At 71.5% G+C, this 55,132-nt stretch carries 56 protein-coding genes and 2 pseudogenes (1 of these 58 only partly in view); 26 read left to right on the top strand and 32 right to left on the bottom strand.

Features of this window, described 5'->3' with window-relative positions; genetic code table 11:
- Window positions 1–1,108 carry the 3' portion of an adenosine deaminase gene (locus tag OHU34_RS16125; RefSeq protein WP_142265887.1) on the top strand. 56 nt of this gene lie to the left of the window's left edge, so the window shows 1,108 of its 1,164 coding nt (coding positions 57–1,164); the start codon falls outside the window, past its left edge; the stop codon is at window positions 1,106–1,108.
- Between the two features lie 138 nt (window positions 1,109–1,246).
- Window positions 1,247–1,600, top strand: a complete 354-nt coding sequence (locus OHU34_RS16120; protein WP_142265888.1) for an ATP-binding protein — start codon at window positions 1,247–1,249, stop codon at window positions 1,598–1,600.
- 85 nt (window positions 1,601–1,685) lie between these two features.
- Here OHU34_RS16120 and OHU34_RS16115 read toward each other — a convergent pair whose 3' ends face one another.
- From OHU34_RS16115 to afsQ1, 5 genes are all read right to left on the bottom strand, one after another.
- Window positions 1,686–1,889: a PspC domain-containing protein gene (locus tag OHU34_RS16115; RefSeq protein WP_142265889.1), complete on the bottom strand. Its 204-nt coding sequence runs from the start codon at window positions 1,887–1,889 to the stop codon at window positions 1,686–1,688.
- Between the two features lie 128 nt (window positions 1,890–2,017).
- Window positions 2,018–2,569 (bottom strand): VanZ family protein, encoded by a 552-nt coding sequence (locus tag OHU34_RS16110; RefSeq protein ID WP_142265890.1) that lies wholly within the window; start codon window positions 2,567–2,569, stop codon window positions 2,018–2,020.
- A gap of 175 nt (window positions 2,570–2,744) precedes the next feature.
- Window positions 2,745–3,362: a hypothetical protein gene (locus OHU34_RS16105; protein WP_142268031.1), complete on the bottom strand. Its 618-nt coding sequence runs from the start codon at window positions 3,360–3,362 to the stop codon at window positions 2,745–2,747.
- A gap of 5 nt (window positions 3,363–3,367) precedes the next feature.
- On the bottom strand, window positions 3,368–5,002 hold the full coding sequence (locus tag OHU34_RS16100) for a HAMP domain-containing sensor histidine kinase (RefSeq protein ID WP_142265891.1): 1,635 nt from the start codon (window positions 5,000–5,002) through the stop codon (window positions 3,368–3,370).
- The gene (gene afsQ1, locus OHU34_RS16095; RefSeq protein ID WP_028807033.1) at window positions 4,999–5,676 is read right to left on the bottom strand and encodes a two-component system response regulator AfsQ1; all 678 of its coding nucleotides are present in this window, start codon (window positions 5,674–5,676) and stop codon (window positions 4,999–5,001) included. Before afsQ1 ends, OHU34_RS16100 begins: the two co-directional genes overlap by 4 nt.
- A gap of 124 nt (window positions 5,677–5,800) precedes the next feature.
- Here afsQ1 and OHU34_RS16090 point away from each other — a divergent pair, with 124 nt between their 5' ends.
- The 4 genes from OHU34_RS16090 to OHU34_RS16075 all read left to right on the top strand — a co-directional run bounded on the left by OHU34_RS16090 (window position 5,801) and on the right by OHU34_RS16075 (window position 9,573).
- A complete protein-coding gene (locus OHU34_RS16090; protein WP_405766903.1) occupies window positions 5,801–6,199 on the top strand; it encodes a hypothetical protein in 399 nt (132 codons plus the stop codon).
- 31 nt (window positions 6,200–6,230) lie between these two features.
- The gene (locus OHU34_RS16085; protein WP_405766901.1) at window positions 6,231–6,689 is read left to right on the top strand and encodes a MarR family winged helix-turn-helix transcriptional regulator; all 459 of its coding nucleotides are present in this window, start codon (window positions 6,231–6,233) and stop codon (window positions 6,687–6,689) included.
- A gap of 26 nt (window positions 6,690–6,715) precedes the next feature.
- Window positions 6,716–8,422: an MFS transporter gene (locus tag OHU34_RS16080; protein ID WP_405766898.1), complete on the top strand. Its 1,707-nt coding sequence runs from the start codon at window positions 6,716–6,718 to the stop codon at window positions 8,420–8,422.
- A 407-nt stretch (window positions 8,423–8,829) separates the two neighbouring features.
- A complete protein-coding gene (locus OHU34_RS16075; RefSeq protein ID WP_142265893.1) occupies window positions 8,830–9,573 on the top strand; it encodes a SigE family RNA polymerase sigma factor in 744 nt (247 codons plus the stop codon).
- A 232-nt stretch (window positions 9,574–9,805) separates the two neighbouring features.
- Here OHU34_RS16075 and OHU34_RS16070 read toward each other — a convergent pair whose 3' ends face one another.
- Complete coding sequence (locus tag OHU34_RS16070) at window positions 9,806–10,444, bottom strand: uridine kinase (RefSeq protein WP_405766894.1); 639 nt, start codon at window positions 10,442–10,444, stop codon at window positions 9,806–9,808.
- A gap of 125 nt (window positions 10,445–10,569) precedes the next feature.
- On the opposite strand from OHU34_RS16070, the gene OHU34_RS16065 reads away from it, so the two are divergent.
- A complete protein-coding gene (locus OHU34_RS16065) occupies window positions 10,570–10,998 on the top strand; it encodes a hypothetical protein (RefSeq protein WP_160159999.1) in 429 nt (142 codons plus the stop codon).
- Window positions 10,999–11,082: 84 nt separating this feature from the next.
- Here OHU34_RS16065 and OHU34_RS16060 read toward each other — a convergent pair whose 3' ends face one another.
- The 3 genes from OHU34_RS16060 to deoC are packed head-to-tail and all read right to left on the bottom strand — an operon-like array spanning window position 11,083 to window position 14,406.
- Window positions 11,083–11,997: an aldehyde dehydrogenase family protein gene (locus OHU34_RS16060; protein WP_142265897.1), complete on the bottom strand. Its 915-nt coding sequence runs from the start codon at window positions 11,995–11,997 to the stop codon at window positions 11,083–11,085.
- Entirely contained in the window at window positions 11,987–13,438 is a 1,452-nt protein-coding gene (locus tag OHU34_RS16055; protein ID WP_142265898.1) for an aldehyde dehydrogenase family protein, read from the bottom strand. The genes OHU34_RS16060 and OHU34_RS16055 overlap by 11 nt, the downstream gene beginning before the upstream one ends.
- A 5-nt stretch (window positions 13,439–13,443) precedes the next feature.
- The gene (deoC, locus tag OHU34_RS16050; RefSeq protein ID WP_142265899.1) at window positions 13,444–14,406 is read right to left on the bottom strand and encodes a deoxyribose-phosphate aldolase; all 963 of its coding nucleotides are present in this window, start codon (window positions 14,404–14,406) and stop codon (window positions 13,444–13,446) included.
- Between the two features lie 123 nt (window positions 14,407–14,529).
- Between deoC and OHU34_RS16045 the strand changes: the two genes are divergently transcribed.
- The 3 genes from OHU34_RS16045 (at window position 14,530) to OHU34_RS16035 (ending at window position 17,528) form a co-directional block, all read left to right on the top strand.
- Window positions 14,530–15,240: a PH domain-containing protein gene (locus tag OHU34_RS16045; protein WP_142265900.1), complete on the top strand. Its 711-nt coding sequence runs from the start codon at window positions 14,530–14,532 to the stop codon at window positions 15,238–15,240.
- Window positions 15,241–15,450: 210 nt separating this feature from the next.
- The gene (locus OHU34_RS16040; protein ID WP_405772562.1) at window positions 15,451–15,630 is read left to right on the top strand and encodes a hypothetical protein; all 180 of its coding nucleotides are present in this window, start codon (window positions 15,451–15,453) and stop codon (window positions 15,628–15,630) included.
- A 194-nt stretch (window positions 15,631–15,824) separates the two neighbouring features.
- Window positions 15,825–17,528: a hypothetical protein gene (locus OHU34_RS16035; protein ID WP_405766890.1), complete on the top strand. Its 1,704-nt coding sequence runs from the start codon at window positions 15,825–15,827 to the stop codon at window positions 17,526–17,528.
- Between the two features lie 494 nt (window positions 17,529–18,022).
- Here the strand turns inward: OHU34_RS16035 and OHU34_RS16030 are convergent, their stop codons facing one another.
- From OHU34_RS16030 to OHU34_RS16015, 4 genes are all read right to left on the bottom strand, one after another.
- On the bottom strand, window positions 18,023–19,651 hold the full coding sequence (locus OHU34_RS16030; RefSeq protein ID WP_405766889.1) for a phospho-sugar mutase: 1,629 nt from the start codon (window positions 19,649–19,651) through the stop codon (window positions 18,023–18,025).
- Window positions 19,652–19,788: 137 nt separating this feature from the next.
- Window positions 19,789–20,613 (bottom strand): purine-nucleoside phosphorylase, encoded by an 825-nt coding sequence (locus tag OHU34_RS16025; RefSeq protein WP_020128138.1) that lies wholly within the window; start codon window positions 20,611–20,613, stop codon window positions 19,789–19,791.
- A 104-nt stretch (window positions 20,614–20,717) separates the two neighbouring features.
- On the bottom strand, window positions 20,718–20,999 hold the full coding sequence (locus OHU34_RS16020; protein WP_142265904.1) for a type II toxin-antitoxin system RelE/ParE family toxin: 282 nt from the start codon (window positions 20,997–20,999) through the stop codon (window positions 20,718–20,720).
- A 50-nt stretch (window positions 21,000–21,049) separates the two neighbouring features.
- On the bottom strand, window positions 21,050–21,496 hold the full coding sequence (locus OHU34_RS16015; RefSeq protein ID WP_020128136.1) for a gamma-glutamylcyclotransferase: 447 nt from the start codon (window positions 21,494–21,496) through the stop codon (window positions 21,050–21,052).
- A gap of 96 nt (window positions 21,497–21,592) precedes the next feature.
- Between OHU34_RS16015 and OHU34_RS16010 the strand changes: the two genes are divergently transcribed.
- Entirely contained in the window at window positions 21,593–23,041 is a 1,449-nt protein-coding gene (locus OHU34_RS16010; RefSeq protein WP_142265905.1) for an NAD(P)H-quinone dehydrogenase, read from the top strand.
- Between the two features lie 188 nt (window positions 23,042–23,229).
- On the top strand, window positions 23,230–24,195 hold the full coding sequence (locus tag OHU34_RS16005; protein WP_142265906.1) for a DeoR/GlpR family DNA-binding transcription regulator: 966 nt from the start codon (window positions 23,230–23,232) through the stop codon (window positions 24,193–24,195).
- 239 nt (window positions 24,196–24,434) lie between these two features.
- Here OHU34_RS16005 and OHU34_RS16000 read toward each other — a convergent pair whose 3' ends face one another.
- Window positions 24,435–26,207: a biotin carboxylase N-terminal domain-containing protein gene (locus tag OHU34_RS16000; RefSeq protein ID WP_142265907.1), complete on the bottom strand. Its 1,773-nt coding sequence runs from the start codon at window positions 26,205–26,207 to the stop codon at window positions 24,435–24,437.
- Between the two features lie 373 nt (window positions 26,208–26,580).
- Here OHU34_RS16000 and OHU34_RS15995 point away from each other — a divergent pair, with 373 nt between their 5' ends.
- The gene (locus OHU34_RS15995) at window positions 26,581–27,075 is read left to right on the top strand and encodes a hypothetical protein (protein ID WP_142265908.1); all 495 of its coding nucleotides are present in this window, start codon (window positions 26,581–26,583) and stop codon (window positions 27,073–27,075) included.
- On the opposite strand, the gene OHU34_RS15990 is transcribed toward OHU34_RS15995, so the two are convergent.
- The 4 genes from OHU34_RS15990 to OHU34_RS15975 all read right to left on the bottom strand — a co-directional run bounded on the left by OHU34_RS15990 (window position 27,044) and on the right by OHU34_RS15975 (window position 29,832).
- Window positions 27,044–27,649, bottom strand: coding sequence for a nucleoside triphosphate pyrophosphatase (locus OHU34_RS15990; RefSeq protein WP_054242526.1), 606 nt, complete (start codon window positions 27,647–27,649; stop codon window positions 27,044–27,046). The two genes, OHU34_RS15995 and OHU34_RS15990, sit on opposite strands and share 32 nt — an antisense overlap.
- Before the next feature lie 27 nt (window positions 27,650–27,676).
- Window positions 27,677–27,805, bottom strand: a complete 129-nt coding sequence (gene mmpB, locus OHU34_RS15985) for a morphogenic membrane protein MmpB (RefSeq protein WP_020128130.1) — start codon at window positions 27,803–27,805, stop codon at window positions 27,677–27,679.
- A 194-nt stretch (window positions 27,806–27,999) separates the two neighbouring features.
- Window positions 28,000–28,209 carry an acyl-CoA carboxylase epsilon subunit gene (locus OHU34_RS15980; RefSeq protein WP_020128129.1) on the bottom strand — a complete coding sequence of 70 codons (210 nt, stop codon included), beginning with the start codon at window positions 28,207–28,209 and terminating at the stop codon, window positions 28,000–28,002.
- Window positions 28,210–28,218: 9 nt separating this feature from the next.
- Window positions 28,219–29,832 (bottom strand): acyl-CoA carboxylase subunit beta, encoded by a 1,614-nt coding sequence (locus tag OHU34_RS15975; protein WP_020128128.1) that lies wholly within the window; start codon window positions 29,830–29,832, stop codon window positions 28,219–28,221.
- A gap of 110 nt (window positions 29,833–29,942) precedes the next feature.
- On the opposite strand from OHU34_RS15975, the gene OHU34_RS15970 reads away from it, so the two are divergent.
- Both OHU34_RS15970 and OHU34_RS15965 read left to right on the top strand, forming a co-directional pair.
- Window positions 29,943–30,809: a biotin--[acetyl-CoA-carboxylase] ligase gene (locus OHU34_RS15970; protein ID WP_054242529.1), complete on the top strand. Its 867-nt coding sequence runs from the start codon at window positions 29,943–29,945 to the stop codon at window positions 30,807–30,809.
- Between the two features lie 114 nt (window positions 30,810–30,923).
- Window positions 30,924–32,072: an adenylate/guanylate cyclase domain-containing protein gene (locus OHU34_RS15965; protein ID WP_054242530.1), complete on the top strand. Its 1,149-nt coding sequence runs from the start codon at window positions 30,924–30,926 to the stop codon at window positions 32,070–32,072.
- On the opposite strand, the gene OHU34_RS15960 is transcribed toward OHU34_RS15965, so the two are convergent.
- Window positions 32,069–32,755: a hypothetical protein gene (locus OHU34_RS15960; protein ID WP_405766884.1), complete on the bottom strand. Its 687-nt coding sequence runs from the start codon at window positions 32,753–32,755 to the stop codon at window positions 32,069–32,071. The genes OHU34_RS15965 and OHU34_RS15960 overlap by 4 nt on opposite strands.
- 245 nt (window positions 32,756–33,000) lie before the next feature.
- On the opposite strand from OHU34_RS15960, the gene OHU34_RS15955 reads away from it, so the two are divergent.
- From OHU34_RS15955 to hutH, 3 genes are all read left to right on the top strand, one after another.
- Window positions 33,001–33,804, top strand: a complete 804-nt coding sequence (locus OHU34_RS15955) for an enoyl-CoA hydratase/isomerase family protein (protein ID WP_142268034.1) — start codon at window positions 33,001–33,003, stop codon at window positions 33,802–33,804.
- Between the two features lie 102 nt (window positions 33,805–33,906).
- Entirely contained in the window at window positions 33,907–35,049 is a 1,143-nt protein-coding gene (locus OHU34_RS15950) for a GGDEF domain-containing protein (protein WP_142265909.1), read from the top strand.
- An 84-nt stretch (window positions 35,050–35,133) separates the two neighbouring features.
- Entirely contained in the window at window positions 35,134–36,702 is a 1,569-nt protein-coding gene (gene hutH / locus OHU34_RS15945) for a histidine ammonia-lyase (RefSeq protein WP_405772267.1), read from the top strand.
- Between the two features lie 73 nt (window positions 36,703–36,775).
- On the opposite strand, the gene OHU34_RS15940 is transcribed toward hutH, so the two are convergent.
- Both OHU34_RS15940 and OHU34_RS15935 read right to left on the bottom strand, forming a co-directional pair.
- Window positions 36,776–37,564 carry a hypothetical protein gene (locus OHU34_RS15940; protein WP_230194801.1) on the bottom strand — a complete coding sequence of 263 codons (789 nt, stop codon included), beginning with the start codon at window positions 37,562–37,564 and terminating at the stop codon, window positions 36,776–36,778.
- Window positions 37,565–37,606: 42 nt separating this feature from the next.
- Complete coding sequence (locus OHU34_RS15935; RefSeq protein WP_405766882.1) at window positions 37,607–37,999, bottom strand: LPXTG cell wall anchor domain-containing protein; 393 nt, start codon at window positions 37,997–37,999, stop codon at window positions 37,607–37,609.
- A gap of 109 nt (window positions 38,000–38,108) precedes the next feature.
- Between OHU34_RS15935 and OHU34_RS15930 the strand changes: the two genes are divergently transcribed.
- The 5 genes from OHU34_RS15930 to OHU34_RS15910 all read left to right on the top strand — a co-directional run bounded on the left by OHU34_RS15930 (window position 38,109) and on the right by OHU34_RS15910 (window position 43,187).
- Window positions 38,109–38,465 (top strand): hypothetical protein, encoded by a 357-nt coding sequence (locus OHU34_RS15930; protein WP_142265911.1) that lies wholly within the window; start codon window positions 38,109–38,111, stop codon window positions 38,463–38,465.
- Between the two features lie 215 nt (window positions 38,466–38,680).
- Complete coding sequence (locus OHU34_RS15925) at window positions 38,681–39,928, top strand: Ig-like domain-containing protein (RefSeq protein WP_230194799.1); 1,248 nt, start codon at window positions 38,681–38,683, stop codon at window positions 39,926–39,928.
- Between the two features lie 155 nt (window positions 39,929–40,083).
- On the top strand, window positions 40,084–41,571 hold the full coding sequence (locus OHU34_RS15920) for an ABC transporter permease (protein ID WP_405766879.1): 1,488 nt from the start codon (window positions 40,084–40,086) through the stop codon (window positions 41,569–41,571).
- A gap of 47 nt (window positions 41,572–41,618) precedes the next feature.
- The gene (locus OHU34_RS15915) at window positions 41,619–42,305 is read left to right on the top strand and encodes an ABC transporter ATP-binding protein (RefSeq protein ID WP_142265914.1); all 687 of its coding nucleotides are present in this window, start codon (window positions 41,619–41,621) and stop codon (window positions 42,303–42,305) included.
- A 90-nt stretch (window positions 42,306–42,395) separates the two neighbouring features.
- Window positions 42,396–43,187: a group II truncated hemoglobin gene (locus tag OHU34_RS15910; RefSeq protein ID WP_405766877.1), complete on the top strand. Its 792-nt coding sequence runs from the start codon at window positions 42,396–42,398 to the stop codon at window positions 43,185–43,187.
- Window positions 43,188–43,230: 43 nt separating this feature from the next.
- Here OHU34_RS15910 and OHU34_RS15905 read toward each other — a convergent pair whose 3' ends face one another.
- On the bottom strand, window positions 43,231–44,136 hold the full coding sequence (locus tag OHU34_RS15905) for a helix-turn-helix domain-containing protein (protein ID WP_142265916.1): 906 nt from the start codon (window positions 44,134–44,136) through the stop codon (window positions 43,231–43,233).
- 172 nt (window positions 44,137–44,308) lie between these two features.
- Here OHU34_RS15905 and OHU34_RS15900 point away from each other — a divergent pair, with 172 nt between their 5' ends.
- Window positions 44,309–45,349: an NAD(P)-dependent alcohol dehydrogenase gene (locus tag OHU34_RS15900; protein ID WP_142265917.1), complete on the top strand. Its 1,041-nt coding sequence runs from the start codon at window positions 44,309–44,311 to the stop codon at window positions 45,347–45,349.
- 390 nt (window positions 45,350–45,739) lie between these two features.
- Here OHU34_RS15900 and OHU34_RS15895 read toward each other — a convergent pair whose 3' ends face one another.
- From OHU34_RS15895 to OHU34_RS15885, 3 genes are all read right to left on the bottom strand, one after another.
- Window positions 45,740–46,549 carry a hypothetical protein gene (locus tag OHU34_RS15895; RefSeq protein ID WP_235034554.1) on the bottom strand — a complete coding sequence of 270 codons (810 nt, stop codon included), beginning with the start codon at window positions 46,547–46,549 and terminating at the stop codon, window positions 45,740–45,742.
- An 84-nt stretch (window positions 46,550–46,633) separates the two neighbouring features.
- Window positions 46,634–47,755, bottom strand: coding sequence for an EstA family serine hydrolase (locus tag OHU34_RS15890; protein WP_020128111.1), 1,122 nt, complete (start codon window positions 47,753–47,755; stop codon window positions 46,634–46,636).
- Window positions 47,756–47,815: 60 nt separating this feature from the next.
- Window positions 47,816–48,511: a DUF4389 domain-containing protein gene (locus OHU34_RS15885; protein WP_405766873.1), complete on the bottom strand. Its 696-nt coding sequence runs from the start codon at window positions 48,509–48,511 to the stop codon at window positions 47,816–47,818.
- Window positions 48,512–48,842: 331 nt separating this feature from the next.
- On the opposite strand from OHU34_RS15885, the gene OHU34_RS15880 reads away from it, so the two are divergent.
- A complete protein-coding gene (locus OHU34_RS15880) occupies window positions 48,843–49,298 on the top strand; it encodes a DUF5707 domain-containing protein (protein WP_142265919.1) in 456 nt (151 codons plus the stop codon).
- Between the two features lie 30 nt (window positions 49,299–49,328).
- Here OHU34_RS15880 and OHU34_RS15875 read toward each other — a convergent pair.
- Window positions 49,329–49,658 (bottom strand): annotated as a pseudogene (locus tag OHU34_RS15875) (DUF4291 family protein); the annotation flags it as partial.
- Complete coding sequence (locus OHU34_RS15870; protein ID WP_142265920.1) at window positions 49,658–50,329, bottom strand: hypothetical protein; 672 nt, start codon at window positions 50,327–50,329, stop codon at window positions 49,658–49,660. The gene OHU34_RS15870 and the pseudogene OHU34_RS15875, both read right to left, overlap by 1 nt.
- Window positions 50,330–50,391: 62 nt before the next feature.
- Between OHU34_RS15870 and OHU34_RS15865 the strand changes: the two genes are divergently transcribed.
- Window positions 50,392–51,018, top strand: a complete 627-nt coding sequence (locus OHU34_RS15865; RefSeq protein ID WP_405766869.1) for a hypothetical protein — start codon at window positions 50,392–50,394, stop codon at window positions 51,016–51,018.
- A 77-nt stretch (window positions 51,019–51,095) separates the two neighbouring features.
- On the opposite strand, the pseudogene OHU34_RS15860 reads toward OHU34_RS15865, so the two are convergent.
- The 5 genes and pseudogenes from OHU34_RS15860 to OHU34_RS15840 form a co-directional block, all read right to left on the bottom strand.
- Window positions 51,096–51,236: pseudogene (locus OHU34_RS15860) on the bottom strand (DUF4291 family protein); the annotation flags it as partial.
- Between the two features lie 110 nt (window positions 51,237–51,346).
- The gene (locus tag OHU34_RS15855) at window positions 51,347–52,465 is read right to left on the bottom strand and encodes an AI-2E family transporter (protein WP_405766866.1); all 1,119 of its coding nucleotides are present in this window, start codon (window positions 52,463–52,465) and stop codon (window positions 51,347–51,349) included.
- Between the two features lie 187 nt (window positions 52,466–52,652).
- Complete coding sequence (locus OHU34_RS15850) at window positions 52,653–53,012, bottom strand: hypothetical protein (protein ID WP_142265926.1); 360 nt, start codon at window positions 53,010–53,012, stop codon at window positions 52,653–52,655.
- The gene (gene msrA / locus OHU34_RS15845; protein ID WP_142265927.1) at window positions 53,009–53,677 is read right to left on the bottom strand and encodes a peptide-methionine (S)-S-oxide reductase MsrA; all 669 of its coding nucleotides are present in this window, start codon (window positions 53,675–53,677) and stop codon (window positions 53,009–53,011) included. Before msrA ends, OHU34_RS15850 begins: the two co-directional genes overlap by 4 nt.
- Window positions 53,678–53,870: 193 nt before the next feature.
- Window positions 53,871–54,989, bottom strand: coding sequence for a hypothetical protein (locus tag OHU34_RS15840; protein WP_142265928.1), 1,119 nt, complete (start codon window positions 54,987–54,989; stop codon window positions 53,871–53,873).
- Window positions 54,990–55,132: the final 143 nt, after the last annotated feature.

Below are 55,132 nucleotides of genomic sequence, written 5' to 3'. Positions count from 1 at the left end.
GGCACCCAAGGTTCTGCTGCACGACCATCTCGACGGCGGGCTGCGTCCCGGCACGATCGTCGACCTCGCCCGGGACGCCGGGTACGCCCAACTTCCCGAAACCGACCCCGACAAGCTCGGCACCTGGTTCAGGGAGGCCGCCGACTCCGGTTCGCTGGAACGGTACCTGGAGACCTTCTCGCACACCGTCGGCGTGATGCAGACCCGCGACGCGCTCGTCCGGGTCGCCCGCGAGTGCGCCGAGGACCTCGCCGAGGACGGTGTCGTCTACGCCGAGGTGCGCTACGCGCCGGAACAGCACCTCGACGGCGGACTGAGCCTCGAAGAGGTCGTCGAGGCCGTCAACGAGGGCTTCCGGGAGGGTGAGCGCACGGCCCGGCGCAACGGCCACCGCATCCGCGTCGGTGCCCTGCTCACCGCCATGCGGCACGCGGCCCGCGCCCTGGAGATCGCCGAACTCGCCAACCGCTACCGGGACCTGGGGGTCGTGGGCTTCGACATCGCGGGCGCGGAGGCGGGCTTCCCGCCCACCCGACACCTCGACGCCTTCGAGTACCTGAAGCGCGAGAACAACCACTTCACCATCCACGCCGGCGAGGCCTTCGGGCTGCCGTCGATCTGGCAGGCCCTCCAGTGGTGCGGCGCCGACCGGCTCGGCCACGGGGTGCGCATCATCGACGACATCGAGATCGCCGCCGACGGCAGTGTGAAGCTCGGCCGGCTCGCCTCCTACGTCCGCGACAAGCGCATCCCGCTGGAACTGTGCCCCAGCTCCAACCTGCAGACCGGAGCGGCCGCCTCCTACTCCGAGCACCCCATCGGCCTGCTGCGCCGGCTGCACTTCCGGGCCACCGTCAACACCGACAACCGTCTGATGTCCGGCACCAGCATGAGCCGCGAATTCGAGCACCTTGTCGACGCGTTCGGCTATACGCTCGACGACCTCCAGTGGTTCTCCGTCAATGCTATGAAGTCAGCATTCATTCCTTTCGATGAACGACTTGCCATGATCAGTGACGTGATCAAGCCCGGATATTCCGAGCTGAAGTCCGAATGGCTGTTCCAGCAGACCGCCTCCACCAGCGGTTCTGCGGGTACCGAAGGCTGAGTAGCGGTTTTCCGGGGCACGGAATGCGGGCGGGTGTTCACCATCCGTCCGCATTTCGATGTTTGCCGCCGACCCCTCTCCGTGTTTACGGTCGAGAACCGCTCAGTTCCCCGTATCCCATTCGAGGACGCATTCATCATGAAGCAGTCTGCTGCCAAGACCCTCGGTGTCGCCGCTCTCGGTGCCGCCTTCGCCGCAGTCGGTGCGGGCGCCGCGAACGCCGCCCCGGCCGTCCCGGACGCCACGCAGGCCCTGGACGGTGTCACCAGGACGCTGCCGGCGGAGAAGCTGACCTCGGCGCTGCCCGCGGCCGGTGAGGTGCTGACGCAGGCCCAGCCGGCGCTCGGTGCGGGTCTGACCGCCGTGCAGCCGGTCGCCGAGAAGGTGCTCGCCGAGGGGCCGACCGCGCCCGTCTCCGGTCTGCTCGGTGGCCTGCCGCTCAAGGGCCTGCCGACGCACGGCCTGCCGGTGAACGGCATCCCGCTGGGCTGAACGGCACCGCCCGTCACGCACGACACGCCGTCGGGGCGCACCCGGAAACACCGGGCGCGCCCCGACGGCGTTGCTGTGGACGGCCTCACCAGGCCGTGCGCGCCGCCTTCTCCTCCGACGGCAGCAGGACCCACAGCGCTATGTAGAGCAGGAACTGCGGGCCGGGCAGCAGGCAGGAGAGCACGAAGATCACGCGCATCGTGGTCGCGGAGGTGCCGAAGCGCCGGGCCAGCGCGGCGCACACTCCGCCGATCATGCGGCCGTTGGTGGGGCGAGCGAGGCTGGACATCTGCGGCTCCTTCGCGAGCGATGGGGGCCCCACCCGCTCGAGCGAAGTCGAGAGGGGGGCGGAGGCGGCCCCTGTGGCCCCTCCATCTGTCTTCCACGCTACGGTGACGAAGGGGACGAAGCGTCGCTCTACGGTGCGACCCCGACCCTGGGAATCCTCGGGGTCAGACCCTGAGCGGCCTCCTCCTGACGGACCGCGGCCCGTCCCCGGCGCTCGTCCCTGCGGCGCAGCCACGCGCGTGCCGTCGGCACCACCGCGACATGCGCCAGCGCCACGCCCAGGGTGTTCAGCAGCATCGAGTCGACGTCCACGACCTGACCGGGCACCCCGGTCTGCAACAGCTCGATACCCAGCGACAGCAGGGCGCCGGCCGTGACCGTACGGATCAGGGAGGCGAGCGGCGAGACCCGGAGCCTGCCGTGCACCAGCGGCAGCAGAAAGCCCAGCGGGGCCAGCAGCCCCAGCCCCTCGCCGATCCGCCGGGCCGCCTCGGGCCAGCCCAGTCTCAGGTCGGCCCGGATCCCGTCGAACGGATGGAGGTTGGCCGGCACCACCCAGGGGACGTTGAGCGGGCGCAGCGCGACCCAGGCGACGAACACGAGATGGGCGGCCAGGAGGAGAATCCCGGTCGCGCGGATGCGGATCGCGGCGCTGCCGCCGATGGAGCCTTGACGCTGCACGCCCCCCAAGACGCGACCCCCGGCACGATCGGTTCCGGCCCGTCCCCCGACACCGGAACGAGTCACCCGCCCCGCCCGGCCGCCACGGCCTTCCGACAGACGGTGACCTGCGACGACCACGGCCGGCGGGCGCCACGTGAGGCGTCCGCCACACCGGCCGGACGCCCGGTCCGGGTCAGCCGCCGTCGGTGACCGCCGAGGACGGGGGCTCCGTGCTGCCGGGGCGGGAGCGGACCTCGTCGGTGCACTCGTAGCGGCGCAGCGGGTCGGAGCCGGGGCCGCCCAGCACCACCTTGCCGTCGCCCTCGGCCGCCGCCGAGTCGGAGAACGTACAGACGAGCTGGGCGAGGGCGTACGAGGTCAGGTCGCCGGGCGGGGTGCTCAGCCGCAGCGCGTCGTCGGGGTCGTTCGCACCGGGCCCGCGGACCGTCATGCCGCCGCGCACGTCCGTCGTGTACCCGGCCTCCTTCTCGCCCGTCGACGGCGACTCGGCGAGCTGGTCGAGCAGGCCCTGCGCCACCAGGACCCGCCGCTCGAAGTCCGCCGCGCCGTTCGGCACCCGCACGGACCGGTCGACGGTCACCAGCGACGAACCGCACAGCAGGAACACCTGCACCGGCACTCCCGCCCGGGCGGACTGTGACGTCACGTCCGGCTCGGTGAGCGAGCAGCGCGCCCGGGAGGGGGCGGGCCCGAAGTCGGTCGGCACCTCGGTCGCCCGGATCCCGCAGCCGGCGAGCAGACCGGCCAGCACGGGCACGGCGAGCAGCCGTCGTACCGTCGCACGGCGCATGGTCACTACGCGTCCCCCTTGTCCTGCACGGACTTCCCGGACTTCCCGGACTGCACGGGCACGGAGTGGACGGACGGCGTCGGCCGCGCGGCCCGCTCGTCCTCCTCGCCGCCCTGCTCCGCCGCCTCCAGGACGCCCCGGGGCAGCCGCAGCGTGAACACCGCACCGCCCTCCGGGGAGTTGGCGGCGGTGATCTCGCCGCCGTGGATGTGGGCGTTCTCCAGGGCGATGGACAGACCGAGCCCGCTGCCCTCGGAGCGCGGCCGGGAGGCGCTCGCCTTGTAGAACCGGTCGAAGACGTGCGGCAGCACCTCCTCGGGGATGCCCGGCCCGTGGTCGCGCACCGAGATGACGACCGCGTCGTCCGCCGCCGACACCGACACCCGCACCGGCGAACCGCCGTGCTTGAGCGCGTTGCCGATGAGGTTGGCGAGGATCACGTCCAGCCGGCGCGGGTCGAGCAGGGCGTGGATGCCGCGCTCGGCGTCCAGGTCGACGGCGTCCAGCCAGGCGCGCGCGTCGATGCAGTGGGTGATCTGGTCGGCGACATCGACGTCGTCCAGGACCAGCCGCGCCGTACCGGCGTCGAAGCGGGTGACCTCCATCAGGTTCTCGACGAGGTTGTTCAGCCGCCGTGTCTCGCTGACGACCAGCCGCACCGCGGGCTCGATCATCGGGTCGATGCTGCCCGACTCGGCGTCCAGCTCCTCCTCCAGCACCTCCGCGACCGTGGTGATGGCGGTCAGCGGAGTCCGCAGCTCGTGCGACATGTCGGCGACGAACCGCCGCGAGGCGTTGTCCCGCGCGGCCATGTCGGCGACCCGCTTCTCCAGGGACTCCGCGGCCCGGTTGAACGTCCGTGACAGATCGGCGAGTTCGTCCGTCCCGGAGACCCGCAGCCGGGTGTCGAACCGGCCCTCGCCGAGCCGCCGCGCCGCGACGCCCAGCCGGTGCACCGGCTTCAGCACGGTGGTCCCGGCGGCCTGAGCGAGCAGCGCGGCCCCGATCAGCGCCAGGCCGGTGGCGATCCCCAGCGACCAGGCCAACGAGTTGAGGTCCTTGGCCTCCGGCTCCAGCGACTTGCGCATGTACCCGGTCGGCCCGCCCCCGTTCACCTGCGTCCCGGCCACCAGATACGGCGTTCCGTGGTCGACGACCCGCTGCCAGTACAGGTGGTACGGCGCCGTGTTGCCGCCCGTGACGTCCTGCCGCTTGTTCACCGCCGTACGCAGCGCCCCGGGCACGTCCTCCAGCGAGAACCCGTTGAGGCCGCCCGAGTTGCCGTAGACGGTCTTGCCGCCGGAGTCCTCGCCCACCAGCAGCACGCTGAAGCGCTGGCTGCTGTTGGCCATCTGCCCGGCGGTGTGCTGGAGCTCGTCCTGCGACGGATGCTCGGGCAGCGAACCCGCCCGGTTCTCCATCTCCTGCTCGAAGTCCCGCAGCACCGCACCCTGGGTACGGGTCAGCACGGCCTCGCGGTTGAGCCAGTACGCGATGCCGGACGCGGACACCGCGGCGGTCAGCGCCACCGCCCCGAAGACGACGACGAGCCGCAGCCGCAGGCTGGTGAAACGCAGCCGCGAAAGCCTTCCCTTACGCGCCGCGGACCAGCCGCGGAGCCCCCCTTGCCGCTGTGTCACTGAGGGGCGTCCAGGCGGTAGCCGACGCCGCGCACGGTACGGATCAGGACCGGGGACGACGGCACGTCCTCCACCTTGGCCCGCAGCCGCTGGACACAGGCGTCCACCAGCCGCGAGTCGCCCAGGTAGTCGTGCTCCCACACCAGCCGCAGCAGCTGCTGCCGGGACAGGGCCTGCCCAGGCCGCCGGCTCAGTTCGAGCAGCAGCCGCAGTTCGGTCGGCGTGAGCTGCAGATCCTCGCCGTTCTTCGTCACCGTCATCGCCGCGCGGTCGATGACGAGACTGCCGAACGTCGCCGAATCGCTCGACTCGCGCTCTCCACGCCGCAGCACGGCCCGGATCCGGGCGTCCAGCACCCGGCCCTGCACGGGTTTGACGACGTAGTCGTCGGCGCCGGACTCCAGCCCGACGACCACGTCGATGTCGTCGCTGCGCGCGGTCAGCAAGATGATCGGCAGTTGGTCGGTGCGCCGGATGCGCCGGCACACCTCGAATCCGTCGATGCCGGGCAGCATCACGTCCAGCACGATGAGATCCGGCCGCTGCTCGCGCAGCAGCTTCAGACCGTCCTCACCGCTGGCAGCGGTGGCCACCCGGTGTCCCTGGCGCGTCAGTGAGAGCTCCAGGGCCGTACGGATGGCGTCGTCGTCCTCGATCAGCAACAGGGAAGGCACGGGCTCATTCTGGCCCATGAGGGGGCTGTCGTTCGACCTGTGGGTCGGTGGTGAGGCGCCAGAGGGAGATGGTTTCCGCGGCGCGGGCCGAGTGCGGGGGGTCGGACACATCACGCGAACGCCTGTGCCGGGGCCGTACACCGGTACGGCCCACAGCCCGCAGACCTGCGGTTTCGACCAGCCGGAGCAGCTCCTCGCGGGTGCGCAGACCGAGGTGTTCGGCCACATCGGACAGGATCAGCCGGCCCTCGCCGCCCGGCCGCAGGTGCCGCCAGGAACCCGCCCGACATCGCGCTGTCCTCGTCGTACACCCCCGGTTCCAGGGCGGCGGTCGGCCGGTGTCGCCTACCGCGGACGGACGGTGGTGCGGGCCGCGCGCGACTTCGAGGTGTCGTGGCCGGTGGCGAACACCGCGTTCACGGCCGCGGCCGAGGCTGTGCTGCCGAAGGACACGCCGCCGGTGACGCGCCTGGGGATCGACGAGACCCGACGCGGGAAGGCGAAGTTCCGCCGAGATACATAAAGGATTCATATAAAATTGCTATGCTTCAGGCATGAGTCGCCGAGACGCCGCGCACGGCGCTTCCGATGCCATCGGGTCAGCCCTCTACGGTCTGGCCACCAGGGCCGTGAGACGCCTTCCCCGCGACATGAGCCTGACGTCCGCCGCCACCTTGGCCACCCTGGACAAGACCGGCCCTCGACGGATCACCGATCTGGCGGTGGCCGAGGGCGTCACCCAGCCCGCGATGACCGTCCTGGTCCGGGTGATGGAGGAATCCGGGCTGGTCGAGCGGAAGGGCGATCCGTCCGACAAGCGGGTCACGCTGGTGTGCCTGACCGAGGCCGGCGCGTCTTACGTCCGGACGCGACGCCAGGCGGGCATCGACGCGTACGCGCGGTTGATCGACGGACTCACCGGTGACGAGGTCGAGGCCTTGGCGGCAGCCCTTCCGGCGCTGCTGCATCTGGCGGAGCTCGAAAGCCACGCCCGAGAGGAGTCGGACCGGTGACCGCGGCCCAGGCTCATGACCAGCCCATGAGCACTGCCCTGATACCTCCCGAGGCACGTCTGCTGGTCCCCGCCCTGATGTTCATCGCCCTGGTCGTGGCGGCGGTCGCCAGCCTCGGGACGCCGCTCATCACCAGCGTGGCGACCACGTTCCACGTCTCCCTCGACAGTGCGCAGTGGACGCTGACCATCGCCCTGCTCAGCGGCGCCGTCGCCACACCCGTCCTCGGCCGGCTCGGAGCCGGTCCGCACCGGCGGGCCACGATTCTCGCCACGCTGGCGATCGTCGTCGTCGGCGGCGCGCTCACCGTGCTGCCGCTGCCGTTCGCCTGGCTGCTCGTGGGCAGAGCGGCCCAAGGCGTCGGACTCGGTCTCACGGCGCTGATGATGGGCGTGGCCCGCGACCATCTTCCCGAGGAGCGCAGCGCGGCCACGATCGCCCTGATCTCAGTGGTCTCCATCATCGGAGCCGGCGTCGGCTACCCGCTGGCCGCGCTGCTCGCCGAGTTCGGCGGACTGCGGGCCGCCTACGGCCTCGGCCTGCTCGTCACCGCCATCGCCTTCGTGACCGCGTGGCGCTCCATGCCCGCAGCTCCCGAAGGCCGCTCCGCTCACGTGAACGTGGCCGGTGCGCTCGTCCTGGCGGGTGGACTGTTCCTCGTCCTGTTCCTGGCCGGAGAGAGGAGCCTGTGGAGCCGACACCTCGCCGTGGCGGTGACCCTTGCCGTCGCCGCCGTACTCCTGCTCTTCGTCTGGACCGTTTCCGAACTGCGAACCAAGACGCCCCTGGTCGACGTCCGGGCGGTACGGCACCCGGCGGTCGCCGGGGCGAACATCGCCATGCTCGTCGGCGGGAGCGGCATGTACCTCCTGCTCACGCTCATCACCCGCTACGCGCAGACGCCGCACAGCGCCGGCTACGGCTTCGGACTGACCACCTTCGTGGCGGGGCTGGTCCTCATCCCGTTCTCCGTGCTGGGGTTCGTCGCCGGCAAGCTCACGCCGCGGGTCCGCGAACGGATCGACGGCCCCCTGCTCCTGGCCGGCAGCGCCGCCATCGTCGGCGGCGGGTTCGTCCTGTTCGCCACCGCCCGGTCCAACCTGGCCGAACTGCTCGCGGCCATGGGCGTGCTGGGCTTCGGCGTCGGCAGCTTCTCGGCCGCCATGCCCGGCGTCATCCTGGCCGTCACCCCCAAGAGCGAGACGTCGAGCGCCATGAGCCTCAACTACGTCGTCCGCAGCGTCGGGTACTCCCTGGGCAGCGCCATCGGCGGTCTGGTCCTGGCCGCCGGGACCGCCACGGGCCGCCTCTTCCCGAACGACGACGCCTACACGACCGCGGCGCTGGTCGGCGTCGCCGCGATGGCGATCACGACGATGGCCTGCCTCGCCCTCGCCCGCCGACGCTCACCCGAAACCAATCCGAACACAGGAGATACCGTGGTCAAGGGCTATTGGGTCAGCGTCTACCGCACCATTGCGGACCCCGAGAAGCTGGCTGCCTACAACAAGCTGGCTGGTCCCGCCGTAAGAGCCGCAGGCGGGCGGCTGCTCGCCCGCGGCGGCCGGGTCGTCGCACACGACGCCGGAATCGCCGAGCGCACCGTCCTGATCGAGTTCGACAGCTTCGAACAGGCGGTCGCCGCACGTGCGAGTGCGGCCTACCAGGAGGCACTGGCCGCACTCGCTGACGGCGTCGAGCGCGACTTCCGCATCATCGAAGGCCTCGACTGACGATCGAGGCCGCGTCGGCGACGAACACGAAGCCGACTGCGGGGATCACCCCGGCCCGTCAGCGCGCCGCACCGTCGCGAACAGCGTCAGGCAGGTGGCATCGGCGGTGATGTCCGGTCCAGGCGGAACCCGCGCCCGGCCCGGTGCGGGCGCCCTGCCGGGAGTCACCCCGGCAGGGTCCCGCGGGGACCTGCGCGGACCAGGTCAACTGCCGTACCCCGGACGCCTGTGGACGGTCTGTGGAGTTGTCGTGACAGGCCCCTGTGACAGGTCTGTGACAGTCGGCGGACACGGCGATGAAGTGCCCCGGGCAATCTTTTGGTCACGGGCAAGGCGACGCCGAAACACAGCGGAGCCGGACCGGCGCAGGAGACCGAACACCGGAAGTCCACGACGGGGGGCGCGAGATGAACACGCTGCACGGTATGAGCACCAACGCAGTCGCAGTCGTCACGCGTCTGCACGACGTACACCGGGGTTCCGAGAAGTCCGGTGCCGTGAGCGGGCGGGGGTGCGCTCGCGGCACCGGGCGACAGCACACCGCCTTCATGACGGTGGTGGACACGGGGGAACAGGCGGCTCACGGGGGAGCCGCGTACAGGGAGGACACGGGGGAGCGTCGCTCGCTGTCCGAGGCGGAGTTCACCGCCTACGTCCAGGAGCGCCGCGCCTCCCTGTACGCAACCGCCTACCACCTCACCGGCGACCGCTTCGAGGCCGAGGACCTGCTCCAGAGCGCGTTGTTCTCGACGTACCGGGCGTGGGAGCGGATCAGTGACAAGGCCGCGGTCGGCGGATACCTCCGCCGGACGATGACCAACCTGCACATCAGCGCGTGGCGCCGCCGCAAGCTGAACGAGTACCCGACCGAGGAGCTGCCGGAGACGGCCGGCGACACGGACGCGATGCGCGGCACCGAGCTGCGCGCGGTCCTGTGGCAGGCGCTGGCCCGGCTCCCCGAACTCCAGCGGACGATGCTGGTCCTTCGTTACTACGAGGGCCGCACCGACCCGGAGATCGCGGAGATCCTCGACATCAGTGTCGGCACGGTGAAGTCCAGCATCTGGCGGTCGCTCCGTCGGCTGCGCGAGGACGAGGTCCTCAGCTTCGGCCGTGACGAGGAAGACGCCTTCGGGGAGCTTGTCGCCTGAGGGTGAACGGGGGAAAGGCCCGGCTCCGCTCAGGGCAGCCGGTGAACGGGGGAGCACGGGGGAAGCGGTACCGGGGGGCCCGACGGGGGACGTCGGCGGAGCGGTACCGCGCAAGCACGGGGGAAGCACCACCCCGGGGGGACACGGGGGAGCACCGAGGAAGCGGGGCTGGAGGGCCGGGGGGTCCGTCCAGTCCCGCTTCTGCGTGTCCGCCCGCGCCGGCGTGAGCGTCCTAGGCGGCCGTACGCGCCGTCGGGGCGCGGTCGCCCGCCGTCGCCGCCGCCAGGCGGCCCAACGCCTCGTCGCGGTCGCAGGCGTGCGCCCCGAGCGCGGTCTGCCGGGCGACGATCGATCGTTCGGAGCGCATCAGCCGCCAGCCGCGGCGCAGCAGGAAGGGCACCGACTTGCGGCCCTCCTTCAGATCGCGCAGGAAGCGGCGGCGGAAGGTCTTCACCGGTCCGCGGCTCAGGCACAGCGCGTCGGCCAGAACGCCCAGTTCGCGGCACCGGTTCACGATCTCGGCGGCGAAGATGCCCTCCGCGATGAACACCGGGGTCCGTCCGATGTCGATCGCGTCCGCGCCGGTACGCGCGCTGAGCGAGATGTCGTAGACGGGAACGTTCGTACGGCCCGTGTTGCACAGTTCCACGATCGAGGCGACGGCCGTGTCCGCGTCCCACGAGCCGGGGTGGTCCCAGTCGATGTCGGAACTTCCGTCGACCAGCGGCAGCGTCGGGTCGTCGCCCTCCTTGTAGAAGTCGTCGAGCCGCAGCACCGGCAGGCCGGAGCGGGCCGCGAGCAGGGACTTGCCGGAGCCGGAAGGGCCGCAGAGCAGCACGACTCGCGTCGGTATGGGCGGAGGGGAGGTCACGGGACACCAGTGTGAGGCATCCCCCCGGCCGTCAACGACCCCGCGGGTCGGCTTTGATGTGCGCGTCACACCTCAACTACCCTTCGTGTCGACCTGATCACCTTGCGCATCAGAAGGCGGCATCGATGGCCCGACACGCTTCCCCCCAGACCCCCACCGGCCGGCGCGCCCTCGCCGCCCTCGCGACCGCCGGGGTTGCGCTGGGCGCCGGCGCCGGGACCGCCGCCGCGGCGACCGGCGAGCCGGTCGCCGACGTGGTGCGGACGAGGCCCACCTCGGTCGGTCAGCTCGACCCGCAGGCGGGAGTGCAGGGGGTGCTCGGCTCCCTGACGTACGTCACCGGCGCCGTGACCGGCCTCAAGCCCAACCCCCTCGCGGGCACCGGCGTCGACCCGCTCGACAACGGCGTCGGCACCCAGCTCGCCGACTTCAAGCCGCTGACCTCCCAGATGCTCACCGGTCCGGTGGCGCAGGCGCAGTCCATCGGCTCGGTCCCGGTGCTGGGTGACGTGACGAAGGCGCTGGGAGGCGTCACCAAGGTGCTGGGCGGCTGAGGCCGGCCCGCACGGACGGAAGCCGCGCCGCCCCCGGACGGAGGGGTGGCGCGGCTTCCGCGTTCCGGGGGCCCGGTGACCCTCCTAGTACGACGAGCCCGAGGCGCCCAGTGAACCCGTGGGGTGCCAGACCGTCTTCGTCTCCAGGAAGGCCGTCATGCGGTCGGTGCCGGGAGTTGCCGACCAGTCGTCCACAGGCTGTGGACGAAGGACGCGCTTCAGGTTGTCGGCCGCCGCGATCTCCAGCTCCTTCGCCAGCACGTCGTCGGCGCCCGCCAGGTCGATCGCGTTGACGTCCTGGTGGGAGGCGAGCGGCGCCGCGATCTCCGCCGTACGGCCGGAGAGGACGTTGACGACCCCGCCGGGCACGTCGGAGGTGGCCAGCACCTCGCCGAGCGACAGCGCCGGGAGCGGCGAGCGCTCGCTCGCGATCACGATCGCCGTGTTGCCGGTCGCGATCACCGGGGCGAGCACCGAGACCAGGCCCAGGAAGGACGAATCCTGCGGGGCCAGGACGGCGACCACGCCCGTCGGTTCGGGCGAGGAGAGGTTGAAGTACGGGCCCGCGACCGGGTTTCCGCCGCCCACGACCTGGGCGATCTTGTCGGTCCAGCCCGCGTACCAGACCCAGCGGTCGATCGTCGCCTCGACCTGGTCGGCGGCCTTGGCCTTCGACAGGCCCTCGGCCTCGGCGACCTCGTGGACGAACTGGCCCTTGCGGCCCTCCAGCATCTCCGCGACGCGGTAGAGGATCTGGCCGCGGTTGTACGCCGTCGCCCCGGACCAGCCGCCGAACGCCTTGCGCGCGGCGACGACCGCGTCCCGCGCGTCCTTGCGGGACGACTGCGGTGCGTTGGCCAGCCACTTGCCCTTTGCGTCGGTCACCTCGTACACCCGGCCGCTCTCGGAACGCGGGAACTTCCCGCCGACGTACAGCTTGTAGGTCTTGAAGACGCTGAGCCGCTGCTGCTGATCGGTCTTGTCGGTCTTATCGGACATCGAGGTACGCCTCCAGGCCGTGGCGGCCGCCCTCGCGGCCGAAGCCCGACTCCTTGTAGCCGCCGAACGGCGACGTCGGGTCGAACTTGTTGAACGTGTTGGACCAGATCACGCCCGCGCGGAGCTTGCTCGCCACCGCGAGGATGCGGGAGCCCTTCTCCGTCCAGATGCCGGCCGACAGGCCGTACGGCGTGTTGTTGGCCTTGGCGACGGCCTCCTCCGGCGTGCGGAAGCTGAGGACCGACAGGACCGGGCCGAAGATCTCGTCGCGGGCGACGGTGTGCGCCTGGGTGACGTTCGTGAAGAGCGTCGGGGCGAACCAGTAGCCGGACGTGGGCAGTTCGCAGGCCGGGGACCAGCGTTCGGCACCCTCCGCCTCGCCCTGCTCGACGAGCGAGGTGATGCGCGAGAGCTGCTCGGCGGAGTTGATCGCGCCGATGTCGGTGTTCTTGTCGAGCGGGTCGCCGAGCCGGAGGGTGGCGAGGCGGCGCTTGAGCGACTCCAGCAGCTCGTCCTGGATCGACTCCTGGACGAGGAGCCGGCTGCCCGCGCAGCAGACCTGGCCCTGGTTGAAGAAGATGCCGCCGACGATGCCCTCGACGGCCTGGTCGATCGGCGCGTCGTCGAAGACGATGTTGGCGCCCTTGCCGCCCAGTTCGAGCGTGACCTTCTTGTGCGAGCCCGCGACCTGCCGGGCGATCGCCTTGCCGACGGCGGTGGAGCCGGTGAAGGCGACCTTGTTCACGTCCGGGTGCGCGACCAGCGCGGCACCGGCGTCGCCGTACCCGGGAAGGATGTTGACGACGCCCTTGGGCAGGCCGGCCTGGCGGCAGATGTCCGCGAAGAACAGGGCGGACAGCGGGGTCGTCTCGGCCGGCTTCAGGACGACCGTGTTGCCGGTGGCGAGCGCCGGGGCGATCTTCCACGCCAGCATCAGCAGGGGGAAGTTCCAGGGGATGACCTGGCCGGCGACGCCCAGAGGCCTGGGGGACGCCCCGAAGCCGGCGTGGTCGAGCTTGTCGGCCCAGCCCGCGTAGTAGAAGAAGTGCGCGGCGACCAGGGGCAGGTCGGCGTCGCGCGTCTCCTTGATCGGCTTGCCGTTGTCCAGCGTCTCCAGGACGGCCAGTTCGCGGCTGCGCTCCTGGATGATCCGGGCGATGCGGAACAGGTACTTGGCGCGCTCGGAGCCCGGCAGCGCGGACCACTTCCCGAAGGCCTTGCGCGCGGCCCGCACGGCACGGTCGACGTCCGCCTCGCCCGCCTGGGCGATCTCGGAGAGGACCTCCTCGGTGGACGGCGAGACGGTCTTGAAGACCTTGCCCTCGGCCGCCTCGGTGAACTCACCGTCGATGAACAGACCGTAGGAGGGGGCGATGTCGACGACCGAGCGGGACTCGGGGGCCGGAGCGTACTCGAATGCGGATGCAGTCGTGGATGCCATGGTGATCAGTCCACCGTCACGTAGTCGGGGCCGGAGTAGCGGCCGGTGGCCAGCTTCTGACGCTGCATCAGCAGGTCGTTCAGGAGCGAGGAGGCGCCGAAGCGGAACCAGTGGTTGTCCAGCCAGTCCTCGCCCGCGGTCTCGTTGACCAGTACGAGGAACTTGACCGCGTCCTTGGTCGTCCTGATGCCGCCGGCGGGCTTCACGCCGACCTGGACGCCGGTCTGGGCGCGGAAGTCGCGCACGGCCTCCAGCATCAGCAGGGTGTTCGCGGGAGTGGCGTTGACGGCGACCTTGCCGGTCGAGGTCTTGATGAAGTCGGCGCCCGCGAGCATGCCGAGCCAGCTCGCCCGGCGGATGTTGTCGTACGTCGACAGCTCGCCCGTCTCGAAGATGACCTTCAGCCGGGCGGCCGTCCCGCACGCCTCGCGCACGGCGATGATCTCGTCGTACACCTTCAGGTACTTGCCCGCGAGGAACGCCCCGCGGTCGATGACCATGTCGATCTCGTCGGCGCCCGCGGCGATGGCGTCACGGACGTCCGCGAGCTTCACCTCGAGGGCGGCGCGGCCGGCCGGGAAGGCGGTGGCGACCGAGGCGACCTTGACGCCGGAGCCGGCGACGGCCGCCTTGGCGGTGGCGACCATGTCCGGATACACGCAGACCGCGGCCGTGGTCGGGGTCGTACGGTCGGTCGGGTCGGGGTGGACCGCCTTCGCGCCGAGCGCCCGGACCTTGCCCGGGGTGTCCGCGCCTTCCAGCGTCGTCAGGTCGACCATCGAGATGGCGAGGTCGATGGCGTACGCCTTCGCGGTCGTCTTGATGGAACGGGTGCCGAGCGCGGCGGCGCGCGCCTCCAGGCCGACCGTGTCGACGCCGGGCAGCCCGTGCAGGAAGCGGCGCAGCGAGCCGTCGGACGCCGTGACGTCCGTGAGTGCGTCGGCTGCGGTAGGTGTATTGGTGGGCATGGTCACCAGACGAGCATATCTACGCGCGTAGCTGCTGTACACCCCGTCGGTTGCATCCGTGCTCGTCGGCAACGGCGGGGCTGCGGATGAGCGGGCCGGTGGGCGTCGGGCAGAATCGGGGCCATGACGACCCCGGAAGACCAGTCACCCGAGCCGCAGCCTTCGGCACCCGAGACCAAGGACCGCATCTACCGGTCGCCCGCGGGCATGGCCGGTGGCGTGCTGCTGCTGGGCCTGGTGGGCTGGCTCGGCCTCGACGCGATCTTCGTGGGCGACGGGCGCACGCCGTGGCTGGCGCTCGCCTCGCTGATCCTGGTGGTGCCGCTGATCGTCGCCTTCACGCTGCGGCCGGCCGTGTTCGCGGGTCAGAACCGGCTCCGGGTGCGCAATCCGTTCCGGGTGATCGTGCTGCCGTGGGGACAGGTGGCCTCCTTGCGGTCCGGCTACTCCAACGAGGTCGTCGCCGCGTCGGGGAAGAAGTTCCAGCTGTGGTCCATCCCGGTCTCGCTGCGGGCGCGGAAGAAGGCGAACCGGCGGGAGTCCAAGGCGGCGGCGGAGCGGACCGGGCGGACCGGCGGCCGGGACGCCGCCCGGGGCGCCGGCGGATTCGGCGGCCTCGGCGGCGGGCTGTCGCGTGGCGGCGGCGCCGCCGTACCGGACGGGCCCGTGCGCGCCGAGACCGACCGGGTCATGGACGAGCTGCGGGAGCTGTGGGGGGCGCGCGAGAAGGAGGAGACCGCGCAGGGCGAGGTGACCGTGCGCTGGGCCTGGGAGATCCTGGGCCCGGCGGTGGCGGGAGCCGTGGTGCTGGGGATTCTGCTGGCTGTGGGGTGAGGGCGGCGCGGGGGGCCGGGTGTCGCGTGCGGGGCGCCGGGGGCACTGGGCCGGGTGTCGTGTGCGGGGTGCGGGGTGTCGGGCGCTGGGCGTGGCGTAGCGGGCGTCGCGTGTGGGGTGCCGGGCGGGCGACGCGGGGTGTCGCGTGTGGGGTGCGGCGCGGGGTGTGGGGGGTGTGGAGCCGGGGGCCCGGGGCGGGGTGCGGGTGGGGTGTCGAAGCTCGGTGCCGAGCCGGTCGTCGTCGGCCCAGCGGCGCCGCCGGTCGCCGGTGTCGCCGACGCCGTGGGCGACGCGGGCATCCCGGTGTGCGGCCCGTCGGGTGGGGCGGATTGTGATCTGGGCGTTGCCGTGGATCACAGGGTCTTTCGTCATCATCGGCACATGCTCTGATCGTCACGGGGCTTGGCGCCTGGCCCGGTGTTCACGGGCGTGGCACCTGGCGCGGTCGTGACGCGCGTGGCACGTGGCCTGATCGGCACCGGCGTGGTTCGTGTCCTGGTGGTCGCGGGCGTGGCACGTGTCCCGGTCGTGACGGCCGGTGTGGAGCTGGAGATCTTGTGGGTCGTAGGTAGGTCGGGGGAGCGATGAGTACAGATTCTGCTGAGGTTCTGCGGCTGCCGGGGGCGGTGATACCCGAGGGCTGCGTGTCCTGGGACGCCGAGCAGGCGGGGCGCTGGACGCGCGGGTTGCCGCCGCGCTGGGTGCCCGTGCGGGCGCGGACGTCCGTGTTCGTGGCGCTGCCGGTGGTGGCCGCTGGCGGTGCCGGTCTGCTGCACCGGTCCGCGGGACTGCCCGCCTGGGCTGCCGCGCTGGTCGCCCTGCACGTCGTGTGGCTGGTGCTGCGGCCCGAGGCCGCCCTGGTCCTCGTGCCGTTCGCCGTTGCCGTCGTGTCGACGCTCGGGGACCTCGCCTGGCCGGTCCGGTTGGGGCTGACGGCTGCGCTCGTGGGCGTCTGGGTGGCCGTGGGCCTGCGGCTGGCCGCGCGGAAGCGGCAGCGGGCGGCGGGGCTGGAGGCCGCCGGCGGAGTGAGCGCCGAGGTGCCCCGGGCGCCCGGGGGCGGGGGCGGACGGGCGGAGCGGGGCACGTTCCTGCTGTGGTCCGGGCTCGTCACGGTCGTCGCCGGAGGCGCCCTGTACGCCACCGCGGGCCTCTGGGACCTGGCCGAGGACCGACAGGTGGTCCCGGCGGCCGGCTGGTGCCTCGCCGGGCTCGGCCTCACCGTGCTGTTCTCGGCGGTGTCGGCCCGCCGCCGGGCCGTCGGCCTGCGCGGGGCGCCCGTCCCGGTGCTGCGCGTGCTCGTGCGGGAGAACGGCGACGTCGAGACCGAGGTCTTCGCCGCCGACGACCTCGCCGCGCTGCGCCCCCTGTTCACGGTCTCCACCATCGAGGTCGACGGGCGCGCGGACGACGACGAGCACGACGATGACGAGGACGACGCTGACGACGCTGACGACGCTGACGACGAGAGCCTTCGGGAGCTGATCTCGCGGATCGACGACGAGCGCGCCGGGCCGCTGCGCGAGGCCGTTCTGTACGGGACCCCCTACGACGGCGCCGAGGTCGTGTTCCTCGCCGCCGCCGACAAGGCCGGTGAGCCGCCGGTGGTGGAGGCGTCCGTCGGGCCCGTGCGGCCGGTGACGGCCCTCGCCTACCGGTGGCGGGCCAGGACCGAGCGGGGGAAGGCTCTCCGGGAGGCCCGGCAGGAGGAGCTGCGCGGGGCCGCCGCCGCGGTCGTCGGCGCCGAGCCGACCGGGCCGAAGACCGCCCTCGTGAAGGTGCGTCGGTGGCGTGCCGGGTGGGCCGACTGGTTCGCCGTCGGGCTGGTGCTGTTGTTCCTCCCGATCTACTGGGAGGACTCCGGGTGGTGGAGGTACGGCTACGGCCTGGTCGCCACGCTGCTCGCCGCCCTGCTGCTGCCGCGCCGGATCGCCTGGCGGGTCACCGCCGATCGCGAGGGCCTGTGGTTCAACGGTCTGAGCGGCCCCCGGTACCTCGCCTGGGACCACGTCCGGGCCGTGGGGTGCGAGGGTGCCCGGCTGCGGATCCACAGCCGGCAGGCCTCGTTCGAGGAATGGCGGGTGGCCTCGCCCCGCTGGCCCCGGCTGGAGACCAGGTTGGGCCTGCTGCACCCGTACGAGCGGACGGCCGCCGAGATCACCGCGATGTGGCGGGACCCGGAGGCCCGCCCGGCAGGCCTCGCCGACGAGCGGGAGCGGGGGCGGGCGCTGTGGCCGATCGGGATCGTCATCGGCGCCGTGGGCGCGGCGGCGGTGATCCTCCTGCCGTGACGACTCCCGCCGGGCGGTCCCGCCGTGGGTTCCGTTCGATGGCGTCGTCCGGGGTCCGCGTGCGGCGCCGGGGCACCCGGGAGGGGTGCCCCGGCGCACGTATGTCGTGGGTTCGGCCCACCACGTCGACGAAGGCGCCCGAGGAGACCGCGGCCGCGGGACCCGCCGTGCCGGGGCAGGGTCACCGGTAGGAGCCGGCCGTCGGCGTACGCGCGGACGGCGGCCCTCCTCCCTTGACGCCCGCCCGGCCCGTGCAGGGCCCGCCCCACGGGCTCGTGCGGCTCGGCTCTCCACCGCCCGGGTCGCCGACCGCTCAACGAGGACGGTGACGCCGACACCTCCGGTCAGGGATCGACCGATGCGCGCGGTTCGTGCGTCGCGGCCGCTGTGCCGGGCGTCCGAACGCCTCGCCGGGCCGGCCGAGCGTCATACGCGCGGCCGGCCCGGCGAGGTCCGTGCGGTCGGTGTGGCTGTGTCCCTCGGGTGCTTCCGGGTCAGATGCCGGCCGCCGCCGACAGGTCCTGCTTGATGGCGGTGAGCAGGTCGTCGGCCGTGCTGCGGGCCGTCGGGAGGTCGGCGTGGGTGGGGGCCGGGACCACGACCTCCAGGTAGCACTTCAGCTTCGGTTCGGTGCCGCTGGGGCGGACGATGACCCGGGCGCCGTCCAGCGTGTAGCGCAGGCCGTCGGTGGGGGGCAGCTTGTCGGTGCCCAGGGTGAGGTCCTCGGCCCGGGTGATGGCCAGGCCCGCGAGGGAGGCCGGGGGCCGCTCGCGCAGGCGCCGCATCGCGCGGGCGATGAGCGAGAGGTCCTGGACGCGTACCGAGAGCTGGTCGGTGGCGTGCAGACCGTGCTCCACGGCGAGGTCGTCGAGCAGGTCGAGGAGGGTGCGGCCCTCGGACTTGAGGGTGGAGGCGAGCTCCGTGACGAGCAGGGCGGCGGTGATGCCGTCCTTGTCCCGTACGCCCTCGGGGTCGACGCAGTAGCCGAGGGCCTCCTCGTAGCCGTAGCGCAGGCCGTCGACGCGGGCGATCCACTTGAAGCCGGTGAGGGTCTCCTCGTAGGGCAGGCCCGCCTTCTCGGCGATACGGCCGAGGAGGGAGGAGGACACGATCGACTCGGCGAACGTGCCCCGCGCGCCGCGTCGGACGAGGTGCGCGGCGAGGAGCGAGCCGACCTCGTCGCCCCGCAGCATGCGCCAGTCGCCGTCGTGGGGCACGGCCACGGCGCAGCGGTCGGCGTCCGGGTCGTTGGCGATGATCAGGTCGGGGCCGGTCTCGCGGGCCCTGGCGAAGGCCAGGTCCATCGCCCCGGGCTCTTCCGGGTTGGGGAAGGCGACGGTCGGGAAGTCCGGGTCGGGTTCGGCCTGCTCGGCGACGAGGACGGGCTCGGGGAAGCCCGCGCGGGCGAAGGCGGCCAGCAGGACGTCCTTGCCGACACCGTGCATCGCCGTGTACACCGTGCGGGCCGTGCGGGGGGAGTCCGCGGCGAGGACGGCGTCCGTACGGGCCAGATAGGCGTCGAGGACGGCGTCGTCGAGAGTCTGCCAGCCGGCCTCCGGACGCGGAACGTCCTTCAGGGCGGCGATCGCGTCGATCTCGGCCGCGATCCCGGCGTCGGCGGGCGGCACGATCTGCGAGCCGTCCCCCAGGTACACCTTGTAGCCGTTGTCGCGCGGCGGGTTGTGGCTGGCGGTGACCTCCACGCCGGCGACCGCGCCCAGGTGCCTTATGGCGAAGGCGAGGACGGGGGTGGGGAGGGGGCGGGGGAGCACGGCCGCGCGGAAGCCCGCGCCCGTCATCACGGCCGCCGTGTCGCGGGCGAAGTCCTCCGACTTGTGACGGGCGTCGTAGCCGATCACGACGACGCCGCCGGTCCCGCCGTTCTTCGTGAGGTACGCGGCGAGGCCGGCCGCGGCCCGGATCACGACGGAACGGTTCATCCGCATGGGCCCGGCCCCGAGCTCACCGCGGAGCCCCGCCGTACCGAACTGGAGGGTGCCGCCGAAGCGCTCGGCGAGCTCGCTGAGGTCTGCGGCCTCGATGAGCGCGGCGAGCTCGTCGCGGGTCTCCGGGTCGGGGTCCTCGGCGAGCCACGCGTGGGCGCGGGCGATGACGTCGTGCACGTCGGTGTCAACCTCTCGTCGTCTCGTGGTCCGGGTTCCCGGGGACTGCGGCCCCGGACCCCCATCGGCCCGGTACGGGCCTCGTCAAGCACCGGACGGTCCGAGTGGTACGGACCGGCGCCGCGGTGCGAGCGCCGCTACAGCCGGCCCAGCACCTGTGCCAGCAGGGAGCCCATGCGGGTCGCCGAGTCGCGCCCCGCCTGGAGGACCTCCTCGTGGTTCAGCGGCTCGCCGGTCATGCCGGCGGCGAGGTTGGTCACGAGGGAGATGCCGAGCACCTCGGCCCCGGCCTCACGGGCCGCGATGGCCTCCAGCACGGTCGACATGCCCACCAGGTCCGCGCCGATGGTGCGGGCCATCCGGATCTCGGCGGGCGTCTCGTAGTGCGGGCCGGGGAACTGGGCGTAGACGCCCTCCTCCAGCGTGGCGTCGATCTCCTTGCACAGGGTGCGCAGCCGCGGCGAGTACAGGTCCGTGAGGTCCACGAAGTTCGCGCCGAGGATGGGGGAGGTCGCCGTGAGGTTGATGTGGTCGCTGATCAGTACCGGCTGGCCGGGGCGCATGCCCTCGCGCAGGCCGCCGCAGCCGTTCGTCAGCACGATCGTCTTGCAGCCGGCCGCCACCGCCGTACGGACACCGTGGGCGACGGCGGCGACGCCGCGGCCCTCGTAGTAGTGGGTGCGGCCCAGGAAGACCAGCGCCCGCTTCTCGCCGATCTGGTACGAGCGGATCTTGCCGCCGTGGCCCTCGACCGCGGGCGGCGGGAAACCGGGCAGCTCGGTGACCTGGAACTCGGCGTCGGGAGCGCCCAGGGCGTCCACGGCCGGTGCCCAGCCGGAGCCCATCACGAGGGCGACGTCGTGGGTCTCGGCGCCGGTCAGTTCGCGCAGGCGTGCGGCGGCGGCGTCGGCCGCGGCGTGCGGGTCGCCCTGGATGTCGTCCGGGAGAAGAGATGCGTTCACGCGATGAGGGTAGCCGGTTCCGGCCTACGCGCGTAGATGACAGAGCCCACGGGATGGCGATCGTTGTCTTGTCGTTTCCAACGAGGGCGCCCGGCGGCGGGCGGTCACTCGTCCGTGATCAGGACGTCCTTGTCGTTGAACACCTCGACGATGAAGATCAGCAGGCGGCCGCGGCTGACCGTGTACTCGACGAGGATGTTCTGCGTCAGGCGGATCGTGCGGTCGTCGCCGGTGGACCCTATGGGCCTCGACACCGACAGGAACGGATCGCGAGCCAGCAGGGCGATACCTTTGTCGAACGAAGTGCGCTGTTGATCGTCGAGCCCGTCGCGGGCCGCGGCGGCCTGCACCGTGTAATAGACGTCGTAGGTGCTGGGGTGGCCCATGCGATCTCCCGTTGGTGCGCAGATGCTCCGAGTCTAGAAGGGGACCGCCTTCAGCAGGGCCTCTTGCGGAGCTCCATCACGTAATCGTGTGGTGCTCCCGCCGATTCCGCCGCGTCGGCGATCTCGCCCAGGTAGCGGGCCGCGGGCAGGCCGCCCTCGTAGCCGTTCAGCACGAACATCCAGGCGGACTCCTCCCGGTCCATCGTCTGCACCCGCACCCGGGCGCGCCGGTAGATGCCGAGACTCACGCCCTCCCAGCGGTCCAGCGAGTCCTCGTCCATGGGGGCGACGTCGTACAGCGCGACGAAGACCTGCGCGCCGGGGTCCGAGGGATCCTCGACGACCGTCGCCAGCGCGCCCTCCCAGCCCAGCTGTTCGCCGCCGAACGTCAGTCGCCACCCGTTCAGCCAGCCGGTGGCACGCAGTGGCGAGTGGGGAGCGCGGCGGGTCATCAGCCGCGCGTCGAGGTTGCCGGCGTACGCGGCGTAGAGCGACATGCAAGGAGAGTACGGCAGCCCGCGCACGCGTCACTCTCGTAACAGTGGCGCCGCCCGCGGCCCCCGGGGCAGTACCACCGGCCCCCGTGCGGGACAATGGAGTACGTGACTCGGATCGTGATCATCGGTGGCGGACCCGGCGGCTATGAGGCAGCGCTGGTGGCTGCGCAGCTCGGCGCGGAGGTGACCGTCGTCGACTGCGACGGTCTGGGCGGAGCGTCGGTGCTGACCGACTGCGTGCCGTCGAAGACCCTGATCGCCACGGCCGAGGTGATGACCACCTTCGACTCCTCGTACGAGGAGCTGGGGATCATCGTCGCCGACGACACCCCGCCGCTGGAGCAGGCCGCCCGGGTCGTCGGGGTGGACCTCGGCAAGGTCAACCGCCGGGTGAAGCGGCTCGCACTCGCCCAGTCGCACGACATCACCGCCTCCGTCACCCGGGCAGGCGCGCGCGTGCTGCGCGGGCGCGGCCGGCTGGAGGGCATGCAGGCCCTCGACGGCTCGCGCAAGGTCGTCGTCAGCGCCGCCGACGGCACCGAGGAGACCCTCACCGCCGACGCCGTCCTGCTGGCCACCGGCGCCCACCCGCGCGAGCTGCCGGACGCCCAGCCCGACGGCGAGCGGATTCTGAACTGGACCCAGGTCTACGACCTCGGCGAGCTCCCCGAGGAGCTCATCGTGGTCGGCTCGGGTGTGACCGGCGCGGAGTTCGCCGGCGCCTATCAGGCCCTCGGCTCCAAGGTCACCCTCGTCTCCTCGCGCGACCGCGTGCTGCCCGGCGAGGACCCGGACGCCGCAGCCGTCCTGGAGGACGTCTTCCGGCGCCGCGGCATGAACGTCATGGCCCGCTCGCGCGCCGAGTCCGCCAAGCGGGTCGGCGACCGGGTCGAGGTCACCCTGTCCGACGGCCGGGTCATCACCGGCTCGCACTGCCTCATGGCGGTCGGCGCCATTCCCAACAGCGAGGGGATGGGGCTGGAGGAGGCGGGCGTCAAGGTCCGCGAGTCGGGTCACATCTGGACCGACAAGGTCTCCCGGACCACCGCCCCCGGTGTGTACGCGGCCGGTGACGTGACCGGGATCTTCGCCCTGGCCTCCGTCGCCGCCATGCAGGGCCGTATCGCCATGTACCACTTCCTCGGCGACGCGGTGGCCCCGCTGAACCTGAAGACCGTCTCCTCGAACGTCTTCACCGACCCCGAGATCGCCACCGTCGGCTACAGCCAGGCCGACGTGGACGGCGGCAAGATCGACGCCCGGGTCGTCAAGCTGCCGCTGCTGCGCAACCCGCGCGCCAAGATGCAGGGCATCCGCGACGGCTTCGTCAAGATCTTCTGCCGGCCCGGCACCGGGATCGTCGTCGGCGGTGTGGTCGTGGCGCCGCGCGCCTCGGAACTCATCCATCCGATCTCGATCGCCGTCGACAACAATCTGACGGTCGAACAGATCGCGAACGCGTTCACCGTCTACCCGTCTCTTTCCGGGTCGATCGCGGAAGTGGCACGACAGTTGCACACCCGCAAGACGGCGGACGAGGGCTGACGGCCGGTTTCGACTCCCCGCCGGTCACGGGGAGTTGACGGCGCGTCGTCGCCGGGTTGCCGGACATGCGGGAGGCATAGGCGCCGGAACTGGGCCTTATACCACTCCCCGTCCCCCTGTGCGAACAACTTCTACTATTCGGCGCAAAGAGCTGAAAGCAGACGGTCGTCCGCGTTACTGTCAGTTTCGTGTTCGCTGCAGAACGTCGTCAATTGATCCTCGAAATGGTGCGAGCGAACGGGGCCGTGTCGCTCCGTGAACTCGCCCGCGTTGTCCAGACCTCCGAAGTGACCGTACGGCGGGACGTGCGCGCACTGGAGGCAGAAGGACTCCTCGACCGCCGGCACGGCGGTGCGGTATTGCCGGGTGGGTTCACGCGAGAATCCGGCTTTCCGCAGAAATCCCATCTCGCGACCGCCGAAAAGACCGCCATCGCGGACCTCGCCGCCAACTTCGTCGAAGAAGGCGAAGCCATCGTGGTCGGGGCGGGCACCACCACACAGGAGCTGGCCCGCCGGCTCGCCCGGGTGCCCGGTCTGACCGTCGTCACCAACTCCCTGCTCGTCGCCCAGGCGTTGGCCCATGCCAACCGGGTCGAGGTCGTGATGACCGGCGGCACCCTGCGCGGCTCCAACTACGCCCTCGTGGGGAGCGGCGCCGAGCAGTCCCTCCACGGACTCAGGGTGTCGCGGGCCTTCATCTCCGGGAGCGGCCTGACCGCGGAGCGCGGGCTGTCCACGTCCAACATGCTGTCGGCGTCCGTGGACCGGGCGCTGGTGCAGGCGGCCGCCGAGGTCGTCGTCCTCGCCGACCACACCAAGCTCGGCACGGACACGATGTTCCAGACCGTGCCGACGGACGTCATCACCCGGCTGGTGACCGACGAGCCACCCGCGCACGACGACCGTGCGGCCACCGAACTGCAGGCTCTGGCGGACCAGGGGGTGCAGATCGCCGTGGCCGGGGCGTCGGGGAGCCCGGGGGGTGACGCGGTCCCGGCGCGCCATCAGCAGCAGCGTCGGGACGTGCCGTTGCCGGCTCCGCGGCGGGGGCAGGTGCCGGGTTCTGCCGCGGGCCTGCGGGCGGCCTCGATGCTGGGTGAGCAGGCTCCTGGCGGGGAGCGGGCGCGGGTCGCGGACCTGCGCCGCCGGTGACCTCGGGCGGTCGCCGGCGGGGGTGAGCCGGAGACCTGCCACGGGTGACCTGGGGGATCCGCCCCCAGACCCCCGTTCGGCCCTGAACGGGCCTCGTCCTCCAACGCCGGACGGGCTGGATTTCAACTGGCCGGTGCTGCGAAATACGAGAGCCGGACGGGCTGCAAGAGACGGAACGGGGCCGTGAACGCGGCGAGGCGCCCGGGGAGCGGGCGCCTCGACACGGGTGATCCCCGGGGTCAGTCCTTGATCTCGCAGATCGCCGCGCCCGAGGTGATGGACGCGCCGACCTCCGCGGCCAGGGCCTTGACGGTGCCGGAGCGGTGCGCGTTGAGCGGCTGCTCCATCTTCATCGCTTCGAGGACGACGATCAGGTCGCCCTCCTTGACCTCCTGGCCCTCCTCCACGGCCACCTTCACGATGGTGCCCTGCATAGGGGAGGCGAGCGTGTCGCCGGAGGCCATGGGGCCCGACTTCTTGGCCGCTCGGCGCTTGGGCTTTGCGCCCGCCGCGAGGCCCGTGCGGGCCAGGCTCATGCCGAGCGAGGACGGGAGGGAGACCTCCAGACGCTTGCCGCCGACCTCGACGACGATCGTCTCGCGGTCGGTTTCGTCCTCGGCCTCGGTGTCGGCCGGAGCCGAGAACGCGGGGATCTCGTTGACGAACTCGGTCTCGATCCAGCGGGTGTGGACCGTGAACGGATCCTGGCTGCCGGTGAGCTCCGGCGCGAACGCCGGGTCCCTGACCACCGCGCGGTGGAACGGGATGGCCGTGGCCATGCCCTCGACCTGGAACTCCGCCAGGGCGCGGGCGGCTCGCTGGAGCGCCTGCTCACGGGTGGCGCCGGTGACGATCAGCTTGGCGAGGAGCGAGTCCCAGGCCGGGCCGATCACACTGCCGGACTCGACGCCCGCGTCCAGCCGCACACCCGGACCGGACGGCGCGGCGAACGTGGTGACCGTGCCGGGGGCCGGCAGGAAGCCCCGGCCCGGGTCCTCGCCGTTGATACGGAACTCGAACGAGTGACCGCGCAGCTCCGGGTCGCCGTAGCCGAGCTCCTCGCCGTCGGCGATCCGGAACATCTCGCGCACCAGGTCGATGCCCGCGACCTCCTCGGTCACCGGGTGCTCGACCTGGAGACGGGTGTTGACCTCCAGGAAGGAGATCGTGCCGTCGACACCGACGAGGAACTCGACGGTGCCCGCGCCGACGTAGCCGGCCTCCTTGAGGATGGCCTTCGAGGAGGAGTACAGCTCGGCGACCTGCGCCTCGGAGAGGAACGGCGCCGGGGCCTCCTCGACCAGTTTCTGGTGGCGGCGCTGGAGCGAGCAGTCACGGGTCGACACGACGACCACGTTGCCGTGGCTGTCGGCCAGGCACTGCGTCTCCACGTGCCGCGGCTTGTCCAGGTACCGCTCGACGAAGCACTCGCCCCGGCCGAAGGCGGCGACCGCCTCGCGGACGGCCGAGTCGTACAGCTCCGGCACCTCTTCCAGCGTCCGGGCGACCTTCAGACCACGCCCGCCGCCGCCGAAGGCGGCCTTGATCGCGATCGGCAGCCCGTGCTCCTCGGCGAAGGCGACGACCTCGTCGGCGCCGGAGACCGGGTCGGGTGTACCGGCGACCAGGGGCGCACCGGCCCGCTGGGCGATGTGCCGGGCGGCGACCTTGTCGCCGAGGTCACGGATGGCCTGCGGGGGCGGGCCGATCCAGATCAGGCCCGCGTCCAGGACCGCCTGCGCGAACTCGGCGTTCTCCGAGAGGAAGCCGTAGCCGGGATGAACGGCGTCGGCCTCGGACTCCCGTGCCGCGTTCAGCACCTTCTCGATGTCGAGATAGCTGGTCGCAGGAGAGTCACCGCCCAGGGCGAACGCCTCATCCGCTGCGCGGACATGCAGAGCGTCCCGGTCCGGGTCGGCGTACACGGCCACGCTCGCGATACCGGCATCCCGGCACGCCCGGGCCACGCGGACTGCGATTTCGCCACGGTTGGCGATGAGCACCTTGCGCACGATTGAGGCTCCCTCCTTGAAACAAGCCGAGTTTAGGGACTGCCGACACGCCTCTTCGACCCGTCCCCAAAGGTGAGCTTGCCCACACGGAGCGTGATGCCAGGCTCACTCGACCGCGAAATCCCTTGTAGTACCGCCGTACGCAGCACTCCTCCGGCAAACCCTAGCCCTCTGATGTGGCCAAGGTCTCTGTGAGCACGTGCTGCGGCACACTCCGTTTCTTTGTGGAGTCCCTACGAATGGCCCAACGATTCTTTGCCGCGCGCAGAACCCTTGTCCCGTGGTTTACCCGTTAGTAGCGTTCAGGATGTTCCGAACGTACTTCAGGTAACAGCACCCTTGCTCGGGTCGGGGTCGAAAGTGGGTGGGACCGGTGGTGCGCAGACCGGTGGCGTGGATCGTGGCGGTCGTGCTCTTCGCGGAGGCGCTCGGCGTCGCCGCGTTGAACTGGTTCATGGGCGTCGTGGTGGACCGGCAGGACATGTCCCTGGCCGGAATGGACCCGGACGTCATGTCGACGTCCTCGAAGGTCGGCGGGATCCTCTTCGGCCTCTACTTCGGCCTGTGCGCCCTGGTGGCCCTGCTGGTGGCGCTGCGCGACCGCGCGCCCGCCGGGGTGGGCCGGGTGCTGCTGATCAGTGCCGCGGTCGTGCACGGCCTGCTGGGCGCCTTCGCGTGGGGTCTGCTGGGCTGGACGCAGTTCCTGTTCATGGTGGTCGTCCTCGCCCTGATCGTGCTGCTCCTGATGACGTACGACGCCCAGGAGCGGTCCGTGGCCCGGCAGCCGGAGGACGGCAAGGGGGACGGCGGCGCCCCACCGGTCGCGCCGGCCCCGGTCACGCCTCCGACGGCGCCCACAACTCCGTGATCCCGACGCCCAGTTGCGCCAGCAGTCGGCGCACGAGAGGCAGGCTGATGCCGATGACGTTGCCGTGGTCGCCGTCGATGCCCTCGATGAACGGGGCCGAGCGGCCGTCCAGGGTGAACGCCCCGGCGACGTAGAGGGGTTCGCCCGAGGCGACGTACGCCGCGATCTCCTCGTCGGTCGGCTCGCCGAAGCGGACGACGGTGGAGGCGGTCGCGGAGGTGTAGCGCCCGCTGAGCGTGTCGTAGACGCAGTGGCCGGTCTGGAGCGTCCCGGCCCGGCCGCGCATCGCCTTCCAGCGCGCGGTGGCCTCCGCGGCGTCCGCGGGCTTGCCCAGCGCCTCGCCGTCCAGGTCGAGGACCGAGTCGCAGCCGATCACCAGGGCGCCCTTGACCTCGGGCTTCGCGGCCACGACGGAGGCCTTCGCCTCGGCGAGCGCGAGCGCCAGGTCGGCCGGGGTGGGGGCGGTGACGGCGTCCTCGTCGACCCCGCTCACGATCACCTCGGGGGCTAGACCGGCCTGGCGCAGCAGGTTCAGCCGGGCGGGGGACTGGGAGGCGAGGACGAGTCGGCGCATGTGATCAGCCTAGCGGCGTGAGGCGCTTCACCTGAGCCCCAGCACGATCATCGCTATCACCATGGCCAGTGCGAGGAAGAGGCCGAGTCTCCGCAGGCTCTCCTGCATCTCGCGGAGTTCCTCGGGGGGCTCGTTCTCGGGGTCGGACCACAGCATGCCACCAGCGTGCGGCCTGGCGGGTCGACGGTGCCTGAGTACCCGTACTCAAGTTGTGGGCCCGCAGTCGTTCACCGGATGTTCGGTTGTCGTTCGACTGCGGGCCGGTGGGGGTCGATCGCGCCCGCGCGGCGGAGCCGCATATCGATACGGCCCCGCGCCCCCAAAAAAAGCGACAAGCAGGCGGGTTGCGGTCAGCTCGGCCAGTAGGTGCGGGTCCAGGACGCCTGGCCGGGCTGCGGCACTCGGTGTGCCGCGATGCGGGACGGGTCGGACCACGCGTCCCTCGGGGGCTCCGCGCCGGACGGTGTGACCGCTGCCGCCGCGGCGCGGGCCCGGACCACCGCCAGGGCGGCGGCGAGCTCCTCGGGGGTCGGGTTGCCTCGTACGACCTTGATCGTCACAGCGGCTCCTTAGAGGGGGATGTTGCCGTGCTTCTTCGGCGGGAGGGATTCCCGCTTGGTGCGCAGTTGACGCAGGCCGCGCACGATGTGCCGGCGGGTGTCGGACGGCATGATCACCGAGTCGACGTAACCGCGCTCGGCCGCGACGTACGGGTTGAGGAGTGCGTCCTCGTACTCCTGGATCAGCCGGGCCCGCACCGCCTCCAGGTCCTCACCGCTCGCCGCCGCCTCCGCGATCGTGCGGCGGTGCAGGATGTTGACCGCGCCCTGGGCGCCCATGACGGCGATCTGGGCGGTCGGCCAGGCCAGGTTGAGGTCCGCGCCCAGGTGCTTGGAGCCCATGACGTCGTAGGCGCCGCCGAAGGCCTTGCGGGTGATGACGGTGATGAGCGGGACGGTGGCCTCGGCGTAGGCGTAGATCAGCTTGGCGCCGCGGCGGATGATGCCGTCGTGCTCCTGGTCGACGCCGGGCAGGAAGCCGGGGACGTCCACGAAGGTGATGACCGGGATGTTGAAGGCGTCGCAGGTGCGGACGAAGCGGGCCGCCTTCTCCGAGGCCGTGATGTCCAGACAGCCCGCGAACTGCATCGGCTGGTTGGCGACGATGCCGACCGGGTGGCCCTCGACCCGGCCGTAGCCGGTGAGGATGTTCGGCGCGAACAGCGCCTGGGTCTCGAAGAACTCGGCGTCGTCCAGCACGTGTTCGATCACCGTGTGCATGTCGTACGGCTGATTGGCGCTGTCCGGGACGATGGAGTCCAGCTCCAGGTCCTCGTCGGTGACGGACAGGTCCGCCTCCTCCGGGAACACCGGGGCCTCGGAGAGGTTGTTGGACGGCAGGTACGACAGCAGCTGCTTGACGTACTCGATGGCGTCCTTCTCGTCGCCGGCCATGTGGTGCGCCACGCCCGACACCGCGTTGTGGGTGCGCGCGCCGCCCAGCTCCTCGAAGCCGACGTCCTCGCCGGTGACCGTCTTGATGACGTCGGGACCGGTGATGAACATGTGCGAGGTCTGGTCCACCATCACCGTGAAGTCGGTGATCGCGGGCGAGTACACCGCGCCGCCCGCGCACGGGCCGACGACCAGGCTGATCTGCGGGATCACACCGGACGCGTGCGTGTTGCGGCGGAAGATCTCGCCGTACGCGCCCAGGGACGCGACACCCTCCTGGATGCGGGCGCCGCCGGAGTCGTTGATGCCGATGACCGGGCAGCCGGTCTTCAGCGCGAAGTCCATGACCTTGACGATCTTCTGGCCGTAGACCTCGCCGAGGGCGCCGCCGAAGACCGTGAAGTCCTGGGAGAAGACGGCGACCGGGCGGCCGTCGACCGTGCCGTAGCCGGTGACGACGCCGTCCCCGTAGGGGCGGTTGTTCTCCAGGCCGAAGTTGGTGGAGCGGTGTCGGGCGAACTCGTCCAACTCGACGAAGGAACCCTCGTCGAGGAGCAGCTCGATCCGCTCACGGGCCGTCAACTTGCCCTTCGCGTGCTGCTTCTCGACGGCACGCTCCGAACCGGCGTGCGTCGCTTCCTGGATGCGGCGCTGGAGATCCGCGAGCTTGCCCGCGGTGGTGTGGATGTCGATCCCTGGGATCTCGTGGCGCTCTTCCGGCTCGGACATCGGGATGTGGCTCCCTGCCTGCTCAAAAGGGGGGACGGTTACTCATCCGTAGAGTAGTGCTGGCCCTGGGGATCGGCAGTGCGGCATTCAACACACCTAGGGTGGCTTGCATGACACCGCGAGATGCAGCAGACGAGGGCGGCAGCCGGTGGTCCGATCTGGACCGTCCGCCCCTCAACGCCCCGGCACTGCGCCGGGCGCTGGTACGGGAGGGCGGGCTGTGGTCGCAGGTGGGGGTGGTGCAGAGCACCGGTTCCACCAACTCCGACCTGGTCGACGCGGCGAGTGCCGGCCGGGCGGTCGAGGGCGCGGTCCTCGTCGCCGAGGAGCAGACCTCGGGGCGCGGCCGGCTGGACCGCCGGTGGACCGCGCCCCCGCGTTCCGGGTTGTTCTTCTCGGTACTGCTCACCCCGAGCGAGGTGCCGGTGGCCCGCTGGGGCTGGCTGCCCCTGCTCACCGGCGTCGCCGTGGCGACGGGACTGTCCCGGGCGGCGGGCGTCGACACGGCACTCAAGTGGCCCAACGACCTGCTGGTGACCGTCGGGGGAGAGGAACGCAAGGCGGGCGGCATCCTCGCGGAGCGGGCCGGTCGGGACGCGGTGGTCGTCGGTGTCGGCCTCAACGTCACCCTGCGCGCGGACGAGCTCCCGGTGCCGCTGGCGGGATCGCTGGCCCTGGCCGGCGCGCAGAACACGGACCGGGACCCGCTGCTGCGGGGCGTCCTGCGCTCGCTGGAGGAGTGGTACGGGCGCTGGCGGGCGGCCGGCGGCGACCCGGCGGCGAGCGGTCTCCAGGAGACGTACGCGGCCGGGTGCGCGACGCTGGGACGAACGGTACGGGCCGAACTGCCGGGAGACCGGTCGATCGTCGGCGAGGCGGTCGCGGTCGACGGGGACGGACGGCTTGTGATCGCCACGAAGGAAGGGGTACAGGAGCCGGTGGGCGCGGGAGACATCGTGCATCTGAGGCCGGCGTGACCGAGCGCCGGGTGACCTGACCGCGCCGAACCGGACGGAGTGAGCTGGCGCACACCTGCCGTAGAGTTGAGGCCGGTCGATATCTGACCGCGGAAGATCGGAAGGGCAGCAGGCGTGACCGTCGACGACACGGGCTCCGGCGCGGGCGCGGACGGCCGGGGAAACCTGCCGGCCGAGCCGGGTGAGCCGGGCGACCCCGGAGAGGACCCGCATCCTCTCGCCCTGCGCCTCGAACAGCTCATCCTCGGCGCAGAGCGGCGCTACACCCCGTTCCAGGCCGCCCGCAGCGCCGGTGTCTCCATGGAGCTGGCGTCGCGTTTCTGGCGGGCCATGGGCTTCGCCGACATCGGCCAGGCCAAGGCGCTCACCGAGGCCGACGTCCTCGCCCTGCGGCGCCTGGCCGGTCTCGTGGAGGCGGGGCTGCTGAGCGAGGCGATGGCCGTACAGGTGGCGCGGTCCACCGGGCAGACCACCGCTCGTCTGGCGGAATGGCAGATCGACTCCTTCCTGGAGGGCCTGACCGAGCCGCCCGAGCCGGGGATGACCCGCACCGAGGTCACGTATCCCATCGTCGAGCTGCTGCTGCCCGAGCTGGAGGAGTTCCTCGTCTACGTCTGGCGCCGGCAGCTCGCCGCCTCGGCGGGCCGGGTCGTCCAGGCCGCCGACGACGAGGAGATGGTCGACCGGCGGCTGGCCGTCGCCTTCGCGGACCTCGTCGGTTTCACGCGGCTGACCCGGCGGATGGAGGAGGAGGAACTCGGCGAACTCGTCGAGGCCTTCGAGACGACCGCCGCCGACCTGGTCGCCGCGCGCGGCGGACGGCTGATCAAGACGCTCGGCGACGAGGTGCTGTACGCGGCCGACGACGCGGGCATCGCCGCCGACATCGCGCTGCTGCTCGTCGAGACGATGAGCAACGACGAGACGATGCCCGAACTGCGGGTCGGCATGGCGTTCGGCACGGTCACCACCCGGATGGGCGATGTCTTCGGCACGACGGTCAACCTGGCCTCCCGGCTGACGTCGATAGCCCCCCGGGACGCCGTGCTCGTCGACAGCGCCTTCGCCGAGGAGCTGATCCGCACCGGCGACGCCCCGGCCTCGGAGGCGGAGGCGGCCGAGGAGGCGGCCGCCGCCGAGAAGGAGGGCGAGGAGCCGCCGAAGTACCGCTTCGCGCTCCAGCCGATGTGGCAGCGGCCGGTGCGCGGTCTCGGCGTGGTCGAGCCCTGGCTGCTGACGCGACGTAACGACGCCGACGGCTAGAGCCTCGGTGCGGCGGCACCCAGCGGGTCCACGCAGAGGCCGATGACGGGAACACAGACGCCCGGCTGACGTGGCGCGTCGGGCTGCTCCGACCGCGGCGCGGGCGTGGGCGCGGCCGTGGTCGGGGCGGGTGCCGGTGTTCTCGGGGGCGCGGTGGGCCGCGGGGCGGCGCTCGTGGCGGGTGCCGGGGCGCGCGGTGCCTGCGCGGGCGTGGCCGGGGTGTAGGTGGTGCCCGGGGTGAGGGCGACGGACGTCGGCGCGCCGGGGACGCCCGGGAGCAGGCCTGCCTCGGGCGCCGGGGCGGGGCTCGCGCCGCCCATCGCGCTGGGCGCGGTCGGCGAGGGCGCGACGGGGGTGGACGGGCCGGCCGGGCGGTCGGTGTCCGTGTCGGTGTCCGTGTCGGCGGCGGTGTCGGTGCCCGCGACCGGTTCGGGCCGGGGTTCGGCCTCCGCGGTGCCGAGACCACCGGCGCCGCCCGGGTCGGGGGTCAGCCGGACGAGGCTCAGCACCCCGGCGGCCAGCGCGAGGCCGCCGGCGGCGAACAGCACCTTGCGGGGGCGGGGACGGCGGTGCCGGCCCCGGGGGCGCGGGGCCCACAGCCCGCCGGTCTCCCCGGACGCCGCCTCGTCCTGCGCAGCCGTCTCGTACGGCCCGGTCCATGTGCTCACCGGCGTGCTCGTCATCGCGTTCTCTCCCCGGTGCGGTCGCGCCCCCGATGCGCCGGGGCGGACGCACGTTATGCGCTCCCGTGGGCGTTGCGGGGGGAGTTGGGTGGCATGTCACCCGAACGGGTAGCCGGGGCCGGGATATCAGGAGTTCAGGGGACCGGGCCGCTCTTTCGTCTCCCGGTCCCGGCTGCGATGATCGGACGAGCGTTGTTAACCCGCGTTAACCGGAGGGTGTCGTGAGCGGTGTCGGGAACGGTGGCATGAGCGAGGAGCGGTTCGGGGAGTTCGTCCTGGTGCGGCGGCACGGGGACGGCGGGCACGTCGCCGAGCTGGTCCTCGACCGGCCGAAGGCCATGAACGCCGTCTCCACCGACATGGCCCGGTCGATCGCCGGGGCGTGCGCGGCGCTGGGCGGGGACCGGGACGTGCGGGTGGTGGTGCTGACCTCGACGCACGAGCGGGCGTTCTGCGTCGGCGCCGACCTGAAGGAACGCAACTCCTTCAGTGACGCCGAGCTGCTGCGGCAGCGACCGCTCACCCGTGCCGCGTACACCGGGGTGCTGGAACTGCCGGTGCCCTCGGTCGCGGCGGTGCACGGCTTCGCGCTGGGCGGCGGCTTCGAACTGGCGCTGGCGTGCGACGTGATCGTGGCCGACGGCACGGCCGTGGTCGGGCTGCCGGAGGTGTCGGTGGGCGTGATCCCCGGCGGCGGCGGGACCCAGCTGCTGCCGCGCCGGGTGGGGGCGGCCCGGGCGGCCGAGCTGGTGTTCACGGCCCGTCGGGTGGCGGCGGCCGAGGCGCGGGACCTGGGTCTGGTGGACGTCCTGGTGGACGACGGGCGGGACCGGGAGGAGGCGCTGGCGCTGGCCGCGCGGATCGGCGGCAACTCGCCGGTGGGCCTGCGGGCGGCCAAGCGGGCGCTGCGCCTGGGGCAGGGTCTGGACCTGCGGGCCGGGCTGGAGGTCGAGGACGCGGCGTGGCGGTCGGTGGCCTTCTCCGGGGACCGGGCGGAAGGAGTGGCGGCCTTCAACGAGAAGCGGAAGCCGCAGTGGCCGGGCGAGTGAGCGGGCGGCGGACGCCGGGCGACACGCGACCGGAAGTGCGCTCATCACTCTCAGTCGCCCTTCGGTGTCCCCTTTCGGGCTGAATGTCCCTAGCCTGGGGAGATGGGTGAGGACAGACGCCTGGTGGCCGTGGTGGCGCTCGCGCAGGGAATGGCGGCCGCGCACACCCCCCGTGAGTCGTGGCGCGCGGCCGCGCTCGGGGCCTGCCGGGCGCTCTCCGGAGGCTTCGCCGCGCTCTCGGTGTGGGAGCGGGACCTCGGGCGGCTGCGCGTCCTGGTGAACGTGGGGGACCGGGCCGCCGACGAGGACGAATTCCCGGACGGGGAGGCCTATCCGGTGCACCAGTTCCCCGAGATCACCGAGTTCCTGCACGAGCGCTGGCTGGCGGGCGGGGAGCCCGACGCCTGGGTGGAGACGGCCCAGGGCCCCGCCGCCGGGCGCCCCGGCTACTGCCATCAGCGGGTCGCCGCCCTGCGCCGCCGGGGCCGTGGCTCCTGTGTGGTCGCGCCGATCGTGCTGCACGGCCGCGCCTGGGGGGAGCTGTATGTCGCCCGTTCCGTGGGCACCCCCGTCTTCGACCGGGCCGACGCGGACTTCGCCACCGTCCTCGCCGCCGTCGTCGCCGCCGGGCTCGCCCAGACCGAGCGGCTGGAGGAGGCCCGCCGGCTCGCCTTCACCGACGCCCTCACCGGACTGGCCAACCGCCGCGCCGTCGACGTACGGCTGGAGGAGGCGGTCGAGCGGCATCGCGCGGAGGGGGTCGTCGTCAGCCTCGTGGTGTGTGACCTCAACGGGCTGAAGCGGGTCAACGACACCCTCGGGCACGCCGTCGGGGACCGGCTCCTCGAGCGGTTCGGGTCGGTGCTGTCGCTGTGCGGGGCCATGCTGCCCGGCGCGCTGGCCGCCCGGCTCGGCGGCGACGAGTTCTGCCTGCTGGCCGTCGGGCCGCTCGCCGACGAGGTCGTCAAGGTCGCCGACGACCTCTGTCGGCGGGCCGGTGAGCTGGAGCTCGGTGAGGGGGTGGCCTGCGGGGTCGCCTCCACCGAGGACCCCATCGGGCCGGTGACCTCCGCCCGCCGGCTGTTCCGGCTGGCCGACGCCGCCCAGTACCGGGCCAAGGCCGTGCGGGCCGCCCGGCCGGTGGTCGCCGGGCGGGAGGGCCCCGACGATCCCGTCGTACGCCTCGCCGACGAGCCCTCCCACGAGCGGACCGCCGAGCGGCGGCGGTTCAGGGGGCGGCGTTGAGGATGTGACCTATTCGGTAAGGGGTGAACCCGGTACCCACTGGTGACATCCTGGTCTTCACTGCGTACGCTCCTGAATATGGATATGCACACTGTGGTGGTGGGGACGTCCGGCGTGACCGCGTCCGACGTGCTCGCGGTGGCGCGCGGCGGCGCCCGGATCGAGCTCTCCGGCGAGGCGGTGGCGGCCCTCGCCGCGGCCCGCGAGATCGTGGACGCGCTGGCGGCCAAGCCCGAGCCCGTCTACGGCGTCTCCACCGGGTTCGGCGCCCTCGCCACCCGGCACATCAGCCCGGAGCTGCGCGCCCAGCTCCAGCGCAACATCGTCCGCTCGCACGCCGCCGGCATGGGCCCGCGGGTCGAGCGCGAGGTCGTCCGGGCGCTGATGTTCCTGCGCCTGAAGACCGTCTGCTCCGGGCACACCGGCGTCCGCCCCGAGGTCGCGCAGACCATGGCCGACATCCTCAACGCCGGCATCACCCCGGTCGTGCACGAGTACGGCTCCCTCGGCTGCTCCGGCGACCTGGCCCCGCTCTCGCACTGCGCCCTCACCCTCATGGGGGAAGGCGACGCGGAGGGCCCGGACGGCGCCGTACGGCCCGCCGGCGAGCTGCTCGCCGAGCACGGGATCGCCCCCGTCGAGCTGCGCGAGAAGGAGGGGCTGGCGCTCCTCAACGGCACCGACGGCATGCTCGGCATGCTGGTCATGGCCCTCGCCGACCTCGACATGCTCTACAAGTCCGCCGACGTCACCGCCGCGCTCAGCCTGGAGGCGCTGCTCGGCACCGACAAGGTGCTCGCCCCCGAGCTGCACGCCATCCGCCCGCACCCGGGGCAGGGCGCGTCGGCCGCCAACATGCTGGCCGTGCTGGCGGGTTCGGAACTCACCGGCCACCACCAGGACGACGCGCCCCGGGTCCAGGACGCCTACTCGGTGCGCTGCGCCCCGCAGGTCGCCGGCGCCGGCCGCGACACCATCGCGCACGCCCGGCTCGTCGCCGAGCGGGAGCTGGCCTCGGCCGTCGACAACCCGGTGGTGCTGCCTGGGGGTACCTCCCAGGCTTTCGGCACTGGGGGAGGGCGCGTCGAGTCCAACGGCAACTTCCACGGCGCGCCGGTCGCCTACGTCCTGGACTTCCTCGCCATCGCCGTCGCCGACCTCGCCTCCATCGCCGAGCGGCGCACCGACCGGCTGCTGGACAAGAACCGCAGCCACGGCCTCCCGCCGTTCCTCGCCGACGACGCCGGCGTCGACTCCGGGCTGATGATCGCCCAGTACACGCAGGCCGCGCTGGTCAGCGAGCTGAAGCGGCTGGCCGTCCCGGCGTCCGCCGATTCCATCCCGTCCTCCGCGATGCAGGAGGACCACGTGTCGATGGGCTGGTCCGCGGCCCGCAAGCTGCGCACCGCCGTCGACAACCTCACGCGCGTGATCGCCGTCGAGCTGTACGCCGCCGGCCGCGGTGTGGAGCTGCGCGAGGGGCTCACCCCGGCGCCGGCGACGCGTGCGGTCATCGAGGCGGCGCGCAAGGCGGGCGTGCGGGGCCCCGGCCCGGACCGGTTCCTCGCGCCCGACCTCGCGGCGGCGGACGCCTTCGTGCGCGACGGAGGGATCGTCGCCGCGGTGGAGACGGTCACCGGACCGCTGCGGTAAGGGCTCCGGCAACGCGAAAGGGCCCCGCCGCACGGATGCGGCGGGGCCCTTTCGGCGTGCGTGGGTCGGCGGGCTACTTCAGCTTGGCGACCTGCGCGTCGACCACGGCCGCCGGGACGGCGCCCATGTCGCCGCCCTTCGACATCGCGGCGAAGTTCACCGTGTAGAACGAGGCGACGGTGTTGCCCTTGCGCACCACCTGGGTGTGGAAGGTGGCCGTGCCCGCGCCGTCCATGTCGACGTCCGCGGCGAAGGTCACCGCCTCGTCACCCTTCGCGGCGCCCTTCTCCGCGACCACCTTGGTGACCTTGGTGGTCTCACCCTCGGCCGTCAGGCCGTACCCGCCGGCACAGGCCGTCACGCCGTCGGAGACGGCCTTCATGGCCTTCTCGGCGCCGTCGCCCTCGTACGAGGAGAGACCCACGAACGTCATGTCGACGTCGAAGGCGTCCGCGATGTCCTCCGGCTGCACGGTGGCACCCGACGTCTTGTCCTCCGAGACCGTGTTGCTGGCGTTCGCGTCCGTGTCGCCCGGGGCGAGAGCGGCCGTGGCCCAGGCGAGCGGGTCGCAGGCCGGCTTGTCGGTCTTCACCTGGGACTTGGAGGCCGGCAGGGTGTCGTCGCCCGAGTCGGCCTTGTAGCCCTTGAGTTCGCCCTGTGCGAGCAGCAGTTTCTCCAGCTCGGCCTTGGTGAGCGCCTTCGCGGCCGGAGCCGACGAGGAGGAACCGGCGGACGAGGAGGCGGAGGCCTTGGAGTCCGCGGAGTCCTTCGACCCGTCGTCCGAACAAGCGGTGAGGAGGGAGAGCGACAGTGCGCCTATTGCGGCGGTGGCGCACAGCCGTGCCCCCGGTGATCTCTTCATGGGCGAACTATGAAGAACCTGTCAAAGAACAGTCAAGTTCATTCAAAAACCCAGACGTTCCCGGCGAACGGAATAAACCACGAATCCCGCACCGAGCGCGAGAAGCGTGGTGCCGCCGACGACGTAGGGGGTCGTGTCGAAGCTGCCGGTGTCGGCGAGCCGGGTGCCGTCGTCGACCGTTGTGCCGGTCACCGTGTCGGCCGCTGTATCGGCTGCCGTCCTGGCTGTCGTCCCGGCGGTGCCGTCGGCGGCGGTGTCGGCGGCGGTGTCGGTCGTGGTCGTCGACGCGGCCCGTGCCTGGGTCGTGATCTGCGTCGTCGTGCCCGTTCTCGCCGGGGTGTCCTGGGACGCGTTCGCGGACGGGACGAACCACAGGGCACCCAGCAGGGTCCCCGCGGCGGTGGCGGTCAGCAACGGACGTCGAGCGGATGACACGGAATATCGATCCCCTTGTGGCGCTGGCGAATTGGCCGTGTGGTCCGATGCTAATGAAAGTCGCGGGTCGCGGGAAAGTTGCGGGAGCTGTGAGCCGTACGCTCCGGCCATGAGCACTGAAGAGACATCACGTTTTGTGCGGATCAGAGTGGATATTCTCCTCGAGGTGCACGACGAGAACGCCGTGGCGACCGCGGCACTGCGGCGGATCGCCGACGACGCGGAGCTCCCGGACGCCGAGCGCGCGCACGCCGAGGGGGCTGTGACGGAGGACACGGCGGAGGCGCTCGCCTATCTCGTCGACCCGTTCGACCTGGTCGGTGAGGTGCCCGGGGTGGAGCTCCAGCAGGCCTCCTGGTCCAGTGAACGGATCGACTACGACCCGGATTCGCCGGAGTGGGACCTCGACGAGGATGATGTCGACGAGGATGACGAGGCGGACGGCGAAGAGGGGCGCATCGGCTGAGCGTTCCGGGAAACTCGTCACCCCGGACGGCAACCGCCGACCGGGGTTTCGTCGTCTCACCAGGCGCACGAACCGACACCCGCATCATCCACGCCATGAACGTGGCGTGCCCCACACCTTCGGGAATGTGGAACGAGGGGAACCGGTCGTAGCGTTGATGTTCTTGACGGGGACTCTCTGGGTTCTGGCAATCGGCAACGATGGAGAAGCGTGTGATGACGGACAGTAGGCGGCGCCGAGGTCTGATGACCGCGTCCGCACTGCTCGGCGGTGTTCTGGTGCTCTCTGCGTGTTCCGGCGGCGACAATGACGCCTCCGACGGCGGAGGCAGCTCCTCGCAGGCCAAGGCCGACGAGGCGGCGGCCAAGAAGTCCTCCGAGGCCCAGATCAAGATCACGCCCGCGGACGGCTCGGACAACGCCTCCATCAACAACTCCGCGGCGGTCACGGTCAGCAAGGGCACGCTCACCACGGTGACGATGACCACCTCCGACGGCACGGCCGTCGAGGGCGCGCTCTCCGCCGACAAGACCAGCTGGAAGCCGAACACCCAGCTCGAGCGCTCCACCACCTACAAGGTGGCGGCCGAGGCGAAGGACTCCGGCGGCCTCGTGGCGCACGAGAACGCCTCCTTCACCACGGTCTCCCCGGACAACAGCTTCATAGGCAACTTCACGCCGGAGAACGGTTCGACCGTCGGCGTGGGCATGCCGGTGTCGATCAACTTCAACAAGGAGATCACCAACAAGGCGGCCGTGCAGAAGGGCGTCACGGTCACCTCCACCAGCGGTCAGGAGGTCGTCTGCCACTGGTTCTCCACCCAGCGCATGGACTGCCGTCCCGAGGACTACTGGAAGGAGAACTCCACCGTCACGCTGAAGCTCGCGCTCGACGGGGTGGAGGGCGCCGACGGTGTCATCGGTGTCCAGCAGAAGACGGTCACCTTCAAGGTCGGCCGCAACCAGGTCTCCTACGTCGACGCGAAGACCAAGCAGATGAAGATCACGCACAACGGCGCGGTCATCAAGACGATCCCGATCTCCGCCGGCTCGCCCGACAACAAGACGTACGAGGGCCAGATGGTGATGTCGGAGAAGTTCAAGGAGACGCGCATGAACGGCGCGACCGTGGGCTTCACCGATGACGACGGCAAGGGCGAGTACGACATCAAGGACGTGCCGCACGCCATCCGCCTCACCAACTCCGGCACCTTCGTGCACGGCAACTACTGGGGCGCGAAGTCCATCTTCGGCTCGGTGAACACCAGCCACGGCTGCGTGGGTCTGTCCGACACCAAGGGCGCCAACGACTCGGGTACGGCGGGCTACTGGTTCTACACCAACTCCATCGTCGGCGACGTCGTGGTGGTCAAGAACACCGGCGACAAGACCGTGTCCCCGGACAACGGCCTCAACGGCTGGAACATGGACTGGGCCCAGTGGAAGGCGGGTTCGGCCGTCTGAGGTAGCTCCTGACGGTCGATCCGACAGTCCACCCACAGCTTTCCGGTGCCGCCCCCAGGGGCGGCACCGGTGTTTCCGGGGTTGATCACAGCCTTCTCATCGTTCTCTTATTTCGGCCTTATCCCTTCATCACGCGCGGTACCTACCGTGCGGCCATGTTCTTCACCTACCTGAGGCGCGAACTGCGCCGCCGTAGAAAAGCGGCCCTCGTCGTCGCCTCCGGGCTCGCGCTGGGTATCGCGCTGGTCATCGTGGTCACCTCCGTGTCCTCCGGCATGGGGAAGGCCCAGGACAAGGTCCTCCAGTCCCTGTACGGACTGGGTACGGACATGACGGTCACCAAGGCCGCCTCGCCCACCGCGAGCGCCTCGGACCGGCCGCGCTTCCAGTTCGACGCGCAGGACGACGACTCCGACGCGGAGCAGAGCACCGACCGCGTCATGGTGCAGGGCTTCCAGACCCTGTCGACCGCGACCGTCACCAAGGTCGGCAAGCAGGGCGGTGTCTCCGACGCGGTCGGCGGACTGAGCCTCCAGGTCCTCAAGGTCGACGGCCAGTTCACCCGCGGCCAGTTCCAGCAGAACGACAACGCGGGCGGCGCCGGCGGCCAGCAGGGCGGCGGCGCCGGCGGCAACGGCGGCGGCAACGGCCAGCCGCAGGGTGAAGTGCGGGGCGGCGGAGCCAACTTCGACGTCAACAGCTACTCCGTCTACGGCACCGACGTCACCGAGCCCGCGCTCGGCCCGCTGACCTCCTCGACGATCACCAGCGGCCGCACCTTCAAGACCACGGAGAACAACGGCAAGGTAGCCGTCCTCGACTCGGCGTACGCCAAGGAGAAGTCGCTCAAGGTCGGTTCCACGCTGACCATCAGCAAGGTCAAGTTCTCGGTGATCGGCATCGCCACGGCCGACAGCGGTGACGCCGCCGCCAACGTCTACCTTCCGCTGACCCAGGCTCAGACCCTCAGCGACTCGAAGGACAAGGTCACCACGATCTACGTCAAGGCGACCGACTCCCAGAAGATCGACAGCGTCAAGTCGACGATCCAGAAGAACGTCTCGGGCACCACGGTGACGACCTCCGCCGACCTCGCGGACACCGTCTCCGGCTCCCTCTCCACGGCCTCCTCGCTCGCCACCAACGTCGGCAAGTGGCTGTCCATCGCGGTCCTCATCGCCGCCTTCCTGGTCGCCGGTCTGCTCACCTCCTCGGCGGTCTCCCGCCGCGTCCGTGAGTTCGGCACGCTGAAGGCGCTGGGCTGGAAGTCCGGCCGGGTCACCCGGCAGGTCGTCGGCGAGGCCATGGTCAACGGTCTGCTGGGCGGCGCCCTGGGCATCGCCCTGGGCCTGGGCGGCGCATACGTCGTGACCGCCATCAGCCCCACCCTGCAGGCCCAGTTGGGCGGCGGCGGTGGCGGCGGGGGACAGGGCGGTCCCGGCGGCGGTGGCGGCGGCTTCGGCGGTCCCGGTCGCCAGGCGGCGGCCAAGACCCTCGACGTGGCGCTGACGGCGCCGGTGAGCGTCACGACGGTGGCCGTCGCGGTGGGTCTCGCCGTGGCCGGCGGTCTGATCGCCGGGGCGTTCGGCGGCTGGCGCGCCTCCCGGCTGCGCCCGGCCGACGCGCTGCGCCGCGTCGAGTAGCCGAACCGCCTCCAACCAACGAACGCACACCAGGAGTTGTTGTCCCCATGTACGAACTCAGAGGCGTCACCAAGCGCTACAGCCGGGGCAAGGAGACGGTCCACGCCCTCGCCGGGGTCGACCTGACCATCCCGGACGGCGACCGGCTCGTCATCCAGGGCCCCACCGGCGGCGGCAAGTCCACGCTGCTCCAGATGATCGGCGCGCTCGACCGGCCGTCCGAGGGCGAGATCGTCCTCGACGGCGTCGACCTGGCCAAGCTCTCCGAGGCCAGGCTCACGAAGGTGCGCAGCGAGAACATCGGCTTCGTCTTCCAGTCCTTCAACCTCATCCCGACGCTCAACGCGCAGGAGAACGTCGAGACCGCGCTCGTCCCGCTCGGCGTGAAGGTCAAGGAGCGGCGCGAACGGGCCGCCGAGGCGCTGAAGTCCGTCGGCCTGGGAGAGCGCCTCGGGCACCTGCCGTCCGAGATGTCCGGCGGCCAGCAGCAGCGCGTCGCGATCGCCCGCGCCCTGGTCAAGCAGCCGAAGGTGCTGCTCGCCGACGAGCCCACCGGCAACCTCGACGAGAGCATGCGCGACGAGATCATGGACGTGCTGCACACCATGTGGAAGGAGCACGGGCTCACCTTCATCATGGTCACCCACGACTCCTCGATCGCGAAGAAGGCCCCGCGCGTGGCGACGATCCGCAAGGGCAAGATCACGGTGAAGGAGAACGCGGCGTCGGCCTGACGGGGCCGCGGGACGCCGGTTCGCTGAGCGCTGAGCGAACGCCCGCCGGAAGACAAGCCTCCGGCGGGCCGTTCGTGCTTGCGTGGCCCCATGACGGCACCCGAGACAAGCACGCCCCGCACCACGGTCGAGTACATCCGGTACCGGATCCCCGAGGAGCGGTCCGCGGAGTTCCTGGCCGCGTACACCCGAGCCGCGCGTGAACTCGCGGCCTCCCCGCACTGCGTCGACTACGAACTCGCCCGCTGCGAGGAGGACTTCGGCCACTACATCCTGCGGATCACCTGGACGTCGACCGAAGACCACCTCGAGGGCTTCCGCACCTCGGACCTGTTCCCCGCCTTCCTCGCGGAGATCCGCCCGTACGTCGGGCACATCGACGAGATGCGGCACTACAAGGCCACCTCGGTGCACGGGAGGGGCTCCGCCGTGCCCACGCTGTACGACTGGGCGGGCGGCGCGGAGGCCTTCGCCCGGCTCACCGAGGCCTTCTACACCATGGTGCTCCGGGACGACCTGCTCGCGCCGGTCTTCGCGGGCCTCGCCCCCGAGCACGCCGAGCACGTCGCGCTCTGGCTCGCGGAGGTCTTCGGCGGGCCGCAGAGCTACTCGGCGACCCAGGGCGGCCACAGCCACATGGTGGCCAAGCACTTCGGGCGGGACATCACCGAGCCCCAGCGTCGCCGCTGGGTCGACCTCATCCAGGACGCGGCCGACGAGGCAGGTCTGCCGACCGACGCCGAGTTCCGTTCGGCGTTCCTCGCCTATGTGGAGTGGGGCACCCGGCTCGCCGTCCACTTCTCCGGCCCGGACGCCAAGCCGCCGGCCGAGCAGCCGGTGCCGCAGTGGGGATGGGGCGCGGCTCCGCCGTACCAGGGCTGACGGCCGCCCCGAGGGGGGAGGGGCGGCCAGGGGAGGGCGGCTCTCAAACGGACGGAGTCTGGGAGCCGGCCCCCGCCCGCGTCGCGTCCGCGCCCCAGCTCGCCAGCAGCCGCAGCGCCTCCGCCGAGGCCGACCCCGGATCCGCGTGATACGTCACCATCGTCTGTTCGCCGTCGCCCATCAGCCTGAACCCCTCGAAGTTCAGGGAGAGTTCGCCGACCAGCGGATGCCTCAGCAGCTTCACGCCGTGGCTCTTCTCCTTGACGTCGTGGGTCGCCCACAGCCGCCGGAAGTCCTCGCTCTTCACCGACAACTGGCCCACCAGCGCGGAGAGCCGCGGGTCGTCCGGATAGCAGCCCGCGTCCATGCGCAGGGCGCAGACGATGTCGATCGCCTTCTGCTCCCAGTCCACGAAGAGGTCCCGGTAGTCGGGGCGCAGGAAGACCAGCCGGGCCCAGTTGCGCTCCGCCACCGGCAGCTCCGCCCAGTCGCCGAAGACGGCCGCCGCCATCCGGTTCCAGCCCAGGATCTCGGTGCGCCGCCCGATGAGGTACGCCGGCACCGAGTCCATCGCGTCCAGCAGCTGCCGCAGCGGGCCCCGCACCTGCTGCGGCGGCGCGCTCTGCTTCTTCTTGTGCTTGGGCTTCGCCAGGTGGGTGAGATGCGCGTGCTCGGCGTCGGAGAGCCGCAGCGCCCTGGCGATGGAGTCCAGCACCTCCGCCGACACGTTCCGCCCGTTGCCCTGCTCCAGGCGCGTGTAGTACGCCACCGAGACCCCGGCCAGCTGCGCCAGCTCCTCGCGCCGCAGCCCCGGCACCCTGCGGTGCCGCCCGAAGTCCGGCAGCCCCACGTCCTCCGGCTTCAGCCTGGCGCGCCGGGTGCGCAGGAACTCGCTGAGCTCGGCACGCCGGTCCAGGGGGGTGCCGGGAGGTTCGGGGTGTTCGTCCATGCCGTCCAGTATTCCCGGTCGTACGCACACCAGCCTGACCCCGCCAGTGGTAGGCACAGCAGACGTACGCAGAGGTGTGACCTGGGTGAATGTTGTGCGATGGGGCAGGCTGAACGTCGTACCCGGCCGGAAGGCAGGCCGGAACACGACCCCCCGCTAGGAGATCCAGGGCATGACCACCGTTGCCGCGTACGCCGCACCCTCCGCCAAGGCTCCCCTGGAGCGCACGACGATCGAACGCCGCGCGGTGCGCGAGTTCGACGTCCTCATCGACATCGAGTTCGCCGGAATCTGTCACTCGGACATCCACCAGGCCCGGGAGGGCTGGGGCGAGGCGATCTTCCCGATGGTGCCCGGTCACGAGATCGCGGGCGTCGTCTCCGAGGTGGGCCCCGGTGTCACCCGGTTCGCCGTCGGCGACCGCGTGGGTGTCGGCTGCCTCGTCGACTCCTGCCGTGAGTGCGACAACTGCAAGGCCGGCCTGGAGCAGTACTGCACCGGCGGCAGCGTCGGTACGTACAACGCCGTCGGCAAGGACGGCGAGCCCACCTACGGCGGCTACGCGCAGAAGATCGTCGTGGACGAGAACTACGTCGTCCGCATCCCCGACGGCCTCTCGCTCGACGTCGCCGCGCCGCTGCTCTGCGCCGGCATCACCACGTACTCCCCGCTGAAGCACTGGAACGCCGGCCCCGGCAAGAAGGTCGCGATTCTCGGCATGGGCGGCCTCGGCCACATGGGCGTCAAGATCGCGCACGCCCTCGGCGCCGAGGTGACCGTCCTGTCCCAGTCGCTGCGCAAGAAGGACGACGGCCTGAAGCTGGGCGCCGCCCACTACTACGCCACCAGCGACGAGAACACCTTCAAGGAGCTGAAGGGCAGCTTCGACCTCATCCTCTCCACGGTCTCCGCCCCGCTGAACCTGGACGCCTACCTCTCCCTCCTCAAGACCGACGGCGCCTTCGTGAACGTCGGCGCGCCCGAGGAGCCCGTCGCCCTCAACCTGTTCTCGGTGATAGGCGGCCGCAAGACCCTCGCCGGCTCCGGCATCGGCGGCATCCAGGAGACCCAGGAGATGCTGGACTTCTGCGCCGAGCACGGCTTCGGCGCCGAGATCGAGCTGATCAGCGCCGACCAGATCAACGAGGCGTACGAGCGGGTCCTCGCCAGCGACGTCCGCTACCGCTTCGTGATCGACACGTCGACGATCTGACGGTCCCCGCGGACCTCGTGACGGACCTCGCGGACTCGTGAGGTCTCCGTCGACCTCGTGACGGACCTCGTCGACCTCGGGCGGTCCCCGCGGCCTCCCGACCGTGAGAGGGCCCCCGGCGCATCGCGCCGGGGGCCCTCCTCGTCACCGGACGGGCGCCGGACGCCTCACTGGCTCCGTCGGTCCCTCCCCGGCGGCCACAGCGGATACGGTCCGCCCACCAGCGCGGTCAGCGCGCCCACCGGGATCTCCAGCGCGCAGGGTGCACCACACCCCGGCCGACGGGACGTAGGTCCGGCCGGAACGGGCGGCGAGACCGGGCGCGGCTTCCGCCGTCAGCCCGATCTCCGTCCGCGGCAGCCGCAGGCATCGCACGGCGAGGGCGTCCGGTCAGGACACGGGAAACGACTCGCCGTCGCCGTAGGAGCGGACGAGGACTCCGCCGCCCGGGGCGGGACGCACGGAATGGGCCCGGCCCAGCCCGGCCACCCGCGCGCGGCCGTCACCACCCTCGCCCCCGACCTCCAGCAGCGTGTTCTCGTCGATGGCCACCCCGTGCGCCAGCCGGCCGTCCGCCACGACGGCCGCCAGCCGCCCCAACGTCCCCCACTGCGCGGCATGGTTGTCCACCCCGAACGGCACGAGCCCCAGTCCGGGCCGCACATCGAGATCCTCGAGATCCTCCGCGGTGTCCGGCGGACACACGGCGACCCCGTTCACCAGCCACCCCCCGACCACCGCGTCCCGCGCCGCCATCGCGGCTCCCGCGGAGAATCCGGCGTACGGCAGTCCGCGCTCGCGAAGCAGGGCGGACAGCGGACCGGAGGACTCGGCGAGCGCCTCCTGATACGCGGGCGTCAGCCCACCGCAGACGAACACCCCGGCCACGTCCTCGGTCACCGTGCCGACCTCGAACCGCTCCCCGACCGGCACCAGCACCGGCACGGGCGTACAGTCCCCGGCCTTCCGCAACGCGACGTCGTACCGGGCGAACTGCTCGGCCCCGTCGCCCTCGTCGACGATCACACAGAGGACGCGGGGCGCCGACCCGGCGGAGCCGGATCCCGACGCCCCCGACGCCTCCGAGGCGGCGCGGGCCGCGCGCAGGAACGGCCCGTGCACGACGTCGGCGACCGTCTCCTCCCACCCGCCGCCGATCAGGAACACCCGGCCACCACTGCTCTTCGTACCGCTGCTCACGCGCACTTCCCCCCAGGGTTCATGGCTCATGGACGACTCGGGCAAGTAACTCACGAAGGGCGACCGGTCCGGCCGGTTCGCGCCTCAGCCACCGGCCCGGAGCCCCTGGAGACCGTCGTAGGCGGCCATCACGAGGTCCAGCCCCCGGGTGTCCTGTGCCGGTTCGCGCATCTGATTCGTCACGTAGGCCACCACCGCGCGGGCCTCGGGGTCGATCATGACCGTCGAGCCGCCCCAACCGCCCCACCCGTAGGTGCCGCCGAACCGTCCGTAGCCCAGACCCCAGCTGATCGGCATGCCCAGGACGCGGTCCTCGCCGCTGAACTGCTCCTCCCAGGCCCGGTCACAGCCCGCCGGGGACAGCAGCCGCACCCCGCGCACGGAGCCCCCGCAGGCCATCGCCGACTGGACGAGGGCCACCGAGCGGGCGTTGCCGAAGCCGCTCGCCGCCGGGATCTGCGCCCGCCGCCAGGCCACGCTGTTGCCGTCGCGGAGCCGGATCGCGGTCGGGGTGGCCGTCACGGTCCGGGCCACGTCGCTGCGGGCCGCGCCCGCCGTGTAGTCCTCGTCCCGGGACGGCGGCGGGACCGTGAGTGCCACTCGGTGATCATGCTCGGCCGGCAGCCCCATGCGGAAGTCCGCGCCCAGCGGTCCGGCGATCTCGTCGGCGAAGAACTCACCCGGGCTCCGGCCGGTGATCCGGCGCAGGACCTCGCCCACGAGGAACCCCTGGGTGAGCGAGTGGTACCCGGCCGCGCTGCCCGGCTCCCACTGCGGAGCCTGCGCGGCCAGTCGCGCCGTCGCGGCCGGCCAGTCGTAGATGTCCGCCACCGGGCCGTCCCAGTCGGGCAGTCCGGCGGTGTGCGAGAGCAGGTGCCTTACCAGCACCGCCTCCTTGCCCGCAGCCGCGAACTCCGGCCAGTACCGGGCCACCGGCGCGTCCGGATCCAGCTCGCCCCGGTCTGCCAGAACCAGCGCGCACAGCGCCGTCATCGTCTTCGTGACGGACCAGACGTTGACGATCGTGTCCCGCTGCCAGGGGACACCGCGCGCCGCGTCGGCGAACCCGCCCCAGACGTCCACCACCGGCTCGCCGTCCACGAAGACGGCCACCGAGCCGCCGAGATCCCCGCCGTCCAGCAGCGCGGCCAGCGCGGTGGGCACGGCGGTGAACAGATCGTCGTACGAGCCCTGGATGTCAGCCATGCCCGTCATTGAGCCCCCACGGGTCGGCCGGAGGCAACCGAATTCCGACGCCGACAGGTGCTACCGGCCGGGCCCGCCCACCGGGGCCCGGGGCTCTCCGGGCGGGGAGTCCTGTGCGCCCATGTCCAGCCGGAACGGCGGGTACGCGTCGGTCATCAGCGCCGCGTAGGCGCCCACCCGCGCGACCCAGCGGGCCAGGCCGAGCAGGAAGTCGAAGAGGTGCACCGGATAACGGCCGGTGAAGGCCAGGATGATCACGGCGACGAAGGAGAGGAAGAAGACGAGCCCGCCCCCGTGCCACTGGTCCGTCCCGCCCCAGCCCCAGCCCCAGTCGCCGACGAACATCCCCACGACGATGTACTGCGGGATGGCCAGCAGCCACCACTTCACCAGCACCAGACCGCGCGACAGCCGCTCGGGATAGACGACGTCGAAATGCGCCGGGTAGTCGGCCACCTCGGCGAGGGTGAACGGCGGGTACCGGTCGGTACCGAGCGCGGCGTGGGCGTAGTAGGCGACCCGCCAGTTCCAGCGCATCACACCGACGTTGAAGTCGAAGAGCGCCCGCGGATACCGGGCCGTGAACAGGATCGCGAAGAACGCGACGACGGTCACGAAGGAGAACGCGATCCACAGGAAGAAGAGCACGATGTAGTGCGGGATGGCGAGGAACCACTTCACCAGCCACATCCATCTGGACAGCCGCGGATCGAGAAACGCCTCGATCCGCACAGGAGACACGGCGACCGGAATCATAGGGACCAGCTCAGTTCCCGGATCATGATTCCAGGCTCGCACACCGCAGGAAGGGCCGCGACCGGACTGTTTCGCTCACCCGAACCCGCCGGCAGGGGGCCTGGGCGCTGTGCCGAGGGGGGAGGGTGGCGAGCGGGGTCACGGGGTGGGTTCGGGTTGGGTTCGGGTTGGGTTCGGCGGTCTCACAGCGGCTGCTTGTCGGTGGGCTTACTCAGGCCGAGTTGAGTAGGTGCGCTCATGCCCGGCGGGTGGCCGGGCGGCGAGCATCGGTGCAGCGGCGCGGGGTCCTGTGCGCCGGCCCGATGCAGCTGACTCAGTCACGGAGAATCCCATGTCCCGTCGTCGTACCGTCCTGTCCGTTGCCGCCGGTGTCGTCGTTCTCGGTGCCGCCGGTGCCTTCGCTTTCGCCCACGCCGGGGAGCAGCCTCCCGCGCTGGCGGACAGTACTGCCCGCTACACCGTGCCCGACGGCGACCGCGACGGCTCGCTGACCTTCGTCACCGATGTCACGGCGTCCTCCGGGGTCAAGAGCGTGAAGGTGCTGGCATGGCCGGAGAACTCGCCCTTCGCCGAGAAGCAGCTGACCGACAAGGACATGGCCGCGGCGGAGCCGGCCGTCTGCGAGCCCTCCGGGGAGGACACCGTGCGCTGCACCTACACCGCCGAGGTCACCGCTTCCGACGCCGAGGCGTCCCCGCGAGGCCTGTGGCACATCGCGGTCCTGGCCACCGCCCAGGACGGCACCACGACCCTGAACACCGAGGCCTCCGACTTCACCGTCAGGTAGACCGGCGCGCAGAGGACCGAGGGCGGGAGTGAGCACGGGAGTGGCGGAGTCCACATCATCACCCCTGACGAGGGCGTGGATCGCGTGGGCGAGCGGGGTCACGTCGCGGATGGCGACCGTCCACTCGTCCGCGTAACGTCGTACGGCCTCACCGGAGAGCCCCAGTTGCAAGGACCGGTACGGCAGCGGCCGGAGGCACAGGTCCCGCTCGGGGTCCCACTGCACACGAGCGGGCGCACGCGTCAACCGATGCTGCCAGGTCGCTCGGTCGGCGTGCACTCCGGGTACGTAGCTCGAAAGACACGCGTGCCGCAGAGCCCACTCGAAGCCCTCCCGGCTGATCTCGACCGCGAGAACGGTCAGTGTTGAGCGACGCTGCCATCGGTGTGCTCAGGGGCGCGGGTCCACAGAGATACGTCACTGCTCGTCGCGACGGCGATGGTCTCCCCTGAAGGAGAGAAGCCGAAGGCTCGCAGTTCCGAGTAAGTGGAGTGGAAGATGTGCCACCACTGCTCTCCGTACGGGCCGGAGTGGGGAATTCCGCCGTCGACCGAGAGCAGCACACGATCGTTCGGCCAGGCCGGTGTGACGGCCTCCAGGGTCCAGCCGTCCTCGGTCGTGGTGTGCAACCCCCCGCCGAAGAGCCCTGCGATGTGTACGCGGCTGTCGGCGATCGGTCCCAGTCCGGGGCAAGTCAGGTCGGCGACCGCGTCGGGGGTGCTGTCCTCGGGATCGGGGTCGCGGTCCCTGGCGATCTTCTCACCGGTGACGGCATCGAAGAGACCGTGACCGTCGTGCGAGACGACCATGACCAGGTCACGGCCGTTCTCGGGGTGCGACGCGAAGCCGATCCCGAGGAGTCCACCGACAGGGACGCCGTACTCGTACTCGAAGACAGGACGCCAGGGTGCGGGCGCGGGAACGACAGAGGCAGCGAGCAATCGGTCTCGTAGTGCCCGCTGGTAAGCGGAGATTCTCGGTTCACTGACGGATTGCTCCACTGGATCTGCTCTCTTGATCTCCTTCGTCACCTCTTCATGATCTCGCTCCAGGCGGATACCGCGCGGAGCCGGGCAGTTGAGAGGATCACGGCATGGCAACCTCCAACGACCATCCCCCCGATGGCTGGGCCTTCCTTGGCGTCGGAGACCCGTTCCTGGTTGTCCACGACGAACAGCGCGGCCTTCTGGCCGTGGCAGGAACGGATGCACACGACAGAGCTACGCCGGTCGCGGTCCACAACAGCCGTTCCTTCGTCCGCCGCGCGCTCATTCGCTCACGCTTCCCCGTGCACGCACTGGCCTTCCACCCCCGGAGTCCGCTGCTCGCGATAGGCACCGGCCGGTATGACGGTGGCTACTTCTTCGAGGGGGAGCTACTACTTCTGCACCTGAAAACAGGGGCGGTCGCTTCTCTCATCGAGAACGGGTTCGGCCGTCAGGTTCTGGGGCTGGAGTGGCTCGACGAACGGTCGCTGCGTGTCCTCGTCGCACCGCCGGACGACTGGCAGGACGAAGCGGCGCACGAGAACGGACACGTCGCCGTGGTGGACCGGGTCGACTGGACCGCCGTCCCCGCCCGGTCGCTCAGCGGTCGGGACCTGGCCGGCCCAAGGACCTTCGCACCGCGACCCGAGCCCCGCGAGGCAGTGCAACGAGCGGTCGCCACACTGCGATCCCTCTGGCAAGCCCAACGAGTCGAATCTTCGGGAGACCTATGAAGGTCCCTCGACGCCACCGCGACGGCAGGAGGCCCCATGGTCACGGATGGAGTCTGCGAACGCGGCTTGATGACTCACGTCGTCCTGTCCCGCTTCCACACGGTCGGGAAACGGCCGTCGCGGACGGCGGGCAGGCCGATTTCCGGGGAGTGCGCCTGGTAGACGGTGATCGTGGACTCCGTGTGAGCCGCACGGATGCCGTGTCGCGGTTGTTCCATGGCGTACAGCGTGGGGTGGGCTGGGCCGGTGCGGGCGGCCACTGATTTTCGAACCGCGGTTCACTGCGCCCCGGTCGGGCAGGAAACCCTGAAGGCGTGGATACGCAGCCCTAGGACGGGACGGGGGCGTCGGCGGCGGCGTCCGATGTGTCGGTGCCCGGAGGGGACGGCTCTCGGAGCTGCTCGCGCCCGTAGTTCCAGACCACCGCGATCAGCGCGGCGATCGGCACCGCGAGCAGACTGCCCACGATGCCGGCCAGACTGCCGCCCAACGTCACCGCCAGCAGAATCACGGCCGCGTGGAGGCCGAGCCCACGGCTTTGGATCATGGGCTGGAACACGTTGCCCTCGAGCTGCTGCACCACGACGATGATGGCCAGCACGATCAGCGCGTCCGTCAGGCCGTTGGAGACCAGCGCGATGAGAACCGCGACGAGACCGGCGAACAGGGCGCCGATGATCGGCACGAACGCGGAGACGAAGGTCAGCACCGCCAGCGGGAGCACCAGCGGTACCCCCACGATCCACAGGCCCAGGCCGATCAGGACGGCGTCGAGCAGACCGACGGCCGCCTGGGAACGCACGAACGCTCCCAGGGTGTCCCAGCCGCGCGCGGCCACGGCCGGGACGTCGGTGGCGAGCCGACCGGGCAGCTGACGGGCAAGCCACGGCAGGAACCGCGGGCCGTCCTTGAGGAAGAAGAACATCAGGAAGAGGGCCAGGACGGCAGTGACCAAGCCGTTCACCACGGTGCTCACTCCCGTGACGACAGCGCCGACCATGCTGCCGAGACCGTCCTGCGCGCGGGAGACCGCGGTGTCGAAGGCCTTGTTGATCTGGGCGTCACCGATGTTCAACGGCGGCCCGGCGGCCCACTCGCGCAACTTCTGGATGCCTTCGACCACGCCGTCGGTCAGCTCACCGGACTGGGATGCCACCGGTACCGCGATCAGCGCCACGACGCCGACGGCGACCAGGAGGAAGAGCACCGTCACGACCGATGCGGCGAGGGAGGGTTTCCACCCGCGACGAAGCAGGAAACGGGTCGGTGGCCAGGTCAGCGTGGTCAGCAGCAGGCCGACCACGAGCGGCCAGACGACCGACCACATCCGGCCCAGGATCCACAAGGCCACCGCGAGCATCAGAAGTATGAGCAGCAGCTCGGCGGAGGCACGCGCCGTCGTGCGGAGCGCGGCGCGGGCTCTTGTGGAACTCAACGGGGCAGTCACGGATGCACCCTACGGGTACGCAAGTCATACCGGAACCGCTGCTCACAGTGTGCGCACCGCTGGCACACGAGAGCCGTCGAGCGGGGAAAGCACCCCCGGTTTCGGGCGGGCCATCCGTCCGCGGATGCCGCAGCCGGGAGCGCGGCCCCGCCCGAACCGGGCGTCCTGTCAGACCTGTCCGACAGTGTCAGCCGGCCTTGTACGTGCTGAAGATGTACAGCGCCGCTTCGATCTGTGCTCTCGTTCGGGCCTCGGCTTCCCCGGTGAGCCGGACGAAGACGACCGACGCGTCCGGTTCGGCCGCGACCAGCAAGGTCAGCGGTACCCGCCCCGACAGCGGGTAGTCGTACCAGCCGTCGGGCCTCTCCGCGTCCGTCGCCGGGAGGGCGTTCTCGATGGCCTGCCAGTCCGAGTCGTCGAAGCGGTAGCCCGAGAACTCCGCGACCGATTCGCAGAACGGTCGCAGATTGTCTTCGAGGATCCAGTGTCCGTCGGCGGACGAGTAAGGGCCCGAGCGCTCACCCGTCGGCCCTTGCCCCCCGCTCACCCGTCGGCCCCCGCCACGCCGATCGGGCAGGACACACCGGTCCCGCCGATACCGCAGTACCCGCCCGGGGTCTTGGCGAGGTACTGCTGGTGGTAGGTCTCGGCCGGGTAGAACGGGCGGTTCGCGGCCGGGAGGATCTCTGTGGTGATCGGGCCGTGGCCCGCGCTGGTGAGGGCCCGTCGGTACGACGTGCGGGAGGACTCGGCTGTTGTCACCTGGGCCGGGGAGTGGGTGTAGATCGCGGAGCGGTACTGGGTGCCGACGTCGTTGCCCTGGCGGAAGCCCTGGGTGGGGTCGTGGGACTCCCAGAACGTCTTCAGGAGGCGCTCGTAGGAGATCACCACAGGGTCGAAGACCACGCGGACGACCTCCGTGTGGGCGGTCAGGCCCGAGCAGACCTCCTCGTAGGTGGGGTACTCGGTGTGGCCGCCCTGGTAGCCGACCACGGTTGTCCACACACCTGCCGGCAGCTGCCAGAACGTGCGCTCCGCGCCCCAGAAGCAGCCCAGGCCGAAGTCGGCGACCTCGAGGCCCTCGGGGTAGGGGCCGAGGAGCCGGTTGCCGAGGACGGTGTGGCGGTCGAGGACGGAGTACACCGGTGCCGGACGGCCTTGCAGAGCCTGCTCGGGCGTCAGGAGCCGGGGTGTGTGGCTGTGCGGGAGCATGCGGTCTCCAGGGGCGTTGAGGGTCCGTGGGGGTCAACATGCATACGGCCCATCGGATTCCGGCCTGCCGCAGCCCCTTCCGCCTCAGCCACTCCCGCCTCGGCCGGCCGCCCGGCGCCGTGCCCCAGCTGCTCGCCTCGCCGGCTGCCCCGCATCCCGGACAGTCCGCCCGGTCGCCACGGAATGGCCCGGGTCAGTGCGGCAGGGTTGCCGGGCTGCCGCCGTTCGCCTCGTAGCCCGCCACCGCCAGTGCCCGGTAGACCGCGAATTCGCCGGCCGGGTCGGGGGACAGGGTCCACGGGAGGGCGCCCACGTGGCCGTCCACGTGTATGAGCTGGTTCATCGCCTCCGACCAGCGTTCGGCGCGCACCAGGAAGAAGATCAGCAGATGACGGACGTGCGCCAGCATCGGGTCGTCGGGACGGGCCGCGTGCACCGCGAACAGCGCGCCGTGCATCGCCTTCGTCACGACCTCGCTCTGGTAGAAGCCGCTGACCAGGTTCACCTCGGGGAGGTGCTCGAAGACCGCGAACAGCGGCATGGCCGCGAGGAGGGAGCCCTGGGGGGCTCGCGCGGCCGCCGCCTCCGCGAACGCGTTCGCCAGTTCGCGCGAGCCGTGCCACTTCTCGCACCAGTAGTGCAGGGCCGCCAGATGCGCTCCCATGTGCGCCGGGGCGCGGTCCAGGATCTTCAGCCAGAGCTGCTCGAACTCCTTCTGCTCGTACTGAAGCCCGCGGGCCACCGACAACTCGACGATGTACGGGACCGGGTCACCGGGGGAGAGCAGTGCCGCCTGACCGCAGGCGTCCTTCGCCTCCTCCATGATGATCCGGAAGTCGTCCGTGCCCCGCGTCGACGTCCGCCACGCCTGCTGCACCAGGAACTCGGCGTGCACCGCCGCGCCGCCCGCGTCCTTCGGCGCCTCCGTGCGCCACACCCGCAGCCACTGCCCGCCCGGCGTCTCGCTGACCCCGCCCGGCCGCTGCTGGAGCTCCAGTGCCGCCGCGCCCGCGAAGGCCTGCACGCGCTGCCAGCGCAGCTCGCCCGCCGTCTCCGTGCCGGCCAGCAGTTGCTGTGCGGCCCGGTAGTCCTGCGTGTGCTGCACCACGTCCAGGACGTCCAGCAGGTCCTGGTCGGGGCCGGGCATGCGGATGTCCAGTTCCTCCGTGCGCACGAACCCGTAGGTCTCGGGGTCCGCGGCGTCCGGGTGGCCCGCCGGGACCTGCTCGACCATGCCGCGCCTGCGCCGCAGGAACGGCAGCAGCACGAAGCTGATCATGAGCAGCGCCATCAGGACGAACAGAATCTCCATGTCTCAAGCGAACCAGACCGCGCCGACAATTGGCCAACCCACCCCCACACCTGTGGAAAAACGTCGGGGGAGGGCCGTCCTGCGCCGTCCGCCCCCGCCCACGCGCTCCCGCCGTCCCGCAGCAGGCCCGTGAGCGGACTACG

The organism is Streptomyces sp. NBC_00080 (assembly GCF_045041255.1).
In the GTDB taxonomy this organism is placed as follows: Bacteria; Actinomycetota; Actinomycetes; order Streptomycetales; family Streptomycetaceae; genus Streptomyces; species Streptomyces coriariae.
This window is presented reverse-complemented; position numbering and strand designations above follow the sequence as displayed.

Excerpts from the sequence above, each read along its gene's own strand:
- OHU34_RS16120 (WP_142265888.1), top strand. The coding sequence starts at position 1,247 with ATGAAGCAGTCTGCTGCCAAGACCCTCGGTGTCGCCGCTCTCGGTGCC.
- OHU34_RS16115 (WP_142265889.1), bottom strand. The coding sequence starts at position 1,889 with ATGTCCAGCCTCGCTCGCCCCACCAACGGCCGCATGATCGGCGGAGTG.
- OHU34_RS16105 (WP_142268031.1), bottom strand. The coding sequence starts at position 3,362 with ATGCGCCGTGCGACGGTACGACGGCTGCTCGCCGTGCCCGTGCTGGCC.
- OHU34_RS16085 (WP_405766901.1), top strand. The coding sequence starts at position 6,231 with ATGAGTCGCCGAGACGCCGCGCACGGCGCTTCCGATGCCATCGGGTCA.
- OHU34_RS16080 (WP_405766898.1), top strand. The coding sequence starts at position 6,716 with ATGAGCACTGCCCTGATACCTCCCGAGGCACGTCTGCTGGTCCCCGCC.
- OHU34_RS16075 (WP_142265893.1), top strand. The coding sequence starts at position 8,830 with ATGAACACGCTGCACGGTATGAGCACCAACGCAGTCGCAGTCGTCACG.
- OHU34_RS16065 (WP_160159999.1), top strand. The coding sequence starts at position 10,570 with ATGGCCCGACACGCTTCCCCCCAGACCCCCACCGGCCGGCGCGCCCTC.
- OHU34_RS16060 (WP_142265897.1), bottom strand. The coding sequence starts at position 11,997 with ATGTCCGATAAGACCGACAAGACCGATCAGCAGCAGCGGCTCAGCGTC.
- OHU34_RS16055 (WP_142265898.1), bottom strand. The coding sequence starts at position 13,438 with ATGGCATCCACGACTGCATCCGCATTCGAGTACGCTCCGGCCCCCGAG.
- deoC (WP_142265899.1), bottom strand. The coding sequence starts at position 14,406 with ATGCCCACCAATACACCTACCGCAGCCGACGCACTCACGGACGTCACG.
- OHU34_RS16045 (WP_142265900.1), top strand. The coding sequence starts at position 14,530 with ATGACGACCCCGGAAGACCAGTCACCCGAGCCGCAGCCTTCGGCACCC.
- OHU34_RS16035 (WP_405766890.1), top strand. The coding sequence starts at position 15,825 with ATGAGTACAGATTCTGCTGAGGTTCTGCGGCTGCCGGGGGCGGTGATA.
- OHU34_RS16020 (WP_142265904.1), bottom strand. The coding sequence starts at position 20,999 with ATGGGCCACCCCAGCACCTACGACGTCTATTACACGGTGCAGGCCGCC.
- OHU34_RS16015 (WP_020128136.1), bottom strand. The coding sequence starts at position 21,496 with ATGTCGCTCTACGCCGCGTACGCCGGCAACCTCGACGCGCGGCTGATG.
- OHU34_RS16010 (WP_142265905.1), top strand. The coding sequence starts at position 21,593 with ATGGAGTACGTGACTCGGATCGTGATCATCGGTGGCGGACCCGGCGGC.
- OHU34_RS15990 (WP_054242526.1), bottom strand. The coding sequence starts at position 27,649 with ATGCGCCGACTCGTCCTCGCCTCCCAGTCCCCCGCCCGGCTGAACCTG.
- mmpB (WP_020128130.1), bottom strand. The coding sequence starts at position 27,805 with ATGCTGTGGTCCGACCCCGAGAACGAGCCCCCCGAGGAACTCCGCGAG.
- OHU34_RS15975 (WP_020128128.1), bottom strand. The coding sequence starts at position 29,832 with ATGTCCGAGCCGGAAGAGCGCCACGAGATCCCAGGGATCGACATCCAC.
- OHU34_RS15970 (WP_054242529.1), top strand. The coding sequence starts at position 29,943 with ATGACACCGCGAGATGCAGCAGACGAGGGCGGCAGCCGGTGGTCCGAT.
- OHU34_RS15960 (WP_405766884.1), bottom strand. The coding sequence starts at position 32,755 with ATGACGAGCACGCCGGTGAGCACATGGACCGGGCCGTACGAGACGGCT.
- OHU34_RS15955 (WP_142268034.1), top strand. The coding sequence starts at position 33,001 with ATGAGCGAGGAGCGGTTCGGGGAGTTCGTCCTGGTGCGGCGGCACGGG.
- OHU34_RS15950 (WP_142265909.1), top strand. The coding sequence starts at position 33,907 with ATGGGTGAGGACAGACGCCTGGTGGCCGTGGTGGCGCTCGCGCAGGGA.
- hutH (WP_405772267.1), top strand. The coding sequence starts at position 35,134 with ATGCACACTGTGGTGGTGGGGACGTCCGGCGTGACCGCGTCCGACGTG.
- OHU34_RS15940 (WP_230194801.1), bottom strand. The coding sequence starts at position 37,564 with ATGAAGAGATCACCGGGGGCACGGCTGTGCGCCACCGCCGCAATAGGC.
- OHU34_RS15930 (WP_142265911.1), top strand. The coding sequence starts at position 38,109 with ATGAGCACTGAAGAGACATCACGTTTTGTGCGGATCAGAGTGGATATT.
- OHU34_RS15925 (WP_230194799.1), top strand. The coding sequence starts at position 38,681 with ATGACGGACAGTAGGCGGCGCCGAGGTCTGATGACCGCGTCCGCACTG.
- OHU34_RS15920 (WP_405766879.1), top strand. The coding sequence starts at position 40,084 with ATGTTCTTCACCTACCTGAGGCGCGAACTGCGCCGCCGTAGAAAAGCG.
- OHU34_RS15915 (WP_142265914.1), top strand. The coding sequence starts at position 41,619 with ATGTACGAACTCAGAGGCGTCACCAAGCGCTACAGCCGGGGCAAGGAG.
- OHU34_RS15910 (WP_405766877.1), top strand. The coding sequence starts at position 42,396 with ATGACGGCACCCGAGACAAGCACGCCCCGCACCACGGTCGAGTACATC.
- OHU34_RS15905 (WP_142265916.1), bottom strand. The coding sequence starts at position 44,136 with ATGGACGAACACCCCGAACCTCCCGGCACCCCCCTGGACCGGCGTGCC.
- OHU34_RS15900 (WP_142265917.1), top strand. The coding sequence starts at position 44,309 with ATGACCACCGTTGCCGCGTACGCCGCACCCTCCGCCAAGGCTCCCCTG.
- OHU34_RS15890 (WP_020128111.1), bottom strand. The coding sequence starts at position 47,755 with ATGGCTGACATCCAGGGCTCGTACGACGATCTGTTCACCGCCGTGCCC.
- OHU34_RS15885 (WP_405766873.1), bottom strand. The coding sequence starts at position 48,511 with ATGATTCCGGTCGCCGTGTCTCCTGTGCGGATCGAGGCGTTTCTCGAT.
- OHU34_RS15880 (WP_142265919.1), top strand. The coding sequence starts at position 48,843 with ATGTCCCGTCGTCGTACCGTCCTGTCCGTTGCCGCCGGTGTCGTCGTT.
- OHU34_RS15865 (WP_405766869.1), top strand. The coding sequence starts at position 50,392 with ATGGCAACCTCCAACGACCATCCCCCCGATGGCTGGGCCTTCCTTGGC.
- msrA (WP_142265927.1), bottom strand. The coding sequence starts at position 53,677 with ATGCTCCCGCACAGCCACACACCCCGGCTCCTGACGCCCGAGCAGGCT.
- OHU34_RS15840 (WP_142265928.1), bottom strand. The coding sequence starts at position 54,989 with ATGGAGATTCTGTTCGTCCTGATGGCGCTGCTCATGATCAGCTTCGTG.